Consider the following 57,671-nt stretch of genomic DNA (forward strand, 5'->3'; position numbering starts at 1 on the left):
ATAAATTATTCGACATAGATCAGTATCAAAAATAAAGCTAACCGCTACCAAAACAATAACTAAAAAATCCGCATAAACATCATGTTATGCGGATTTAATTTATGTATTGGACTGCTTTTATGTATTAAACAGCTTTAAGATTAAAAATCGTACTTCACATTCACGCCCCAGTTTCGACCAGGTTCTGTTTTACGATTAATATTCTCTTTACCAACGGTAATACCATCAATATTTTGATACTGCCAATACTTCTTATCAAAGGCATTAAATAGGCCCGCACGAACCGTTAAATCTTTACTTGGTCGGTAATACGTCGTCATATCCACAACCGTATAGCCTGGGGTATTAAAGTGGTCTTCTTCTTGCCATTTGTCTTTCGTTGCAACCATGGTCACATCAACAACACCACCCCACATCTCATCAGGTGAATCATAGCCAAGCCCTAATACCGCAGTTAATGGTGCAACAGTATCTAACTCGCGCCCTGTCTTCTTATCTTCACCGCGAGTATATGCTACAGAAAAGTTCGCATATGTACCCATTGGAGCATTAAGTGCTTCGTCCAACCAGATAGAGGTTTTTAACTCTGCACCATAAATCTTAGCTTTATCGACATTTTCATTCGTTGTGATCTGGATATTATTTGAATCATAAGTCGTTACATCTTTAATGAAGTTCTTATAATTATTATAGAAAACAGATGTCGCAACTGAACCTAAATGCCCATTTAGACGTAATCCTAACTCAACAGCATCACTCTCCTCTGGTTTTAAGTTAGGATTCGAGATGACTTTATAACCGTGAGCTAGATTCTCTTTATCGTAGTACAACTCATGAATGGTTGGTGCTCTAAAGCCTTGAGTAAATTGACCATAAGTACTGAAATTGTCAGTAAAGTGGTAAACCGCACCTAAACGTCCTGTAAATGCATCACTCTTATGATCTTTTAATGTGTCAGAATCTGGCTTAGCTTGATAATCGTCATAACGTAATCCCGCAGTAACAACTAACTTCTCATCTAACATAAACATCTGATCTTGAACAAAGACCGCACGTTTTTCAGATTTAGATTTAGGTACTTCTTCAGGTCCAGGCTTAGACGTTCCTTTATCTAAGTTATAGTCGGTATAGGTAATATCAAACGTATTATTAGTACCACTCACACCGTAGGTGATCTCGTGACGATTATTAGCCAGTTCTAACTCTTTTTTCATCTGAATATCGAGCTGAATGGTATCGTCAGTGCCATCACGGTAACGATTACGATTGCCATAGTAATTGGTTTTATCGTAGCTATTATGTTTGGATTCGCTTTCAGTCCAGTTCAATTTCCATTCTAATGAATCAAAAGCGGCTATCTCAGCTAACCATTCATGTTCAAGCCCTAAGCGTAAACGGTGATCATGATCATCTGCTCGGTTATTACTGTACATAATAGGTGGCATTGGTGGTCGCATTGGAACCGTCTTACCATCACTGGATAAAATACGACCATCGGCAGATCGCGTATAATATTCTGCGGTAAATCCAACACGGTTCGCACCGTTAATTTGATAAAAAATCTTTGCTAAAACATTATGAGAGGCAATATCAAATGGGTTAGCAGCTTTTCTCGCATTCCCTATTTCATTTGAGTCTTTATAGTAGGTATCGGTCTCATGGCCATTGCGATAAGTATAAATCAACATACTTTCAAGATCGCCAGTACGATTAGCCACCTCAAAACCTAATTTATATTGTTCATCAGCACTAGAATAACCAGAAGTGACGCCTACATGCGAATCATCACCAGCATCTAGCATATCTTCTGGATTTTTAGTACGAAGGAAAACAGTACCACCAAGGGCATCACTACCATATAAGCTAGAAGATGGACCTTTGTTAATTTCAATCGCAGTTAATGTATCAACCTCGATGGTATTGGAGTTTTTGCGCATAACATCAGCGCCAGGATTGTACGAAATAGGTTGTTCTACCCCGTCAATGAGCATTTTAACTCGGTTACCACTCATCCCTCGAATCGTAAAGTCTTGCATACCAAAACGTCCACGACCATTAACAGTTACACCTGGCTCATATTTAAGCGCTTGTTTAACATCAGTAGCTAAGTTTTTCTCCATCTGCTCAGCTGTCACTTTCGATACTGTCGACGGTATGTTTTTAACACTTTGTTCCGAACGAGTTCCTGATACGACCACTTCATCAAAAATAGAGGATTCATTATTTGAATTAGCCAAAGATGGGGTTGAAACGGCCAAAAGAACAGAACTGGCAATAAAAGATAACTTAATATTCATAATCCCTGCTTAGTGTTTTCATTATGGTTACTGCAAAACTGGCATGGATTATATACAAATATAAATGATAATTACTATCATTATCATTGTGATCTAGATCGTATTTTCTCTAAGTTCTGTAAAATAAGAATGATTAATAAGGTAAATAGTGTTTATAGCGGATAGATTTACAGCAATTGATTTATTAGAAAGGATTTTTTACGGTGAGGGACTTGCTAGAGCGGTTCTTCACTGATAGTATCTGCGCTCGATTTACAGTGTTGGACAAGGTCGCATTGTCCGATGCATTTTTTAATCTCAATGTAGAGTAAATATTATGAAATTTGAAGCAGTAGTACGTACTGACCTAGGTAAAGGTGCGAGCCGCCGTCTACGTCACGCAAACCAATTCCCAGCTATCGTTTACGGTGGTGAAGAAGCTCCAGTTGCAATCGTACTAGACCACGATTCAGTAATCAACCAAATGGACAAGCCTGCATTTTACGAAGTAATCACTCTAGTGATCGACGGTAAAGAAGTACAGGTTAAGCCACAAGACATTCAACGTCACCCATACAAGCCAAAAGTTAACCACATGGACTTCAATCGCGTTTAATTATTGCGTTTAAAAAGCTTGTAGAAAAAAGCGTCTTTCGAGGCGCTTTTTTAGTATCTAATCAAATAATGTCTTTTGAATTGGCTGAGATTCACGGTCATTCACCCCCTCCTTCTCCTGTTTGACTCTCTTTGCTTGCCTTATTATTCGTAAATATCTTTGCCGACACAACTTAATGACTTGCCGCTTTTGATCATTGGTTAATGACAACCATTGATAGCGCTCATCTCGACTTCGATAACACCCCTTACAATATCCCCTATTATTAGATTCACATCTCCCTACACATGGGCTCGGAACACTAAAGAAATCTAACTGCTCCATCGCAACTCCTAAACAGAGAGAAATTAGTTTGATCACTAAATCAAACTGCCCATCTCAGAGCAAAATAACGCATCAAATCAACAACAAAACAGAAACAAAAAATACAGATTAATTAAACCAATTTCAATATTAGCTCACTTTAAGATAATTTATGCAATATTCTTGCTAAACTATATAAAGTTCTGCTAGAGTTTGGAAAGTTATCAAGGCTGATAGCAGATATGTTTTAATTCGTACTCTACAGAATATTTCGTAAATGGTAGAGTACATCAAGGAGGGAACCATGGATTTTTTTGTACCATCGGCAACAAGCACTGAACAGGCAGAGGCCGTATTCTCATCAATTGCTCAGCATGTCTCTGCCCCATCACAGGCAAAACGTATTCATAAAATCGTATGGAATCACGAAGGTGAAAAATGCCAATGTATCGTTGGTGAAAAATTGCCTGAGATCTTCCGTGCTGAAGAGAAAGTTCTCGCAATTTTTGATTGTGGTGACGTCTTTAAAATCTGTACTCCTAATCGAGGCGCGATCAAATTTGATCCTATTCACGCCAGTCGATCAGCCGTTGTCGATCTAGAATTCTTCGACGAAGAGTAATGCTAAAGCCATTCATATAAAAGGGCTTCGTGATGAAGCCCTTTTTTATTATTCATGATCCCCTAATCCTAATAATTTCAAGCCAGCACTAAGTAAAACAATGGATATAGGTAAAATAAGAATCTCCCAAGTTAAGTTATTAATATTAACTAACACTAATTCCAAAAACTTAACGAACAGAATAATGACAATCACTTCTGCAAGAATATTCTTAAGGTGACCAATATTAGGTGTATTGATCCATCTAAGAACCTTTATCTTCCCTTTAAGCTCTTTCTCATCTTTATCAAGAATAAATAGAGTGAAGACGCCATGAGCAAAGATAAACAACACAAAAGCAATTAAAAATGTATCAAGGGATTTAATTAAATACGTTGTAGCCAGTTCTGCAGTATCAAGGTGAGCCATACTTTCTTCAGGTACTTTACCCAGAAATACGATGGCAAAAGCCGTATAAGTTTTCATTGCTCCAACAACAAAAAGCAGCAAAGAACCTAATGTAGAGCATATGATTGCGATAAGGCCCATGTGGCGAAAGGTGTTAAAAATATTTTTCATGTTTAGTTCATAGATAATAATAAATATGAACTAAATTCTAAGCTAAGTGAGCAAGAATCACAAAAATCACCTGCAAAATTGCTAAAATAACCCCAATTGTGCCGCTGTAATATCATCAAATTGTTTACCAATAAATGGCAAGATAGCATCTGCAACAGGCTTTAACTGCTTATCAATATAGTGCTGATAATCGATAGGATTTTGGCGATATTCACTGGCTTCTGCCCCAGCTAATGTAATCACATACTCAATAATACCTTTATTTTGGTATTGCAGAGGTCGGCCTAACCTTCGATTTATCTCATCCGCCATTCGAGCTGCCTTTACTTGAGGAGGAATATTCTTTTGATACTCATCCAGATTACGGCGTAGGCGTTTGCGATAAATAAGTAAATCGTCAAATTCACCCAAAGAGGTTCGCTGAGTATAATCGCGAATGTACTCATCAGGGTTTTGATCATGAAAAATCATTTTATATAAGGTTTGCTGGAACTCTTGAGCCAATGGTGTCCAATCTGTGCGAACGGTTTCAAGCCCTTTAAAAATCATTTCTTCGTTATTACCGCGCCATACAAGACCAGCATAACGTTTTTTACTGCCCGTCTCTTGCCCTCGAATCGTAGGCATTAAAAATTTATGGTAGTGCGTTTCGTACTCAATTTCTAATGCCGAGTCCAGTCCATAGTCATTGAGCAGATGTTCAGTCCACCACTGGTTAATGTAAGCCACCAGCTCATGGCCTATTTTATCCGCATCTTGTTGAGAGTGAGCTTGAGTTAATGATACAAATGTTGAGTCAGTATCGCCATAAATCACTTCATAGCCTTTTAATTCGATTAACTCACGGGTCTTCTTCATGATCTCATGCCCACGCATAGTGATCGATGAAGCGAGTCTATGATCAAAAAAACGGCAACCCGATGAGCCTAATACGCCATAAAATGAGTTCATAATGATTTTAATCGCTTGAGAAAATGCTTTTTCACCCTCTCGTTTAGCTTGATCTCGTGCCGACCAAAGATCTTCAATCATCTTAGGTAAAAAGTGTTTTTCACGATGAAAGCGCCCACCACGGAAACCGGCAATTGCGCGATCATGTTCTTTTCCTTCTACTAATAACAGGCCTTCAACTAACCCCATTGGGTCAATACGAAAAGAACGAATAATAGAAGGATACAGCGACTTAAAATCCAGCACTAATACTGAATCATATAAGCCAGGTTTTGAGTCCATGACATAGCCACCAGGACTTGCTATCCAATTATCAGTAGCAAGATTAGGGGCGATATAACCAGCGCGATGTAATTGAGGAAGATAGAGGTTGGTAAAAGCGGCCACAGAACCGCCTACCCGATCAAGTTCAACTCCGGTTAAACGGCTGCGTTCAATCGCAAAATCAAGCGAATGTGTCTGTTCAAATATACGGGTAACCAATTTGCAATCTTGTAAATTATATTTGGCTAACGCTTGCTTATTATGACGAAACATCTCATTAATTTCCGCCATTCGATCATGAACATTATGAATTTGTTTCCCTTCTCCTAATAGTTCTTGGGAGACAGCCTCAAGAGACCACGAGCGGAAATTATAAGTCGCCGTTTTTAATGTATCGATACCATCGAGAACCACACGACCGGGAATCGTTAAGAAACCCTGATTTCTATTTTGATTAGACTGTCGGTAATGGGCATTTTGCTGGCCTCGACCAATTTTAAACGGCACTTTATTCCATTCAGCTCTTTGAAGCAGTAAACGAAAATCAAAGTCGATAACATTCCAGCCAATCACAATATCAGGATCAAATTCATGGAACCAATCAACCAGAGCCATCAGAAGTTGGGACTCATCACGCACCCAATAAATTGGCGTTGTTTGGTCAATAAGATGCTGAGGTTCACCCACCATAATCACTCGACTATCTGCTTTGCTATGTAGGCCAACCGAGTAGAGAACACCTTTTTCGGAGCATTCTATATCAAGCGAGACAAGATTAAGATCGGGTTGAAAATCAGCCGATTTTGTTTTTACATCGTAATAATCGATGAAGCCCTTTCGCTGCTTTGCTGTTCCCGTAAAGTGCAAACCACCACGAATAAAGCGTTCCATTAAATAACGATCAGCTAAACGAATATCATCTTCATAGGTAATAATATCATTACGATTAAGTAGCTCTATGACTCTTGATAATTGCTTGATCGTTTTGCAATAGCACACAGATACTGAAGTATGATTGAAGGTTTTCAGTCCTAACTGACGCCAAGAGACTAACTCATTGTGCTGGCGTAGTAATTGAGCGGCCGTTTGCTCATTCTCTGTTGCAATAAAACAAATAGGTGATTCACCTTTAATATTTAGACGGCAAGGCCCCTGAGCTGTATTCACCCATAATGTAATATCAGTCTGATCATGACTATCTCGTCCTTGTCGAGTGAGAACGAACCCTGTCTGATGTACTTGCAAACGAACCTCTACTGTATTTTTATACACCTCAATTCTAACCCATAATACGTTATCTTGATGGTTGTTTTTTCAGCAAACACACTCATTGATTACAATAAAATCATTCATGACGTTAATTTGACGATAATTCAAAATGAAAACCTAGCGCATATACTATATGATTGCAGGGAATATATTTAATAATAATAACTCATTAGGCTAGGAACATGAGTAAAAGCAAAACAATATTGCTGTTTATTTGCTCAGTAATAATTGGGTTAGCAGTGAATCTTATTTGGATACGTTTTCAAGTAAACCATCAAACAGAAGAAATGCTATCCACTATTGATACTGCAACAACGCAATACTTAAATAGAATGACCAATGAAATTAAATTTCTTCATTCAACGGCTCCTATTTGCTCCGAAACATTTATTAATCATTTAGAAAGTACTGTATTGAAATCGATGTCGATTCAAGAGATCACTTATATAAATAAGAATCAATTTATATGCAGTGATCGAGGAATGCAGGAGCAAGCGCAAACAATTAATATCGAGCAGTTAAACAAATATAAAGATAATAATGGTTATATCATCTATAGAGGAAGAAGCCTTCGATACGATATTGATGGTCTTTATATTATGTTGCCGGTAGCAAAACAAACTTGGTATCGTTTTTTGATTAATGATGCTTTTTTAAAGTTTTGGCTTGAACAACACCTTTTAGATAAACATATTCATGCCTGTGTTAACAGTTTAGGACAAACCATTGTATGTACAGGCCCGCATGAAAGCCAATATCAACACACATATCATCGTTATTCAGAGAACTACAATTTACATTTTACCGCCAGTTTTGATAATGAGATTTATTGGTGCTACTTCAAATATAACCTACCCTACACCATTATCCTCCTCACAATTTTTAGTTCTTTATGCCTAGTATTAGCTCACAACTATTACCATCGCCGTCAATCTCTTTCGGCAGAGATCCAACGTGGTATTGATAACCATGAGTTTATTGGCTATTACCAACCGATTATTTCAGCGAAAAATAACCGATGGTGTGGTGCGGAATTGTTAGTGCGTTGGAATCACCCAAAAGCCGGTCTTATTCCGCCAGATCAATTTATTCATATTGCAGAAAGATCGGAATTAATTCACCAAATGACGCTGGATTTAATCAAACAAATTGCATTACAAAAAACCTATATTGAACAATTGGTCCCTCATAGTTATTTCTCAATTAATATGACACCATCAATGATAGCAAATACGCAATTTGTTACTAAATTGGTTCAGATTCTACAAATGAATCCAGATTTACAACACGGCCTAGTCATTGAATTAACCGAGCGTGAACCGTTTAGTCCAGCCAAATTGCTAAAACTAAAACAAGGAATGGATTTACTTCGCTCTTATGGCGTGAAATGGGCTCTTGATGATTTTGGTACCGGTTATTCAGGACTGGCAACACTGCAACAACTCAGTTTTGACATATTAAAAATCGATCGAACTTTTATTAATCTTTCGAGTAATGATGCGATTTCATTGTCTATTTTAGATAATATCGCCCAAATGGGTCATAAACTTCATTGCAGTTTGGTTGCAGAAGGTGTGGAAACAAAAGAGCAAGCCCAGTATGCGAAAAAAATTGGGATAGAAGCTTGCCAAGGCTATTATTATGCCAAACCTATGACTTTTGATGATTACTACCACGCATTAAAAAACCATCTTGGTAATCGGTTTATCCCCTTATAACTAGGATTTATTATACAAAATCAAACAATTCCATGATGATTTAGGATTAATACTTGGTGGTACTCTTCAATCATGGTATATAACCTTTTTCCACGGCGACTAATCCAGAGCGTTGTTACCAATCTCGATTTATTAGCCATCGCGGAATCGTTCCTTTAATTTTTAACAAGAGCTTTTACAATGCCTAGAGCTAATGAAATCAAAAAAGGCGCTGCTGTTGAACTAAACGGTAAGCTACTTCTAGTTAAAGATATTGACGTTCAGAGCCCAAGTGCACGTGGCGCATCGACTCTATACCGTATGCGTTTTACTGATGTTGCAACTGGCCTGAAAGTAGAAGAACGTTTCAAAGGCGATGATATCCTTGAAACCGTTGATCTTTCTCGTCATCAATCTAGCTTCTCATACGTTGACGGTGATGAGTACATCTTCATGGATAACGAAGACTTTACTCAGTACACGTTCAATAAAGAAGATATCGAAGACGAACTACTTTACATCACTGAAGATATTCAAGGTCTTCTAGTTCTTGTTGCTAATGAAAAGCCAATCGGCCTAGAGCTACCTGCTTCGGTTGAAATGGTGATTGAAGAAACTGATCCGTCAATCAAAGGTGCATCAGCATCTGCTCGTACTAAACCAGCTCGTTTTGCAACAGGCTTAACCGTTCAGGTTCCTGAGTACATTGCAACAGGTGATAAAGTACGCATCAACACTTCTGAGCGTAAATTTATGTGCCGTGCAGACTAATTTAGTTTGCTCAGATAAAGGCTTGTAGATCATGCAAGCCTTTAGCTACTCACCCTGATATAGCTCTTTATACACATCCCCTTCTGTTTTCTTGAATCACCTCATCACTTCCAATCATGCTTGCTTAACCTAGCATCTTGAACTGACTTAAGTATATAATCTCACTATAAACCCGTCGGTATTTCCGAAACAGAGAACCTCGATATATGGATAACTCAAACCTAATCTCATACGATGATGTGATTGATGCGGCTTATGACATTTTTCTTGAAATGGCACAAGATAACTTAGAACCTGCAGATATACTTCTATTTACTATGCAGTTCGATGATCGCGGCGCAGCTGAACTGGTTGAAACCAAAGATGATTGGGCTGAACATGTCGGCTTTGATGTTGATAAAGAGCGTTACGCTGAAGTTCGCATCGGTCTTGTTAACGAAGAAACAGATGAGCTTGACGATGTATTCGCACGTATGCTGATTTGTCGTGAAGAAGATAACAAGTTCTGTCACATTCTGTGGAAACGCGACTAACCATTATTTGGTTATAAATAAAGTTACGATTACAAAAACGGCGCAGAAGTTAGATTAACCTCTGCGCCGTTTTTTATTGTATTTATTAGCGTGTTTATTGCTAACTAGTTATAACCATTAAGATGCCATAACTGGAGAATGGTGCTGACTGCGGCGAACCAAGAATAGGCTCACAATCACAATAATCGCCATAACCGATAGCACAGAACCTAAGCTAAATTGATCGCTAGCACGCATAAATGATGCTGCCAGTGTCGCAATACCTGCCCCTAGGTTTTGTAATCCACCAAGTACGGCACCTGCTGTACCAGCATGATTTGGGAAAGGCTCAATTGCTGCTGTGGTCGCAGATGGAAATAGAATACCTGCACCAAAGAAGTAAATGAAAGCGCCACCAATTAGAGAAGTTACAGTCACCAAACCTTCAATACCTGGGATCAAAATGGTCACGGCTCCTAATGCCAATGCTGCCATACCAATATACAGTACACGTCGGTTGCCAATACGTCCCACCAGCATTGATGAGCACCATGCTCCCATCAAATAACCTGGTAATGGCACGATAAATAACCAGCTTACGGTTGTTGGATCCAGTTTTAATACACTACCCAATAACACACCAGCCGCGGCTTCAAATGCTGCGATACCAGCAAAGGTAGCGATTAAGCACAGCACATAGCCTTGGAATTGACGGTTACTTAAAACGTAACGATAACTTGCCATTGCACTATCAGTACGGCGTTTCTCAACAGGCAGAGTTTCACTAAACCAAGCCATCATCGCAATCGTGACAAATGCGCCGAAGATCAAAAGAAAACCGTAGCTTGCTTTCCAACCCATATGCGTAGATAGGTATCCACCAAGAACAGGCGCAATCAATGGAGAGAAAATTACCCCCATGCTGATTAAACTGTTCGCTTTGTGTAGATCTGCGCCTTCATAGCAGTCACGAGTTACGGTTCGAGACATCGCACCACTACAACCTGTACCACAGCCCTGAATAAAACTCGCCGCTAAAAACAACTCAAAGCTTGAAGAAAATAGCGCAAGAACCGTACCCGCTAAGAAGATACTCATACCTGCAATCGTTACAGGTCGACGGCCAATTTTGTCTGAAATAGGCCCGTAAATAAATTGCGATAATCCATATGGGATCAAATACGCTGCCATCACCGCTTGTAAGTATGCCGACTTAGTCGCGAATGCTGCTGCCATTTCAGGTATTGCAGGCACATACATGGTTTGGGTCATCTGCCCAACTGCAACAAGAATAATTAAAAGAAATAGCAAACGAGCCATTTTTACTGAAGAAGATTGCTGAATCACAACCTGCGCCCTCAAAACAGAATAATATGTCGAAAATGGGTAAATTTTTGCGAATTACCGACCAATAACAGAATAAAATACTAGAGTAATAAATCTAATAAGGGATATAACCCAAAAGGTTGTTTATATTTAGCTTCATACTCTGATTTAGAGCGAGATAGTAGTGTTATTTTGAGATACTGGCAAGCTTATCAATCAAGATTCTTTATTATGCAAACCATTAGATAAACTAATCTGAAAAACAATGCGGTAGAATCAAAATAAAACGCTTTAAAAACAATAGATAAACAAAAACCCCAACATTTCTGCTGAGGCTTATAAATCGTGTTTTGTATAAGATAATTTACGGTTTATTTTACATCTAATCGATGATGACCGTGACTCACCTTAGCTTTAAGGTAATTTTCGTTGCCGTCTTTAATATGTGCTTTAGTACCAACAACTTCCGCGATCTTAATACCGTTTTCTTCTAACTCACGAATTTTCTTCGGGTTATTAGTAATTAAGCGAATTTCTTCTAGGCCCAATGCCTTTAACATTTGCGCCGCTTCAGAGAAATCACGTAGATCATCTGGGAAACCTAAATGGTTGTTCGCTTCATAAGTATTCATGCCTTCGCTTTGTAGCTTATAAGCATCAATCTTATTATAAAGGCCAATCCCGCGACCCTCTTGGCGTAAATACAATAATACGCCACCTAGCTCACCCATCTTAGTAATGGTTTCATCAAGCTGCTCACCACAGTCACAACGAGATGAATGGAAAACATCGCCAGTTAAACACTCAGAATGCATACGCACTAACGGTGGTTGAGATTGCTTATCTGCATCTCGAAAAATAATAGCAACGTGCTCTTTCCCTGACTCTAATCCATGAAAAGAAAGCAGATCGGCTGGGATATTACTTTGAAGGCCTACTTTAAAAGGCACTCGTGCTCTTACTGTTACCATTGTATACCTGAGTACTTCTAGGTGATTATTAAACATAACCACAGGGTTTATTCGTGTTTGCGCAGTTTGGCTTATCTCGCAATCGTTATGGCGTAGATATCAACCGCAATGCAAACTGATTTATGACAAGATAATAACGAAAATCACTTAACTAAAACAGCGTTAGTTTTTGGTCTTACCTTTTAGTCATGAATACTAATGTTATATTATAACACTTTCAACCTTATTTATTTTATGGGTTTATGAGAATGACTGGCTTCATCGCAAATACAAGCTGAATATAGCGTAAAAACAATCACCCCAGACATAATGGCGAACATTCGCTCCCAATCCCCTCCCATCGCAAGACGCATATTTAGCATGTCATAGGTGGTATAAATCCAGAAGAAGGCCCCTGCAAATAAACCGATCTGCAATATTTTGGTGATAACCGTTTGTGATAACAGAAGTAAACCGGGTAATAAGGCTAAAACAATGCAAGTGCCAACATAACCAAATCGAAGTGCATGGGCCGCAAGCAACCAGAAGCTCAATGTTATCCATGTGCGGTGTAATTTGCTCATTAGCTTTCCTTCTACGTTGTTATTGTCTTTTTCTTCTCACTTTATAAGTTATATATTTTATACATGTTTATAAGCGGAGTAAAAACCATATTTGCAATCTTTAATTAAAAAAATATCAGGGGTCATAAAACCTTAAAAAGTGTATAGTTATTCCAGAAGCAAATTAATGCTGGTTAAGATAATATAAATCTTAACGGGAGATGATGTTCCTCCTTTAACCGCCTTTCTGATCTTTTTCTCTAAGGATGATGACGTCTAACAACAGTCGACTTTGATGGGTCGCGGATAGATCTATATTGGGTGAATAGCGTAAGAAATGACGTATTACTACTCTGTATAGATTGATGTTGTTGGAATAGATCTATCCATGCTCTCCGCCCCCTCAATGTTTTTGACAAATAAATTAAAAATCTAAGACTCAAAGTGATTCCTTACTCTGTTTTATTTCAGTTTTCTTTGAGTTTTAAGAATTAAAATTGTCACAGTGAGGCAAAGCAATGCAATATTCAGCAGAAGTTCAAAACATGTGTCCCCTATCTCGTGGTCCACAACACGAATCAGCTCCGATTCCTGTAGAAGGCCGTTGGGTGAGTCCAAAAGATGTTATTGCGATTTCAGGTTTAAGCCACGGTGTTGGTACATGTGCACCACAACAAGGTGCAGCAAAACTAACGCTTAACGTTAAAAATGGCATTATTGAAGAAGCATTGATTGAAACTATTGGCTGTTCAGGTATGACACACTCTGCAGCAATGGCTTCTGAATTAATTACAGGCAAAACCATTCTAGAAGCGCTAAACACCGACCTTGTTTGTGATGCTATCAACGTAGCAATGCGCGAAATTTTCCTACAGTTTGTTTATGGTCGTACTCAAACTGCCTTCTCTTTAGATGGTCTACCAATTGGTGCTGGTCTTGAAGATCTTGGTAAAGGCTTACGTAGCCAAGTAGGTACTCATTACGGTACTCGTGCAAAAGGTCCACGTTATATGGAAATGGCCGAAGGTTATGTAACTAAAGTCGCGTTAGATGAAAATGAAGAAATCATCGGTTACCGCTTTGTTAACCTAGGCAAGATGATGGAATCTATCAGTAAAGGCGTTCCAGCTAATGAAGCAATGGAGCAAGCAACTGGTCAATATGGTCGTTTCGATGAAGCGGTTCGTACTATCGATCCACGTCACGAATAATCAGCTAAGCTGTTAACCATATATTTAATTACAACCTAATTTGCTAAATTTATTGAGGATTTTATCATGGCTGCATTGTTCGAAAGCTTTGATCGTCGTATCAACCAAATCACTCCTGTTCTAGAAAAATACGGTTTCGCATCGCTAGAAGAAGCACGTCAGTTCGTTGAAGACAAAGGTGTTCGTGCTTACGATATCGTAAAAGAAACTCAACCTATCGCCTTTGAAAACGCATCATGGGCTTATGTACTAGGTGCTGCAATTGCTCTTAAAGAAGGCGCAAAAAACGCAGCTGAAGCCGCAGAATACCTAGGCCAAGGTCTACAAGCATTCTGTATTCCAGGTTCTGTAGCCGATCAACGTCAAGTGGGTTTAGGCCATGGTCGTTTAGGTGCTCGTCTGCTTAGTGATGAAACTCAGTGTTTCTGCTTCCTGGCAGGTCACGAGTCTTACGCAGCAGCAGAAGGTGCGATCAAAATTGCACTAAACGCAAACAAAGTACGTAAAAACCCACTACGCGTAATCCTAAATGGTTTAGGTAAAGATGCGGCATACCTAATTGCTCGTATTAACGGCTTTAACTACGTTCAAACTCAGTTTAACTACTCAACTGGTGAACTAGAGATTGTTAATGAGCGTCGTTTCTCTAAAAGCCAACGTGGTGACATTAACTGTTATGGTGCAGATGATGTTCGTGAAGGTGTTGCGATTATGCATCGTGAAAATGTTGATATCTCAATTACAGGTAACTCAACTAACCCAACACGTTTCCAACACCCTGTTGCAGGTACTTACAAAAAAGAACGTCTTGAATCTGGCCTTGGCTACTTCTCTGTAGCATCAGGTGGTGGTACAGGTCGTACTCTTCACCCAGATAACGTAGCAGCAGGTCCAGCCTCTTACGGTATGACTGATACTATGGGTCGTATGCACTCAGACGCTCAATTTGCTGGTTCATCTTCTGTTCCTGCTCACGTAGAGATGATGGGACTTATCGGCATGGGTAACAACCCAATGGTTGGTGCTACTGTTGCGGTTGCAGTAGCGATTGAGCAAGCTCAAAAATAATAATCGCAATCATAAATAGCTTTATCTTCAACTAACGAAAAAGGTGCGGTTTTAATCAACTGCACCTTTATTTGTTTTTCTGAATTGTTATTTTTGAGAAATTCACTAAAATCACTCCATCCGATCATTTAGTGATATGAGTTTCCAGAAGATTTCAGGAACCCTACTCTACTCGTAAACTGTGAATGCCGTTTACCCATCCTAAGTGGTCAAGTTAGTCTAACACTACGATGCATCTCAATGTGTCGATGTCGTAAAGGAAACATCATGATCCAAGTAGTAGGTCACAAAAACCCAGATAGCGATAGCATCTGTTCAGCACTAGTATGTACAGCTCTTCTTAAAGCTCGTGGTCTTGAAGCTACAGCTATTCGTCAAGGTGAGCTAAACCGCGAAACTCAACACATCCTTGAGATTGCAGGCGTAGCAGCACCAGAACTACGTACTAGCGTTGCTGGCGAAAAAGTATGGCTAGTTGACTATTCAGATCTTGCTCAAGCTCCTGATGATCTAGCAGAAGCAGAAGTTGTAGGTATTGTTGACCACCACCGTCTAGGTGATGTAATGACAATCAACCCTCTAGAAGCTTGGATCTGGCCTGTAGGTTGTACTTGTACTGTACTATTCAACCTATTTAAGATTGAAGGTCACGAAATCACTCGTGAACTAGCACTTCTTATGATGTCTGCAATCCTATCTGATACAGTAGGTTTCGCATCTCCAACTTGTACTCAAAAAGATAAAGATGCTGTTGCTGAGCTTGCAGCAATCGCAGGTATTGAAGATCTTGATGCATTCATCAAAGCACTTCTTATCGCTAAAACTGACATTGCAGGTCTAACTGCAGCACAACTTGTTGAAAAAGACCTTAAAGGCTACCCATTCAACGGTCGTGACGTTGTTGTTGGTCAGATCGAACTTGCAACTCTAGAGCAAGTTGAAGAGATGATCGAAGAGCTAGAAGCTGATCTACAGCGTCGTTGTGACGAAGAGAAGCTAGCAATGGCTGCTCTAATGCTAACAGACATCACAACTAGCACAACTCGCCTACTATACAAAGGTGAGTGGAATAATATCCTAGACCAACACGCTAACGACGGCATGCTAATGATGGAAAACACATTAAGCCGTAAGAAACAAGGTTGGCCTTGGCTACAAGAAGTTCTAGCGTAATCTAGATTTCTTGTCTTGATAAAAGAAGAAGCATCCACTTGGGTGCTTCTTTTTTATTAAAGGGACAAATAACAGCGTTAAGTTACGATGCTTTTGGTAGATCATCAGGCCGCTTTAATACTGCGCCATAATGTTTAACGAACTCACGACCAATTAACTTACCTTGCCGATAATCCATTTCTAAATCATCTGCATTACTGAGCAAAGCCCGACTTTTTAGCTGAGCTTCTGGGGCTATCTGAATTACATCGAGTCCTGCTGGTGGCGACTCAATAAAATCATTCATGTCTTTGTAGGTTTCATAGTAGCGCGTCAACATTTCGATCACTTCGGCGCTGCGGCTGTAACCTGCCAGTTTTAAAAAGCGTTCAATATTATCTTGAGTCAACCACCCTTTTTTATTTATTGATTCGGTAGCTTGAGTCACGTTCGCTTCAATCTCTAACTCTTGCTCGGTTTTATCCAAATCACGCCAAGGTAGCTCATTTTTCCACTGTGAAAATCGCTCGGAGATCTCACTGTGAAAAACCCGAAACTTATCTAATGACTCTTGTAAGTTAAGCTTTTCGACATATTCTGGCAGACCTTGCTCTAGCCTATCTTTCCAGTCTTGAATTGCACTTTGCTCGCTTTCATCATCCAGTTCTATGTCTAACGATTCAGTACGAATAATCACAACCAGATCGGCCCCTTGACGCCAAGCTTCTTTAGCTGGAATTGCAGCACTTACGCCCCCATCTACCCACTCTAAATCGCCAATATTAACGGGATGTTGATACAACACGGGGATCGCGCAACTGGCTCGCAGAACATCACGCCAGTTATCCTGGTACATAGGCAGATAAATATCTTGTAATGAGTCTTTTCTAGTAGCACAAGCAAATGCTTTTCGTCCCACTAATGTTTTTTGTGCTTGGGAGAAATCCAATGCCATTGAACCATCGGGCGCAACAATATCCAGTGCCCAATCCAAATCCATAGAGCGTTGTTGGCTGAGGTATTTATAAAGACTGAAGAAATTGTCTTGTGAGGTGTATTGAGTAATAAAATTGTAGCCAAACATCTCTTGTCGGCTAATAAATGAAGAGAGATTTAAAGCACCTGCTGATGTGCCAATATAAAGCTGGAAAGGATCAAAGTTTGCCTCAAGGAAAGCATCCAGCACGCCAGCGGTAAAAATGCCTCTTTGTCCTCCACCTTGTACAACCAACGCAATTTTTTGATATTTTTTGCCACAAAAATCTTCAGCAATTGGTTGCCAGAGCTCAGACTCTAATGTGGATAAAGTAAAAGGTAGATGATTCATGACAAATCCCCCGACAACAACAGATCATGGCGTGGATTATACTCAACTTACCTAAATAAAAATGAGCAGAGAGCCATAGTTTGTCATTGCTTCCCTGCCCAATTTGTTACGGCTTGTAAGAACGATTACGCATGTAAGGCAATAAGACCAAAAGCGACCAAATACGCAAAAGTAACACCCGTTGATAATAAAGCGAATCTCAAACTAAATTCCATTTCTGTTCTCCCCTATGCGCCTTGATATTGTAACCATTTGTTAACATAAGTGTAGAATCAGATTGTGGGATTTGACAAAGAAAATGGCAATTTTTTGTTTTAGGGGTGGTTTTTTTGGTAATGAATTGTTAGCGAACGTTCATCATTTACTTAGATGCATATGACACTTTATGTTTTGCTAAATGCTCAGGGTTTTCCTGAGCATTTAGATGATTTTTGGACAAAAGCACTTAGAATATTTGTTCTATGTTGGCAGATAGATGTTAGGAAAAGAAAGACTAGTGCTCGACTTCTTTTTCAGCATCACCCTTCATGATATTTTCAATATTTACTTATATAAGGTCGTTTGGGATTGTCCAATACTCCGGATAGGTATCGGTTCCCTTCTGTTATACCCCTACCAAGACCAGTTTATCGTCCCATCACTTGATATCGACTTACTTTCATTTTTAATTTTTAGTCCAAATCCTTGAGATGATTTAGATACGATTTCTACTACTCTTGCATAATTTGGTTTGAGATATGCTTCAGCCACTCTTGGTTTCAAAACCAAATTAACAGCTTTCGCATTAGAAGCAACACTTGGGTATAAGATTCCTTCACAGTCAAAACCAGAAAAAAAAGCTTTAGAAATAGCTATCGAATGAGCATACTTACATTCTTGTCCATCATTTACTTTTTCAATAAATGTATCATTAACCCAGTTTTTTAGCACTAAACTCCTCGAGTATTGCTCATCGGTACCGCAGTCTGCTTTATATCGTGCTTCTGCGTCAATAAAGTACTGCTTCATATAATCCGGTGCTTTTTCTTTCATCCAAATATCTGCGTGACCTAAACTTAAAACCTTTAGTATTTTGTCTTCAGGGTCTAATTTACAACAAAGCTGAGTAACAATATCGCCAACTTCTGTGCGTATTTCCTCAAGAGAGCCTAAGTTAGCATTGTGCCCAAAACATGAATAAAAAATTGATTCATTAATATCATTCATTCGTCCACGTTTTAATACGCACTCTGCAGGTGGGCACCATAGTTCAGATATATTATTATAAAATCCAGAACGTGCTCGCCAAACTTCATAAAATGGTCCTCCAAACCAAGGAGTCCACATACCTTTTAATAGACTATCCACTTTAGAAGTTAAGTATGGAATAGATATTTTTGATGAATCAATACGAGATAACTGCTGTATTTCTTTTCTAATTTGATAGCGAGTTTTAGATATTTTCATAATACTCCATAAGCGTATAACGCCTGCATGACACGTTTACTACTATGTAATTATGCTAAGTAGCGTTGCTGAATCAATTTCTAAATCAATAGAAACTTGTGCTTCATTCTCAATCAAAGAGTTCATTAAGCTAGTAGCTTCTTCAATATTATTACGCTCTGAAAATGTGAAATGAATTTTCCCCGAAAGTTCAACAGTAAACCCTTCGTATAAGTCACAAAACCCATCACCGTTCATACTGTCCATATCTACGTTGCGATTTGCATTTCTTTCAACCTGTAAGTAGCTACCGAAATCACTTACGTAGTGAACAGTCGTATCAGTGACAAACGAAATATCTGCCGTAAACTCACTATCTGAAACCGAGTAGACATTTGATATAGCGAGATTTCTTATGTCATTTTCACTAGGCCAGTCTATAGTAGCATTATATACATTGATACCAATAAGCTCGGTATTATGTACCCCTTCATCAGATATATAAATATGGCTGATCAGTTCCTTCTGGTATGCAAAATACTGCTGCAACTGTTCTGCTACACCGTGACTTGTGAACATTTCCTCAAATGGTGCGTTAGCTAAATATTCAGCAATATCATCTAGTTCTAGAAGAGCCTTTAAAGAGTTGAGGACTATTACCCCTTCCTGTTTTTCAATACCTTTTTTGAAAGCTCCATCAATAAGCACAGCATGAACTTCGCCAACACTTTCAACCAAATCAATTATAGTTTGGTGGATCATAGAGTCTGGAAAATCTTCTCTCGACTTAAGTGCCTTAAATACGCCCGAACCTGTAAAGTAGTCGTCAACGACCTTTGTTATGTTTTCTACCTTAAAAGTCAACACCTGAACTTGATGGCTACCTAACCAATGTTCAACATCTTCTAAAACAGATTTCTCTACTATTTTTTTTAACTCAACAACCTCGTTTTCGAGTACAGCAGACCTTTTTTTAAGTTCAGTCAAGTGATCCTGTTTTTTATCAGACTTAGCCAAACTACCTTGAATACTATTCAGCGCATTAGTTATTTCGGTAACACGCTTAGTTGAGAACTCCCTCAACACTATATCCGGAACAAAAATCGTGATGAGTTTAGCATCAACTAATTTTTTTAATACTTGCATTCTGCCAGAGATCAGACCCTCTTTATGGAGAATGTTAGTGTCTAAAACTATATTTTTCATTTATGAAGCCTAAATTATCGAATTACATAACAGCTTATTAATCAGCATTCTTACTATTATGCCAAAACACACTCTTAAATTACGGCGATAATATACTATATAATCTATAAATATCATAAGTTTGATACCAACTCTTGTCTTTCATTAGTTTTATCGAGAGTGTAGAAAGTAAGAAATGTATAAAATCATTAAGCTTAGTTATAGCTGGTCAAATATATAGTAAATAAAACCAACTCAAAATTATATAAATAGGATATGAATGAGTATCTGTTCTAAATGATAATGGGGCAAAACTAAGTTAGTTCAAGCTCACAATACAGGCCCATATCATGATCCAGCTATCTCTCCTTTATTATGCATTAGAGAGCATTGCTATTATCAATATAACTCCACAAAAATCAATAATTTTATCATGCACAACACTGATCGGTGCCTTGTTATTAACACCAGCAATGCTTTATATTTATTAGCATAAAGAATGATTTAAAGAAAATATTGATATTCAGCCAAACAATCCAGAAACATATACCACAGGAAATACATATATACCCTTAAAGAATCATTGAAGAGTATAATAATATTCAAAAAAATCTTTATTCGACTAAATACGGAAACGCCCAAAGTTATTAGCTTTGGGCGTTTCTTTTAGCAAACTGGTTTATAGCAAAGCAGGGTTTTAAAATGTTATTGGTTATTTATGGATATAAGCAAGCATTACTAGACTCCAGTCTTTTCGACAAACCCCATACCCTCTTTTATACGCTCTAAGTTCGCTGTTGATGTAAGCATTTCTACAACATTGAATGCAACATCCATTGCTGCCGATGGACTTCTTGAGGTAATAATGTTTTTATCAATAACAATAGGAGCTTGAATTACGTTTACGCCCATTTCTTCCATTTGGGTCTGACGCTTTTTACTTAAATGATAAGTCGTTCCATTTCGGCCATTGAGAACACCGCTCTTTGCAATGGGTAATGCACCAACACAAACAGACGCTATTAATTTGCCTTTTGAATCAAAGTCGCGAATTAAAGAAAGTAACCTTTCATCATATGCATCTTCATAGAAACCTGAACGGCTCATACCACCAGGGATCGCAAGAGCATCAAAATCATTAATATCTATTTCACTTAACTGATATTCTGGTTCAATCGTGAAATTCCAAGCGCATTTTACTTTTGGACGTAAGCCAACAGTTACCAGCTCAATTGGCTCTAAGCCATATGTTGTAGTCCAACCAAAAGCATCGGTAAATACACTTGCTTCGTATTCTTCCAACCCTTGACATAAAAAGAGAATGACCTTTTTCACTAAGCTTCCTTACTACACTCCGATTTGTCTATTTTGACTCATACGATACGGTCATATACTAGCTTAATAACTAAAGCCAACACATACCACACGTTACAAATCTCTTTAAACTATTTTTATAAAGATTTTTCATCTAAATCTAATTGATTTTCCGACAACTGCTTATTAATTATCCTTGTCGAGTAGACTGGCGTAGTTTGAGTCAACATACCAAAACCAACCAGAAGCATTAAACATGAAACAAAAAGGCTTTGGAAGTTAGGTGCTGAATGCAACATAGCTAAGCTATAAGTAAGCAAGAAAAAACCAACAAAGAATATCAATAGCCCAAAAACTGTATTATAAACCACATAAGCATAATCTAATTTATGAATTTTTATCTGAAAGTTAGGTTCGTTAACTTTAGATAAATCTGGAACTAAACAACTACAACGGAGAATATGTGCAAATGATACTTGGCTCCCTACTCTTTCTTTTAAAGATAAAAGCCCTCCAAGAAGTACAGCACTAATCCTGACATTGTGCGTAAGTCGAAAGACTTCCACTTCTATTTCAGATTTGATATGACTTTTTAATCGATTATCTAACTCATCCAAGTCTTTAAGCTTGATCAGTGAATCTAATCTTCGCTTCTTATGTGATAGATAGTATTCCGTAATTTTTGGCAAGTTAACAAGAACAGAAAATGCAAGAACAAGCAAAATAGCGATATAGTTTTTTGAATCTAGGAATTCTAATAGTTTTTCCACAAATGCCACCAAATCTAAATTCACATTAGAGCTCCTGAATCTTAATGTATGTATTAATAAAGTATTATCACTTTACGTAAAAATATACTCATAACAGTCCTTTATCATAATCGATATAATCTTTATATTTTACGAGCTGATCGGCATTTTCTACAATCCACATTTTTGATCGGATAGGGTAAGTAAGAAATATAACGGATAAGATTATGCATGAAAAAGTAACGCCCTCTTAAACAGTTTGTACTTTAAAAGCTTGACAGGCAGTTACTGACTGTTTTCTCGCACTTTATATGCAGAATGATTATAATTCTCCTTAGCATAATACCCGCTTAAGAGGTAAATATATGTGTGCCATATTTGACCACATGCATTTACTAGTCCCAATTAAAAAGTTTATTACTTGCCTATTTATCACCAAATTCAACGGTCGCACCCAACAATGTTTGTTCCGTTATATAGTAAGGTAAGAAATCTGAAATATAGAATTGAAAAGCTTTCCAGATATTTATAAAAATCATCACCATAAACATCAAAACTAAAAACCAATCAAAGTAATTATTAGAACCAAATCCCCACCCTATAATTAACGCAGTAACAAGAAACAATTCAGAATGAGTATGGAATGATTTCAATTTCACTCTCAACCCTTCAAGCTCTTTCGAAATATCTTTAGCGAGAAAGTAATTCAAAACTTCCTCTTGCGATTTTTTTGAATCGACCTTCTCTCTAATTTGGGTTATATAAGAATCAAATGAAGATAATTTTGTCAATAAATTAAATGACATGCTACTAACTTTAGAATATATGTAACCAATAATCCCTGATATAAAAATAGCAATGACCAATTGCTCGAAATTAACTGAAGCAAGCAAGCCTTTGTTAAAATCAAAGAGAAAGCTTAACTTTATATTCTGTAGCTCAGAGAGTACTCTAACGTCATTACCCTTGGAGTAAATGTATGATGATATTATCACCATAAACATTACAAGGAAACGATGAAGCGGGTACTTCTTGGTTATATCTTCAATATATTTTTTTTGTACCGCCTTCGCCAGTTCGTCCATAATTATGCTAACTTAATAAAGTATATATCACCTGCATTTGGATCAAATGCACCGTATTCTATTAATGGAGAGCCTACAAAAACCATTTCTTTTTTATCTTGAAAAAAAGGAATTGCCATCTCTAGAAAGACTTCATTGAAAAAATGAATATTAGCAACTTTCTTGGTTATTAAATTGTAAATCTTCCCGTTATGATTATGTCGATCTAGTGACGATATTATTGCTGTATAGAGTACTGGCTCTCCAAGCTCTTTGCGAGAAACGGTTGAATGGAATCTTCCAGCAGACTCTTTATTGAATTCATATTTGGCTGAACTATCTCCACTTAAAAGAAGCTCAAAAGTGCTATCTCCTGCGTATCTAGCTCTAATAATTGACAATATCTGATCGATTTCTCTAGTGATTGCACGATCGCCATATCGCCTTATGACTGATGCATCAGGATTATCTATCATCGTCTGCAAATCTTTGGGGACAATAATTCCACTTTCAACTTGGGCGATCCTAGTGCTTAAAGAGTCTTCGATTTTAGTTGCTTTGTCCAAACCGGCTTGCTTTGAAGCTTCGACAGCACCATTAACAGCACTAGAAACTCTATTTATAACAGCCTTGGTTACAGAATTAGACGATAAGAAGTCGAGTACATATCCACCTTCTCTAGGCTCTTGTACAAGTAGTTCAACTGCTGGGTAAAAATCCTGTCGCATTGTTGCAAACTTCCATAGATGCCCATAATGATATTCTAAGTAGGCTCTATCCATCGAATTTTGTAAATGTGTTAACGTTTTACCAAGGGTTCTCATACTTACTTGATGGTTGACAGCTATATCACCATCAAAATGAATTTGAACAAGACTCACAGTTACTCCCTATATGATTCCGTCTATATCGCTGCCATTCCCCATAAAACTCAATAGGTATCAACCTGCTATGTAACTCAACCGAGAGTTTCAGGGTAAAATTATGGAAAACTACCGCATAAGTGTCTAAAGTACGAATTAGATTGATTTGGTCTACTACAGTACTGACTCATTGATCAATTAGTGAGATCTAAGAAGGTTCAGAACAAAAATGTGTTACTTCAACTCCATAATACAGATCTACATCACGGCTTCTCAACCAAACCTATGTAATGCCATTCTGAGCTATGCTCCAGAAGGCATAATTATTATCAATATAACACCATAAAATGCAATGATTTTTACACACAAAATCACATCATGACCAATAATCAAGATTAGTAAGGTTTTATATCTATTGGTTTAGGATCGTCAAAACAGCAACATTAATATCTAGCCAAACCACCACAAACACATCTCATCAGCAAATACATTTATTTCTTGGAGAGATTCAAAAAGAGTGTCGTGAGCAACTTCATAATAATATTCAAAGAGATCTTTATTCGACCAAATACAGAAACGCCCAAAGTTATTAGCTTTGGGTGTTTCTTCTAACAAACAGGGTTACGACAAACCGAGCTTTAAAGTGTCATATGCAGAATTGGAAATGGTTTTCCCATATCATCAAAAAGTGAACGTGAAGCAGCTTTGAATCCCATATATTGGTAAAAGAGTCCATTGAACTGTCAGGAGAAAATTAGCATGAGGGAAGTTTGGATAAGTATTAATTAAGAAAGAGCCTTAATTACAGCTTGAGGATCTTTAGCAAGTACATTTAGTAGCACTAATGCTGGGCCTCTTGGCGTTCTATCTCCACGCTCCTAATGGCGCAATGTTCTGAGACTAATACCAAAAATAGACGCAAACTCTGCTTGTGTCATTGCAACATTGTTACGCACAGCTTTTACATCGATAGGGTTAAACTCTGAATTTAAATTCACAAATACAAAATATTATTTCACACAAAATTATTACCAAACTGCGCAATTAATTAGAGTAATAAACAACATACCCTCTATATAGCCAAAATATTGAGGTACGCTATTGTCATTTCCTCTCATAACAACCTAGTTAATTAAACTATTAATAATAAATCTCACAGTTATATTCGCTGTAGAACGAATATCGATAGCAATCATCTGGTTTGTCCAGAGAAAAACACCAACACAGCGTGCTACTAGAAACATAATTCATCATAAATTTAACCATTGATTTACATTTAAAGCCTAGATACGCTTAGAACATGACATGTTATTTCACTTACATAGCATGTGAATAATTATCTACAAGATGTAAACATAAGGAGATGTTTATGGGTCGAGAACAATGGGGCTCACGAGCAGGATTTATTCTCGCTGCGGTGGGATCAGCAATCGGTTTAGGCAATATTTGGCGCTTCCCATACATGGCTTATGAAAATGGCGGCGGCGCATTCTTTATCCCCTACCTTTTTGCCATGCTAACCGCAGGTATTCCATTTATGATTATGGAATTTACTTTAGGCCATAAACTACGCAGCGCAGCACCACGAGCATTTGCAAAATTGGGTGGTAAATATGAGTGGCTTGGCTGGTTCCAAGTATTCATTGCCGCCGTTATTGCCGTTTACTATGTTGCCGTTATTGGTTGGGCAATTTCATACCTTGGCTTTTCATTCAAACAGAGCTGGGGTAGCGATACTAATGCCTTCTTCTTTAGCGAATATTTAAAACTGGGAGAACACAGCCCAAGTCAATTAGGTGGATTCCAGCTGCACATCGCCATTCCAATGATGATTGCGTGGGCGATCACGTTTGCTGCTATATATAGTGGCGTTAAAGGCGGAATCGAAAGAGCCAGTAAAATTATGATGCCTCTCCTTTTTATTATGGTTCTTGGCTTAATAACCCGCGTTGTTTTCCTTCCGGGCGCGTTAGATGGACTCAACTATCTGTTCCAGCCTGATTTTAGCAAAATTTTAGATGCCAAAGTCTGGTCAGCCGCTTATGGACAGATCTTCTTCACCTTGAGTGTTGGCTTTGCCATTATGATCGCCTACTCCAGCTACTTACCGTCAAAATCAGACATTAATAATAATGCATTTATGACGGTTCTGATTAACTGTGGCTTTTCGATTACCGCAGGTGTACTTATTTTTGCGGTACTAGGTTATATGGCACAAGAGCAAGCAAAACCACTGACAGAAGTAGTATCCGCAGGCGTAGGCTTAGCCTTTGTCACCATTCCTGCTGCAATCAACTTACTGCCCGCACCATATATTTTAGGCCCCCTATTCTTCTTAGCTCTAGTGGTTGCTGGCCTAAGTTCTCATATTTCTATTATTGAGGCGGTCACATCAGCAGTTATCGATAAACTTAACTGGTCACGTAAAAAAGCAGCAATCGTTGTTTGCGGTACGGGTTTTATAGTTTCAATGGCGTTTGCAACCAATGGCGGTCTGCTCTTACTCGATTTGGTGGATTACTTCATCAACAATGTCGCCCTACTTTCTAGCTGTCTACTAGAGCTATTGATCGTTGGTTGGTTAGTGAAGATTGCAGATATTCGTCAATACGCCAATTCTATATCTGATTTCACCATTAGTAAGTGGTTCGAACTCTGCATTCGTTTTATTAGCCCAATCATGTTGGCGATAATTTTAGTTACCAATCTCTATAAAACACTTGCCGAGGGTTATGGCGGATACGATATGTTTGATCTACTGACACTAGGTTGGGGATTGGTCGGAATGATGATTGTTGTTTCTATCATCATTAACTTAGCTTCTAAATCACCGAATCAACAGGAGGTGTAAGATGACAACCAGTGCTATTTTTATGATGTTATTTGGTTTTATTGTGACTTGGGGGGGAGCTGCATATTGTATTTCTCTCGCTATGAAGAGCAAAACTGAATCTTAACCTCGCCTCTTGTTAAACATTAGAAAGGTCGGTGTTTTTCGCTGGCCTTTCTTTTTGTTCAAATCAATCTATTCTTACTGAGCTAAGCACAAATCTGTGACATAAGCCTTTAAGTTATTTAGACATTATTCAAATAACGACTAATACTTAACATAGCGAATCACTTCAAGGAAGAAGTATGAAAAAGTCTTTTATATACGCTTGTCTCTGCATGACACCAGCAATAGCCTACAGCCAAAACGAGCAGTGTTATAGCGACAAATACCATCAATATGTTGAAGCCTCGATGGCTTGGTATCACAACCTAGTCGACCTCTCTGTCCGTCAAAATCCTAATTTACAAGAAGTGGGCGACTGGTTTATACAATCTCGTCAGCACCATTTTGATCTTAACCAATCTGCTTTTAACTGGTACTTGTCCCACGATAAGCAAAAGCTAAACCTAAATTTGCCTACAGAATCTTGGCTAACACTGTCGCAGCAAGATATTAAATTACTCGCCCAGCAAGAAAATGAACTGGGTAAAGTCGCACAGCTCTCATTTGCAGATCGCCAAGCCCCACCTCACGCGCAAAATTATCAATTACGCAGTCAATTTGCTGAGCTTTTGACACATCCAGAAAAAATAGCGCCATCCCTGAATGCTTATAACGAAACAATAAGAGTAATTGAAGAGACAAAATGCTTATAAATAAAACAACACTTATCAGTTTACCTAAAAAGACTGTTTCGAAAAACGAAGTAATGCAAATAAGGCATTGATATTAAATGATTTTGTTTAATGTTCATTTATGCATCAATTTGATCTTCATTCATTAGAGCCTAAACTATCACGCCATCAATCAACCTAGTCAATGATAAACAATTAAGTTACAAGGTAACGTACATGAAATTACAATATATCGCGCTGACTGTGAGTACTTTAGCCTTTACGACAGCAGTACAAGCCAAAGGCAATTCGTGGGAGCCAGGATTTAGTGGTGATATTTCCGTGGTAACAGCCTACACCAGTACTAATTCTCAGTTTGATAAAGATAACTCGGTTACTCATGACTTATCAGGTTCTGGTAGTCATCAAAATCACGTTTTCATCGCCCCTTTAGGTACCGTGTCTTATACTTTTTCTCAAGCAGATAAACAAATCTTCTTTGGTACATCACGCTCAGATGTGGCTTTAGGACGTTTTCATATAGAAGCAGGTTATAAACAACGATTTGCCGATCGAACCCAACTGACTCTTAGCTATATTCCAGGTATTCTCGAACAAGATACTTGGTCAGATCCTTTTGTAATCAATCAATCGAGAGATAAAACAAAAAGTAAAGTCGAAGCGTTTCGACTACAGCTTGATAACATAATGGGTTCACCATTTTCAGTTCAATCAGCTTATGGTAAATATTCGGTTGATAATGAGAGAAGTGGTTGGTATCAAACCAATTTAACTCCCGCACAGCGTTCTTCATTACGCCGTGATTCAGATCTTTTTTATTTGGAAGGCGCTTATACCAAGCCACTGACTCAAAATACAGTGTTAAGAACGGCAATCAACTACCGCAATATCAATGCTGATGGTAAGGCGATGTCAAACAATAGCTACGGTGTAACGTCAACCGTGATTCAACGTTTAGATCGATCTAGCTACGCCTTTACTTTAAGTTATAAATACACCGATTTTGATTCAACAAACCCAATTTTCTCAAAGACTCAAGAAAATAATGAGTTCGGTGCATTTTTAGCTTATGAATATGCGCAACCTTTTGACTGGAAAGACTGGGGATTTGTATCGCTACTTGGTTATCAAAACGACAATTCTAATATCAATTTTTATGACCAAGACAATATTTTACTCAGTGTCGGTATGAACTATCAGTTCTGATTTCGCCTACACTTAACCCCTTGTTTTGTACTATCTTGGTTAATCTAACACAATAAGATTGATAGATAGTACAAGACAACAGCAAGTTTTTTTATTAGATTAACATTAATTTTCAGTTATTAATGAATATGTAACACTTGCTATGACTATAGAAGAACGTACTGCGGATGTGAATCTTGAGTCGCTTCACCGTATTTTTACGATCCCAGAAGCCCCTGATTCAACTTTAGGTAAAATCGAACAAGAAATCTCTCAAAACCTAAATGAATTTTTAGGTACTCATATCGCGGCAATAGAAAAGCCATTAGCAGAAATTGAGCAAGATTTTGCCTCTCACGATATCCCAGAGCAACCAAGCTTTGTTTCCGATCATACTCAGTTTCTTCTCAATAAATTGGTCGCTCAATCTGTTCATACTTCAGCACCTAGCTTTATTGGCCATATGACCTCTGCTCTGCCGTACTTTTTGATGCCCTTATCAAAAATTATGATTGGCCTAAACCAAAACCTAGTAAAAATAGAGACCTCAAAAGCATTTACCCCGTTAGAACGCCAAGTTCTTGGTATGATTCATAACTTGATCTATCACCAAGATGAAAGTTTCTACCAACAATGGATGCACAGTGCAGACCATTCTTTAGGCGCTTTTTGTTCAGGCGGAACCATTGCTAACATTACAGCGTTGTGGGTTGCAAGAAACAGTGCACTAAAACCCGACGGTGAATTTAAAGGTGTTGCTCAAGAAGGCTTATTTAAAGCAATGAAACATTATGGCTATGATGATCTTGCCATTTTGGTTTCTGAGCGTGGTCACTATTCATTAAAGAAAGCAGCAGATGTGCTTGGACTGGGCAGAGATAATCTGATTGCAATCAAAACCGATGAAAACAATCGAATCTGTCTTGATGCACTAGAATCGACCATTGCAGATCTCAAACAGCGAAATATCAAACCGTTTGCCATTGTTGGTATTGCTGGAACAACTGAAACGGGCAATATTGATCCCCTTAATCAACTTGCCGATATTGCTCAACGCGAACAGTGTCATTTTCATGTTGATGCCGCTTGGGGTGGTGCTTCACTGATGTCGAACAAATACCGCCACCTACTCTCTGGGGTTGAACGGGCAGATTCGGTTACCATTGATGCTCATAAACAGATGTATGTCCCTATGGGTGCGGGAATGGTTATTTTCAAAAACCCAGAATTGATGGCGTCGATTGAACACCATGCCGAATATATTTTACGTCAGGGTTCTAAAGATCTAGGATCTCATACTCTTGAAGGTTCTCGGAGCGGAATGGCAATGCTGTTGTATGCCAGCCTGAACATTATTAGCCGCCCAGGATACGAACTGCTGATCAACAATAGTATTGAAAAAGCCCAGTATTTTGCTGACATTATTAACCAGCACCCTGACTTTGAGTTAGTGTCGGAACCTGAATTATGTTTGCTGACTTATCGCTATGTGCCAGCTAGAACTCAGCAAGCACTAGAGATTGCAACCGAAGAAGAAAAAGAAACCCTTCATAATGCGCTAAACGATCTTACGCAATTTATTCAAAAGCATCAGCGTGAAACAGGTCGATCTTTTGTATCTCGAACACGAATTACACCGAAACAGTGGCAGCGCCGTATGACAACCGTATTTCGAGTCGTGCTTGCAAATCCCCTCACAACCAATGAAATACTGCAAAATGTGTTAGAAGAGCAGATTGAATTGGCTCAAGATAGTCACATTAGCCTACCCCAAATTAAAGCATTAACCGATAAAATACTTAAAAGATTCTAAATAGATTAAACAAATATCTAAACGAAAAAATAATAAAATAAATGAAAAGTCTGCCTAGTGCGGGCTTTTTTATTAGCTAAAAATGGATAAAACACTTTTACCCATCGCTATTTCTTATTAATAACCCCACTATTTTATGTGAATAGAGCATGTTTAATCTATTAACGGGTGATAAAGATCACAATGATAGAAGAAATATCCTAGGAATTTAAGCCAAATACCGCCATTAATTTGTGTGATAAATCGGCAAAAATAGTAAATTATGAAAGAAGTAACACAGGGTCTATTAACAATTTAAGGTTAAAAAACCAGCGCGTTAATTAACAGAAGATGAATTGTTACTGAGCAAGCTAAATAATGTTAGCTATATTGTTAAATCTTAAGAAAAATCACGATAAAAATTGAGCATTTTTTGATATGAGATTTTTGACTCCATTTTTGGTAAATTTTGAGCGTTAATATCAATTAATATTTTTTGATTCAAATCAATAAAACTGCTTCTACATGTATAAAAAAAGGCCGTTTCGGTATGAAAAACGGCCTTTTTATTACAAATTATTTCAAGCTTAAAAGTCTATTTTTTGCTTGTTTTACACTCAACAGTTTACTTAATTAGTCGCCAGCAAACATGTAACCTTCACCATGAACGGTCACAAAAATTTGTGGATTTTTCGGGTCAATTTCCATCTTAGAACGCATTCGACGAATCAGTACATCGATGGTTCTATCGTTTGGAGCTTCAACACGATGACTCAACATATTTAGAATTCGTTCACGACTTAACACCACATTTGGATGTGATGAAAACGCCACAAGAAGCTCATATTCTGCCTTTGTTAATTTAACAGGAAGACCGTTATGAGTAAGAGCACGTTTGTTGATATCAAACTGCCAATCGCCAAAACGAATGATGTTATCTTCTTGCATTTCGACCATGGTTTCATCACGAGCTTTTTCGACTAAGCTCATGCGCCATAACAAGTTTTTCACTCGAACAAGCAGCTCACGCAGCTCAAATGGCTTAGTTACATAATCGTCTGCACCCATCTCTAGGCCAACGATTCGGTCGATACTGTCGGTACGTCCTGTAACCAAAATAATGCCAACTTCAGAGCGACTACGCAGCTCGCGAGTTAACATCAAACCGTCCTCTCCAGGAAGGTTAATATCCAGCATTACGAGATCGACTTTTTCAGTCGCCATAATATCTCGCATCTGTTCGCCACTATCCGCTTGGCTTACTTTGTATCCCTCGTTCTCGAAATACCCAACTAGTTTAGTACGGGTAACAATCTCATCTTCTACTACTAGTACGTGATGACTCATGCTTATCTCTTTAATCATGTTATGGCGTTCTTAAAAAACATTATCACAAATGCACGTCATTAACAATTTGTCATAAACATGCCTGAGCTATTCATTCAAGCCATTAACCTTATTCATATCGTGCCTATAAGATTAAACCATAAAAATTCAAACGTCACCGTAGCTTACGGTGGTCATCATTCTCTTATGGAATCTTCCACTATGAAAAAACTTTGGCAAATGTTAACTAAACCAAGTAGCAAGTATTCTGTGCTTGCGCTTGTGCTAGTTGGTATTGGTATTACTTTGGCGGGTATTTTCGCTGTTCATAAAGGTTTTGAGCACGCATCTCAAACAGAATTCTGTACTTCGTGTCATACCATGCAGCAAAACTACGAAGAGTATAAGCAAAGTGTACACTTCAAAAACGCATCAGGTGTTCGTGCTGAATGTGTGGACTGTCACCAGCCAAAAGATCTTCCAGGTGCTATCCAGCGTAAGCTAGGTGCGTGGAAAGATGTATACAACCACTACATTACCAAAAAGATTGATACTCCAGAGAAATTTGAAGAGCATCGTCTAGAACTTGCTCAAATGGTGTGGAACCGTATGTCTGAGCAGAAATCTAAGACATGTAAGAGCTGTCACGATTACTCTGCAATGGATCACGCGAAACAGTCTCCAGAAGCGGCTAAAGCAATGACAGAAGCGGCTGCTAAAGACATGAACTGTATCGAGTGTCACAAAGGTATTGCTCACGAATTGCCAAACATGGCTGGCGGCTTCCAGAAGAGCTTCCAAGGCCTACAAGCAGAAGCAACAGCACAAGGTGCAAAAGCTGACAAACTTTACTCTCTAGGCGAGAAAGACCTATACGCAACTGACGATGCGAAAGGCAAAGTTGAAGGTAAACTGCTTCCTGCATCTGAAGTAACTGTTCTTGAACGTAAAGGCGACATGCTGAAAGTTGAAGTAAACGGCTGGCTTGAGAAAGCAGGTAAAGGTCGCGTTATGACTGAGTACATGGGTAAGCGCGTATTTAAAGCAACTATCCGTGGCGAAGTGAAAGCAAACGAGAAAGTTATCAAAGAAGAAACTGACCCTGCGACTGATATCGTATGGCAGAACGTTGCTGTACAGGCGTGGATTACTAAAGCTGACATGATCGATAACATTCAGCCAATCTGGAACTACGCAGAAGAGATGTACGGCTCTACTTGTAACGCATGTCACGCGGCGCCAGACCCAGGCCATTTTACTGCAAATGGCTGGATCGCAAGTCTTAAAGCCATGAGTTCTTATTACCGTCTAACCAAGACTGAAGAGCGTACTCTATTGAAGTACCTACAAAACCACGGTAAAGACACTGGTGGCGCAGGCGCTCACTAATAAATCCTAAAAGGCGGGGATACCCTCCCCGCCCAAAAGAAAAAGAATTTAAAATTATTTAAGGATTCACCAATATGGCGACTCAAGTTAACAATAAAGGCATTTCTCGCCGCCGCTTCCTATCTGGTCTAGCGGTAGCAAGTGCAGCGTCTGTAGTAGGTACTAGCCTACTAGCACCACGCAAAGCAATGGCTGCAACTGACGCTAAAGCTAACTTTACTGGTGAAGTGCTTTCAGGTTCTCACTGGGGTGCTTTCCGCGCTAAAGTTGTTGATGGTGTATGGGTAGAAACAGTTCCTTTTGAGAAAGACCCTCACCCAACTTCAATGCTTGAAGGTGTTCGCGAAGTTGTTTACAACCCAGCACGTGTTAAATACCCAATGGTTCGTATCGATTGGCTAAAACACGGTTATAAGTCAGACACAACTCAACGTGGTAACAACCGCTTTGTACGTGTGCCATGGTCTCAAGCACTGGACTTCTTCCACCACGAACTAAACCGTGTTCAAGAAACTTACGGTCCAAGTGCACTTTACGCAGGTCACACAGGTTGGCAGTCAGTAGGTAAACTACACTCTGCTGGTACTATGATGATGCGTGCTATCGGCCTACACGGTACGTTCCTAGCGAAAGCTGGTGACTACTCAACAGGTGCAGCACAGGTTATTCTTCCATACGTTGCTGGTGCAATGGAAGTTTACGAGCAGCAGACTTCTTGGCCGCTAGTTCTTGAGCATTCAGACACTATCGTAATCTGGGGTTCTGACCCAATTAAGAACCTTCAGGTTGGTTGGTTAGTTCCAGATCACAGCGTATACGGTTACTGGCAGCAACTTGCTGAGAAAGTGAAGAACAAAGAGATTAAAGTAATTCACGTTGACCCAGTACGTAACGAAACAATGAAGTTTGTTGGCGGTGAGCAGGTTGCTGTTAACCCACAGACAGACATCCCATTGATGCTGGCTATTGCCCATACTCTGTACTCAGAAAATCTGTACAACAAAGAGTTTATTGCTGATTACACTACTGGCTTTGATAAGTTCATGCCATATGTACTTGGTAAAACTGACGGTGTTGAGAAAACGCCTGAGTGGGCAGCTAAGATCACTGGTATTCCAGCTGATGATATTCGCGCTCTTGCTCGTCAAATGGCGTCAGGCCGTACTCAGCTAATCGGTGGCTGGTGTCTACAGCGTATGCAGCATGGTGAGCAGTGGGCTTGGATGCTAGTCGTTATCGCGGCAATGCTAGGTCAAATCGGTCTACCAGGTGGTGGTTTCGGTTTCGGTTGGCACTATAACGATGCAGGTACTATCACTTCTGCTGGTCCTCTAATGTCTGGCTTTAGTGGTGTAACAGGTGTTGAGCCAATCTTTAACGGTTCATACAAGGGTTACGCAAAAGCAATTCCAGTTGCACGTTTTGTTGACTGTATTGCAAACCCAGGTAAGAAGATTCAGTGGAACGGTCACGACATCACTTACCCATACATGAAGATGGCTATCTTTAGCGGTAACAACCCATTCCACCACCACCAAGATCGTAACAAAATGATCAAGGCGTGGACTAATTTGGAAACTGTTGTTTCTGTTGAGCACCAGTGGACTGCGACTTGTCGTTTTGCAGATATCGTATTACCTGCAACAACAACCTACGAGCGTGATGATATCGAACAGTTTGGTAACCACTCAAACAAAGGTATCGTTGCTCTTCGTAAGATTGTTGAGCCAATGTTCGAATCAAAAGATGACTTTGATATCTTCCGTGATCTATGTCGTCGCTTTAACCGCGAAGAAGCGTTTACTGGCGGCAAAGAGAAGATGGAATGGGTTGAAGAGATCTATAACGGTGCACGTCTTCAGGGCCGTGGTCTAGGCGTTCGTATGCCTAACTTTACTAAGTTCTGGGCAGGTGATGGTTTCATCGAATTCCCAGCAGGTAAAGAGTGGGTTCGTCATGAATCATTCCGTAACGAACCAGATCTTGAGCCACTAGGTACTGCATCAGGTCTAATCGAAATCTACTGTAAGACAATTGCAGATATGGGTTACGATGACTGTCAAGGTCACCCAATGTGGTTTGAAAAAGCTGAGCGTAGTCATGGCGGTCCTCTATCGGACAAGTTCCCGCTACACTTACAGAGCTGTCACCCTAACCACCGTCTGCACTCACAGCTATGTTCATCAACAGACTTCCGTGCAACTTACACTGTTGCAGATCGTGAACCTGTTTACATCAGCACTAAAGATGCAGCAGCTCGTGGTATTAAGTCTGGTGACCTTGTTCGCGTGTTTAACGACCGTGGTCAGGTATTAGCAGGTGCGGTAGTAACTGATGATTACTCTGCTGGCGTATGTCGTATCCACGAAGGTGCATGGTACAGCCCACTAGATGGTGGTAAAGCTGGTACTATCTGTACTTACGGTGATCCAAACGTACTAACACTGGATATCGGTACATCAAAACTGGCTCAAGCAACTTCTGCTCACACTGCATTGGTTGATATTGAGAAGTACACAGGTCCAGTACCGGCTGTAACAGGCTTTGGCGGTCCTATCTATGTTACTGATATCGACCCACTATTCCCGGCAATGGATAAAGCATAATTCATTGTAAGAATAGCGATACTAAGCCTTAGAGCTTAAAAGGAAATAAAAAAGGCGATGGATGTCATGTTCATCGCCTTTATTTCACCTTGATACTCACAAAACGAAGTGGATTCAAATATACTATACCCAAGTGACTTTAGACCTAGCACCTTGAAGTTACTTGGGTATATATTTAAATCTGTTTACGAGTCTGGAGAGACCATGCAAGAATTTATTGCTTTCAACGAACAACGTGCTGAAATCTACTGGTGGATGTCTTCTCTTTTCGCTCATGAATTAACAAGCGAAAATATCCAAAATTACCAAGGCGGTGAGATGTGCAATTTCTTATCTGGCCTTGCAATGACAGCAGAACTCAAAGCACCGGTTGAAGCATTACGAGCTGCACTGACAAAACTAGAAACCCGTGAAGATGCACAACTTGAATTGGCCGCTGATTTTTGCGGTTTGTTCCTAAGCACTCCAAAATCAGGTGCCCTACCTTATGCTTCTATGTATGTGGGTAAAACGGGTCTACTAAACGACAAGCCAGCTCAAGAAATGAATGAGCTAATGAATCAATACGGCATTGCACAACGTAAAGAGTTCAATGAGCCAGCCGATCACCTTGCAGTTGAATTAGACTTTATGGGCAACTTGATCATTATGGCTAACCAGCAACCAACAGAGGAACAGCGCGAAGAGTTAATGCTTGCGCAAAAAGAATTTGTTGAAACTAAGCTGCTTAATTGGTTGCCACAATTTAGTCAAACTTGTCATCGCTTTGATCAGTTCGGTTTTTACGCAGCAGCGTCGTCTCTTCTTGTCGCTTTCTGTCAATTAGATCTGACTTTCCTTGCTGGCGAATAAAAAATACGACTGAGCAATACAAACCCATTTACTGCGTTGTAAGTGGGTTTTTTTATAGCCATTAAATATTATTTTATTCATAAAAACCGTTCAATTTTGCATAAAACCACAAACGATAATAACACTCAATACCAACACCCTTCGCTCAGAATACCCAACTAAATCACTAAGTTATTAATTATTTCCATGCTAAAAACATGATCAATTCATAAAAATAATTATTTTCTTCAGTATTATTGTATTACAAAAGATTTGAACGTGATCTAGATCACACTTTGGATTCCTTTTTGGAAATAGAATCGCTGCGAATATGCTTTTTAATCCCTGTTAACATTACTTTTTTACAAGGTTAATACATGGACTCTCATGCAGCCCTCTATGAATTGGGTAAGAAACGACTTGCTCAATTACGTGAAATGAAACCTCTTCGTGACGAATCATTTCAACAAAAGTTAGAATCTCATGGCATCAGTCGTCGCGACTTTATGATTTGGAGTGCGACTATTACCTCTCTACTTGCTCTTCCTATGCCATTTAACACTATGGTTGCAGAAGCAGCAGAGTTAGCTGATCGCGTCCCTCTTATTTGGCTAAGTATGGCAGAATGTACTGGTTGCTCAGAGTCATTCGTCCGTACAACAACTCCTGATATCAGCACAATTTTGTTTGAACACGTTTCCCTTGAGTACCAAGAAGTTCTTATGGCAGCGGCTGGTATGCAAGCAGAAGAAAACCTTGATAACGCAATCAAAAATTATAAAGGTAAATATCTTCTAGCTGTTGAAGGTGCGATCCCTACTGCAAATAACGGCACATTCTTAACCATTGGTAATAAAGCAGAAACGGGTGTTGACCTGATCAAACGCGTAACAAAAGATGCTGCGGCGATTATGTGTGTAGGTACCTGTTCATCCTTTGGTGGTGTTCAAGCGGCAAGCCCTAACCCAACTGGAGCAAAAGGTGTCGGTGCGGTTGTAGACTTACCTGTAATTAACGTTGCAGGCTGTCCACCAAACCCAGCGAATATTACTGGTACGTTAATGTACTACATTATGTTTGGCCGTCTTCCTGCGCTAGATATCTTTAACCGTCCTAAATGGGCTTATGGTGCACGCGTACACGATAACTGTGAACGTCGTGGTCACTTCGATGCTGGTGAATTTGTATTAGAGTTTGGCGATGACAACGCTAAAAATGGATTCTGCCTATTTAAGATGGGTTGTAAGGGTCCTTATACTTTCAATAACTGTCCAACAGAACGCTTTAATGCGCACACCAGTTGGCCAGTACTTGCAGGTCATGGTTGTATTGGCTGCTCAGAACCTGATTTTTGGGACGATATGGCAGACTTTGAAAAACCATTAAGTCGTAAGCCTCTTCATGGATTAGATGCAACAGCCGATACAATTGGCGCGGTGACTTTAGGTCTAACAGCTGTTGGTATTGGTGCTCACGCTGTATCAAGTATTTTTGCAAAGAAAGTCGAGGAATAATCCATGAGTAAACGTGTCGTTATCGATCCTATTACCCGTATCGAAGGCCACTTACGCATCGAGGTTGAACTCGATGAAAACAATGTGGTAGAAAAAGCGTATGCCTCTTCTACCCTGTTTCGTGGTCTAGAAATTATCATGAAAGGCCGTACACCTTATGATGTCGGTCTACTAATGCAGCGTATTTGTGGTGTATGTACTTCATCTCACTATCTTTGCGGTACATTGGCGGTTGAAGATGCAATTAATGCACAAGTACCTTTAAACGCTAAATATATTCGTAGCTTAATTTTAAGTACGCTTCAGTTACACGATCACATTGTTCATTTCTATATTTTACATGGCATGGACTGGATCGATGTGGTTTCTGCGCTAAGTGCTGATCCAGCAAAAGCGGCTCAAGAAGCAATGAAGTATTCTGCAACTCCAATGGCTGCGGGCGAAGGTGAACTTCGTGCAGTACAAGAGAAAGTACAAGGCTTAGTAAATACGGGTAATCTTGGTCCATTTGCTAATGCATACTGGGGCAACCCAACCTATAAGTTTACACCAGAGCAGAACCTAATTGGTTTATCTCACTATCTAAAAGCACTAGAAATTCAGCGTATTGCAGCTGAGTGTATGGCACTTTGGGGCGGTAAAAACCCACATCCACAATCTATTGTTGTTGGTGGTGTAACTTGCGTTCGTGACATGCTAGACCCTGCTCGTTTGCAAGAGTTTAAGCAAAAATTCCAACACGTAGCAGAGTTTGTTGAACGCGCTTATTACGCCGATTTGGTGATGGCGGCTAAAGCGTACGCAACTTCTCCAGATGTTCTTGGTGGCTGTAACGTTCACACCTTTATGGCAGCAGAGTCCATCTTGCTTAACCCAGATGATCATCTATTTACTGATGGTGTTATTCGTAACTGCGATCTGTCTCATGCTGAAAATGTAGACCCAAGCTTAATTGAAGAAGATGTAACTCACGCTTGGTATGATGCGAAACAGCCTCAACATCCGTACGATGGCACTACAATTCCAGAGAAAACACCGTTTGTTCAGCGTGAAACACTGATGGGTAATATTCCAACCATTAATGAAGCGGGCAAATACTCTTGGGTTAAATCCCCTCGTTACAACGGTGAACCTGTTGAGGTTGGTCCTCTTGCAACCATCGCGGTGAACTATGCTCGTGGTAACAAGCCTGTTGTGGATGTTGTTGATGAGTTCTTAACGAAAACTGGTCTACCTGCTCAAGCACTATTTACTACTTTAGGTCGTACTGCGGCTCGTATGCTTCATACCACCGTTATTGCTCGTCACGGTCTAGAAACTTTTGAGTCTATGGTTGCAAACCTAAATTCAGATCAAACAACTTACATCAAACCAACGATTGACCCAGATAAAGAATACAAAGGCGTGGGCATTTTAGAAGCGCCTCGTGGTCTACTAAGCCATTGGATTCGTATCAAGGGAGGTCTGGTTGAGAACTATCAAGCGGTTGTCCCAACAACTTGGAACGCTGGCCCTATTGATGGTAACGGACGTATTGGTCCATACGAAGCTTCTCTTGTTGGTCTAAAACTGGCAGAGCCAACTAAGCCACTTGAGATCCTTCGTATTATTCACTCTTTCGACCCATGTATGGCTTGTTCTGTACACGTGATGGACTACAAGGGTCAATCTTTGAGTGAATTCCGTATTGCAGCTCAACCTGTATAAGATAGGTGCGTTATGGCAAATGATACTGTGTTGTATAAACGATCCTACATGTTTTCGTTTCTCATCCGGGTATGTCACTGGTTACGAGCTTTATCGATTGTAGGACTGGTTATTACTGGTTTCTACATCGCTTGGCCATTTCTAGTGAGACCGGAGAGTACTAACGTATTACAGCAAGGTTGGATTCGTTTTGCTCATGAAATTTTTGGCTTTTTATTGCTCGCGATTACGGCCGTTCGTTTTTATCTCTTTTTCTTTAGTCAAAAGAGTAAAGCGGAACGAATGTCGTTTAAAGACGCTTTCAGTATAAAAAGCTGGATTCAGCAATTTAAGGCTTACTTCTTTGTTGGTTTACCGCCACACAGAGGGGCTTATGGTCCGCTTCAACTTGTTGCCTACGCGGGTATTTCTGTTGTTGCCGTCTTCATGTGTATTACCGGCTTAACGCTATACGCTAACGTTTATCACCAAGGTATCGGTGGTATGTTATGGCCTATGGCGGAATGGGTTACTTACATCATGGGTGGCCTTGCTGAAGTACGTCAATGGCACCATATTATGACTTGGGCGTTTATTATTTTCGTTTTAGGTCACGTTTATATGGTGATTTGGACAGGTATTCGTTTCCGTACCGGTTCTGCCGATGCCATTATGTCAGGTTATGCTTACCATCCGGTTCATGTTAAGCCTGAAGATGTAGAAGAAGAAAAACACTAACTATGAAGATATTGCTACTTGGTATTGGCAATGTCTTGTACGCCGACGAAGGTGTCGGCGTACATTTCGTCAACTACCTATCAGAAAACTATCAATTCCACCATCCCGAGCATCAAATTGATCTGGTTGATGGTGGCACTCTCGCTCACAGCCTCATACCTACCCTAACTCAATACGATCATCTTGTTGTTGTCGATACCGTCAATGCTGCCGATGTTGAACCAGGGGAAGTGTATTTCTTTGATTTTGATAAAGCTCCTGCCGAAATTGATTGGCAAGGTAGTGCTCATGAAGTTGAAATGCTGCAAACGCTTATCATGATGGAAATGGTTGGAGATCGTCCGAAAACCTATGTACTAGGCATCACACCAACGGTTTTAGAACCCATGCATTTAGGCCTAACGTCTCGTATTCATGCCGCGATTCCAACCATGGAAAAAGCAATAATTCAGCATCTACAAAGCTTAGGTGTCGATTGTCAGCGAATCAATAATATTGAAATCAATGATCTAATTCCAACCGCCTATAAACGTGGAGTTGAGCTATGAAGCTGATTCAATTTGAATTCATCTGTTCTCGACCAGTGCCTTTCTATGCTGCGCTTTGTAACCATTTTCTGGCTACTGAACACTTAGAAATCAGCATCAGTGGTAAAAACAATCGGTATCTCATTGAAGCCGTGGGTAAGCAAGCCGAGATAGAACAACTGGCTGAACGTATATCCAAATCCTTTATGGTTTCGGTGTGGCCTGCTTGAAAGTCACATTAGAGAAGTACCTCACCGCGAAGGTACGAATCTGCCTCTAAAGAACATTCATCACCAATTACCGTTTTGTCTACATTGCCAACCTCGTTTTGGTGATAATCAATCTGCCGAGTTTGGTGATTGGCAATTAGCTTGTCCTATCTGTCACGGTGAAGATCAGCTAGAACAAGGCCTTGCTATTGAACTTGAACTGGTATGCCAAGATCTGCTTGAAAAGCGTAGTAGCACATTCAGTTATCAAAACCATACCTTGACGCTAAGCTTGGATGAACTTCCACCAGCATTAACGGCAAACCCTACACGCTCTCAGGTTCTCATTTGTAATCCTAATACCCTACCTCAGCATTTTATTGTGCCAGAACAACACGTATTAGCACTATCAAGTTTAGAGAAACCAAGAGTCACTGTAAGACCTAATCCAAACCAAACAACGTTGACTCGTGCGCTTTATGATATCGTCTTTGGTTATGATCGTATCTTAGCCATTGTTACCGAACGTTTGCGTCAATTAGGTGTTGGCTATGTCCATTACCAAGCAGAACGCTATCAGCCGTTAGTGACTTGGTTAAACGAGGGATGGTCTGAAGTTCAAGCTAACCCTAACGCATTTTCTATTACTCCGGTTCGTGCTGTTGAACCACTGCATGAAGATGGTTGCTTCTCTCATATCAATGCGTTTTGGCATAAAGGTCGAATTCATTTTAACCACCAGCCGGTAGAGAATACGGTTAGCCATGAGCATATTGCTACCTGCGCTTTACTTGCTGGCGGTATAGATCATAGTGATAGCCGAAATAGCGCCGTAATTTACTTTGGTGAGGCGGGATTTGACGAGATAGTCACAGAAGATAAATTTACTCGAACTGAGACTTTCCTTCGTCAACAACCGATGTCGACTTTTGGTTATGATCTGATTGCTCAATTAGAACAAGCGGATCAAAAGACTATTTTGGATAAGTTTAAACAACAATATCCAGAACAATACCAAGCACTGCATCAGCTTAATTTGGCAGGTTTCGAACAAAAACTCTCAGGCATCTTCGCTATTGCAGCAACCGTTTTGGGTCTCGATGGTCAAAATGTTTCCGAACTCAATGACCGTTTGCAAGCGCAAGCCATGAGTTATCCTAACTATCGCGGTGAACAAATCGACTTTGATATCGATCCAGATGCCGAAGGTCGCTCTATTGATTGGAAAAAAATGGTCGGTAGCCTAATGAGTTATCGTCTGATCACAGAAGAGCATGATATTCCCCAATTAGCTTTCGGTATCTATGATTCATTGGTGGATAAGTTATCTAACTGGATTGAGCATCTTGATCAACAAGTTGGCGTAAAATCGGTCGTTCTTGCAGGTAAAGGGTTTACGAACGAAGTCTTTGCATGGCGCACAGCACTACGTATCGGTAAAAACTACCCTATCAATATTAACCGCAAGTTAGATCTTGAAGGTGCCAATATTAGTGCTGGTAGCCTTTATCTAAAAGTTCGTCGTAAATAATAGATAAAACGACAGAACATAAATCGAAATAAGCCTTTGTTCGTTTGAACTGGGCTTATTTTTTTACCTTGCGTTTACTGTTATCCTTTTACCACAGCTTGTCTTATCGATCTCACATAATGAAAAAAATTCAGCCAGCAAAAACATTACAAAACGTCATTAATAGCGCGATCTACCATCTCAATTTACGCGATCACAGCATTTCAGAACTTAAAACAAAGCTTGAAGCGAAAACAGATAATCAAGAATGGGTTGATACGGTTATCGCCCAAATGAAAGGCTATGGTTATCTAAAAGAAGATCTCCCTTTTGCGATCCACTTTTGTGAAACCAGTTATGCCAATGAGTATGGCAAACGCTACATGATTGAGAAACTAAAGCAAAAAGGCATCAGTGAAACCGATATTACCGATGCATTAGAACGTGTGAGTCATCAACAACAGCGCTCTGAGTACGATTTGGTTGTTGAACGATTAAGCCGGATCGAAGATTTCAGCCATACAACCAAAGAAAAGGTCTTTAATACACTGCTCAAACGAGGTTTTAGTTTAAATGATATTACCCATGCTATTGCTGAGCATCCAGCAGGTAATACGTTACTCGAAAAAGCGGTCATTAAAGGTCAAAATGCCAACCTGCGTAATGAGATCATCAAACTTGCGAAAAAACTCAAAGGAGCGGCATTAATTCGTCGCGAGCTGTCGATGAAACATATTGATGTCAGTGAATTTGACCAGATAATTGATGAATTAACACAATCGGGTGAAATTGATTTTTACGCCAACTGCATCACCCTACTGGCCAAAAAACGTTATGACTTAACCGATTATAAAGAGAAAAACAAAGCCTATGCGTATTTAAGCTCACACGGCTTTAGTTCAGATGAAATCAAATGCGCTTTTGAATAACAACATCTGTCGATCGCGTTAAGTCACTACCCATGTCTAGAGCAGATACGCCATTTGTAAACGTGCCTCACCCTCACCAAAATAGTCGAGCTCTTCAGCGATCACTTGAAAGCCAACCGATTGATATAGAGTCAATGCGGCTTGGTTTTCGGGATCAACCGTTAACAATAGACGATCATAATGATCTTTACTCTTTTCAATCACATTATTTAATAACGATTTTGCAACGCCTTGCCCACGAGCTAACTTTGAGACGGCTAAAGATAAAATCCAACAGTCTCGACTTGCTGTATTGAGTGCCGGCACAGATAAGATAAAACCTAAATTATCCGCCCCTTTCTTTGCAACAAATAAATTTTGTGACCAACAATCATAAGCTTGTCGAAAAAAGAAATGTGGATAGCCATGATCGGCAAAGGCTTCCGCTTCCAATTGATATATTGAGTGAATATCTTGTTTTTCTGCACAACGAATAACGAACGATGACACGGCTGACAACCTCTTTAATATTTATGCGTAATTAATCATAAAATATTCAATAAGAAAAGTATTTATTGGGGCTAAACCGCGTAACATAAAACTCAGGCAACCTGTCAGATTAGAAAAACTGACACATTGCCCGTTATACAAAAGCGCTTCATACTTAATAAAGAGAGGTTAACCGTACTAATATAGTTAAACAGACTCTACTTCTAGCTGCATTAGCATCAAGTCTTCACCATCTAAAACTTGGGTCTGAAAACTTCCGCAATGCTGACAAGCAATACTGCGCTCACTGTGAGTTGACTCTTGACCACAATCTCGACAGTGCAGAACTAATGGTTGTTCGGTAATTTCAAGAACAGCATCATGACAGATCCCTTCTAGCTTAAAGGTTTCAAAAGCTGTTCTTAATAAAGCAGGCTCAACACCACTTAAGATACCGACTTTAATCGCTACCCGAGTTACCTTGTTGGCATCATTTGCTATCGCTTGCTCTTCGCACTGCTCTATCAACGCGCCAACAATCGAATATTCGTGCATAGTCTCTTACTCGATCACTTAGTAATGAGGTTATTTTGCAGCCATTGTGCTAGCGGCTTTAGTGTGTCGATATCTTTAACCGAGATCTGCATCACTTCAACTTCAGGATTAAGTTTACGTAGCTGAGCGTAAGCATCTTCCATATCAAAATCAAAATACGGCATCAGATCGCATTTTGTAATCAACACAAGATCTGCACGGCGGAACATTACCGGATACTTCTCAATTTTATCGTCACCTTCAGGAATAGAAACTAATACGATATTTTTATGAGTACCCACATCATAACTAGCAGGACAAACCAAGTTACCCACATTTTCAACAAAGCAGATATCAAGCTTCTCTAAATCGATGTGATGTAACGCACCATGAACCATAAAGGCATCTAAGTGACACGCAGAGCCAGTTTGAATTTGGTATGCTTCAATGCCAGCTGCTTTTAAACGATCAGCATCACGAGAAGTTTCTAGATCCCCTTCTACAACCGCATATGTTAGTTCTGTACACTGTTGAAGATGCTCTAACAACGTTGTTTTACCACTACCTGGGCTGCTCATTAAGTTAAATGCTGTGACATTGTTTGCTTCAAAATGCGCACGATTATGAGCCGCCTCCATATCATTTTTATCTAAAATTTTATGGATAACAGATAACGTCTTCTTATCATTTAACTGAGGATTACTTTGTAAATTGTGGTCATGATGATGGTGATGACCAGCTCGAGGAAGAGAACAACCGCAATCTTGACACATAACGTAGCTCCAAATGGTGACAAAACGGATAAAATCGAACAACGAAATATATTGATTCAATTTCTATGTTGCCATTATCTATTCCAGTAAGAAATAATGCAATTTGTTAGACAAATAAATCACTCAAACTCACTGAAATGATAGTGAAATTATCATCTATATTCATTTTATCTATCTAATGCTATTCCTATTTGCTTACATCAGTTGCAAAATAATGTTTCTATTTTATTCAGCTTAGCTTCAGTCTTTATGACATTACACTGACAAATGTCGAAACAATTAAGCATAATTTGTAAGCATCAACTTCATATAAGCACGAAGAGAAATACAATGACTAATATGACAAAACAGCCTGGTATCAAATCGAAGCTAGTTAAACTTGCAGCACCTATTGCTCTTGCGTGCGCATTTAGCGTATCAGCAGCGCCGGCAGCAACTAACTCGGCACCAGCAAGACCGCAAGTTTCAGCACAGGTACAACAGGCAGCTCAACGTGTAGGTCAGATCCAACAAGAGCTAGCTACTATTCGTAATAAAACGCTTAAAGCAAATCCTAAGCTAGTTAAAGATATCAAAGCTTACGAAACTGCATTCGATAACAAAGCAAAAGCACTTGGTTATCACCCAGATCAAGAGCTAAAGCGTCTACGTGAAATTCAAACTAAAGCTCGTGATCAGAAAACTACTGATGCACAGCGTAAAGACCTTGCGAAAGAGTTTGCTTCAATTCAACAGAAGCTTATCAAGCAACGTCAAACAATCATGAGCGATCCAGCTATCTCTAAGATGGAACAGCAGTTAGAGAAAAACACTATCACTGCAATGAAGAAGCAGGATCCTAAAACAGACAAACTACTAAAAGAACTTGATTCTCTAATGGCGAAATTTAAGCGCTCATAATCATTCTTTTAAGTTATTGATGACAAACAAAAGCTGACCTCTTGTGTCAGCTTTTTTTATGGATTTCTTTTCTATCGTTATGACTCTTACTATATCAACAACATCTCACCCAAAATGCTTATTCAGGTCTACTTTTGCGTAGATAATAAAAAAGGAAGCTCTTGGCTCCCTTTTATCTGCTCTATTTAATGAAGCGAGTTACAAAAGCTTCATTTCTATCAAACTGTCTTTATAGTGGAATAGCTTGATTTGCACTTAAACGCTGCATACCACGAACAATTTTTGCTAGCCATGCCAGTACGGCAATACCTGCAATGCCAGCACCAATAAATGGTAATACGTGCAAAATTTTGTCTAGGATATCACTGTGAATCCAGTATTCAGCGCCAGCAGCCATACCCGTTGTTGTTGCCGCAGTTACACCAAGAACCACAAAGAAAGTGAAGAACAAAAAGAAACTGCGAATAATGGTGTAATAGTGACTGTAAGTTAACTCATCAGTCCCTTTATTCATCTTGTAACCTGCATAAATAATGGCAATGATGCCAGATACAAGCAAAGTAAACGGAGTCAGAAAGCTAGCAATGTAGGCAAACCATACGCCTTTTTTATTATCTTCAGTCATATTTTTAGATCCATAACGATACTATAACTGTGTAATTATCACATGTATCACCAGATCATCAAGTTTCGTACAGTATTTGAATGATCAAGATCAATGCTTTATTTTTTCTGTCTGCTAGGGTCAGCTAAAACACCCTAGGCTCCAAATGATAGCGCCATAAAAGGCAAATATCGGTTGTTTTTAAAACAGAAAAACCCAAGTGAGCATCTTGGGTTTTTGGATATTACAGAAATAACAGGCTTACAGTTTTTCAGACGGTTCTTGGATCTCAGAGCCATCTTTAATTCTGCGATGCCCTTCTGTTAAGTGGACAAAATCAATCAGATCATCACCACTCACTTGGAATGCTTTACCAAAGCCTTTTACAAACAGGCCGTGTGTTGGCTTAAGTCGAAATAATACAAAATCCTCTAAGCCGCTGAGCCCTTCAACAATCTCGCCAAAACGGTTAGTTAGACCATCAATAGCTAAAAGCCATGCAGCAGATTCTCTTTCGACTTTTTCAACATCTGCTTCAAAAGTCAAACGCTTGCGCGCATATAAAACCTTAGCTGTCTTTTCATCTTCGATCATCATAAGAGAGACGCGGGGATTTTCTAATAAGTTACGCGCATGCTTTGCAATTTGGCTAATCAATACATAATAGCCATCTTCTAATAATACAAATGGAGCATAACTTACGTTGGGTTGACCGCTATTATCAACCGTTGCTAATTGAAGCGTTAAACAACTGTCACGAAATTCTTTGATTTCTGGTTCCAGTCGACTTTGAAGGCGTTCTTGCTTTACTTGATTCATTACGAATCTTCTCCTAATTGTTTTAGTTTTTTAAACATCTCAATTTGTTCGGGAAAGAGTTGTCGCTTTTTATCTCGCCCTAAATAAACTTTAAATACACACTCCCCTTGAGCTGCAAAAAAGCCAATAAAGTAACTTTCTTGCCCCATAAAAGATTTACTAACAAGCGCAATATCAGAGACCAAATCTAAACGTAAATGACCATGAAGCTCACCGTCACGTCCCATCAAATTATAGTAGCCACGCGCTTCTTTACCTTTTGGAAACGGCGCTTTTACCTCAAAGATAGAGCCCATTGAATGGACAATCGTTGTAACCGGCCCCCACTGTGGCAATTGTTCAAGAATAGACTGAGCTAACTTGCCAGGAAGATGGCTAACCATAGATTCAGGAAACGATAAAACCACTTCACCTTCTGTCACTTTAAGTTGCTCTGCTAAGCTCATGGCATGTAAAGCTGGATCTTGTTCAAGTAATTGCGCCACTTGTTGTTTTAGTTCTTGTTGGGTAATAGTAGAAAACAAGATAACTCTCCCTATGTCTTTGTGATGTAAAGTTTAATAACTGGATTAAATAATTAGGCAGCCAGAGACTGATTCAATTGCTGTGTTATTGCTTCTATTAATGCTTGCGCTAAGGTTACAGCCCAAAACTGTCCTGCTAACGTTAAAGTGACATAGTGTGAGTTCACTTCAACTAAACCGTTTTCTCGCCATGCTTTAAACAGAGGTAAACAAGAAGAATATAGCCCTTTGCCTCCAATCGAATCTAGTGAAGATCGGCTAAGTACGCCTCGATCAAAACTGGCTTTAATTTCGGCATGGAGAGAGGCTTGATTTGCTTGTTTGGTCATCATTGCAATCGGTAATTCGCCACGTTTAATCGCAGCTAAATAAGCATCTAAAGTACGATGTTGCATCATGCCAAAACCTGCAATATTGCCACCAGCACCGGCCCCTAGAGGTAAGACTTCTGCTGTAGTTTTTGCTAGGCTGTTATATAAGCTTCGCTCTCGATTATCACGAGCCCAATGATTTACACTGAGTTTGCGCATATGATGATGACTCATGTAATCATGCCCCATCAAAAACATGGTCGCTTTTGTTTGTGTATCAGCAGGTTCGGGGAGCTTGCCTTTATCAATAAGGTTTTTCATTGGAGTCCCACCCATTTCAATCAACTGATAGAGATCTACACCATGAGCGCCTGAGGTCATGAAATCTTCTAGGTCTTGTTGCCACACATCTAAAGTCTGATAAGGCAGTCCGTATAACAGATCAATAACGATCGGAGCTTGATCTGTCGCAGCCAGAGCAGCAATGCGATCGAGTACTACCTCTCGATCATCTAAACGCTTAGCTTTACGTCTTACTTGAGTATCAAAACTCTGAACACCAAAAGAGAAACGGTTAAATCCCCCTTCTAATGCAGAATCAAACATTTCATCACTGAATCGATTAATACGACCTTCAAGCGTTAATTCACAATCGGTAGTCAGTGGAAAATGTTTGCGAATCATCGTTCCTAACTGTTTAACTTGCTGTGCGGTTAAATCGGTTGGCGTACCACCACCAATATAGACAGCATGAAACGGTGCTGATTGGGTCCATGGCTGCTGTGCTTTTAATTTCAGCTCAATCATCAAAGCGGCAAAATAATCATCGATAAGTTGTTGGCTTGATGCGTATTGGAAGAAATTGCAGTAAGTACAGCGTACTCGACAAAATGGGATATGCACATAAAGGCAACGTTTTTTGACTTGGCTATAAGGTTCTAGCGATCTTTTTTTCTCCTCACTAAGTAAAGATAATCCTAAAGATTGGTGTTGCTCAGCAGGAACCATTGTATTCATACCACCTGCATGTGCAGATTTCTTGCGACTAAAAGCAAAACGGAGAGGGTCTGGAGAATGCAAACCCAAAATACTTTCATCTAATTTATTTATATCTATCTGGTGTTCTTGATTCATTGAAATTCTAGTCTTTAAAAGCCCTTACCCATCAGCCATGATTCCCTATTATTGAATATGCTTAGTGATCATTAGCTGCCCTCAATATCTTCCTTTATCTCGACTATCTCGATGACGAACATGTCGTTTTGTTATACAAGTCTTTTCTATGCTCTTATTGAGAATGACTCTTAATTCGCTGCATAATAGTTTCGCCTGAATAATATTGCAAATGATAATTGATATTATTTTCATCTTATGGATAATGATAACGATTCTTAATCAATGGTGATACTTGTTTATACTAGAACAGAATAAAACAGTGTAAAACATGATCTTAATTCATCACAGATTATTATCACTATTAATCGCTATTTTTAACTTTTATGAACAACGTTGCTTTATTAGGTCATCAGATGGATACGACAAGATATGTAATAGCAGGTGCAGTTTCAGTCATTATTCATGGTTTGATTCTCTCTGCTGTGCCAAGCCAAAACGCAATAGCGATGCCAATAGGTAATCAAATAGCACCCGTTTCTTTAAATCTAGTGACGGCACCTATTGCTCCGCCACCACCGGCTCAAGATGTTGCAAAAGCAGAAGTCAAACCGCAAAAATCTGTTAAAAAAACACAGCAAATTGAACAAAAAACAGCGGTAAAAAAACTAGTAAAAAAGACGACACCAACAAAGAAAGCGGCTAAGAAAGTAGCGAATAAAACAACAAAAACGAAAAAAGCGGAGCAAAAGCCGGTAGTAAAAAACCGTGATAGCAAGCCAGTAAAGAGTGCAACTAAACCACAACCTCAGAGCAAGCTGAAAAATGAAACAAGCCAAGTAGCTAATACCGCTAACAATAAAAAGGCACTGTTATCTAGTGGTACTCAATCTCCTGAATTAGTCAGCCGACCAACATTTGCCACTCGACCAGGGCCGGTTTCTTACCCAAGATTGGCAAAACGCCGAGGGATTCAAGGACAGGTAATGGTTGAGATCTGGATTGATCCAAAGGGTAAACAAATTAAACAAAAAGTGATCTCATCATCAGGTACAGAGATCCTTGATCAAGCGGCATTAACAGCCATTAAGAAGTGGAAGTTTTCTTCACATATCGTTGATGGGCAAGCTATTGCTCACCGCGTTCATATTCCTGTACGTTTTCAATTGGATTAATTATGGAATTTATCAACCAATATCAAGAACAGTTTGGTCTTATGGCCTGGCCCCTTTTCATCTGTTCACTGCTTACCGTCATGATTTTACTTGAGCGGTTTATTCAAGTTTTACTCTGTACTGGTGTTGGTAAAACCAAAATAAATCAAATACTCAACAATCAAAATCGCCACGATGAACAAGCATTGGATCATCTAGCTCAGCAATTGCAGAATCAGCGCCCTCTTCTGTATAAGGGGATCGCAATGCTGATTTCACATCGTCATTTTGCTAAAGCACTACGTGAAGATGCCGCAGGTATGTGGCTACAACAAAAACGAACTCAATTACGATCCGGACTCAAGCTCTTAAGTCTTATTGGCGTGATCAGTCCATTACTGGGTTTATTAGGTACCGTATTGGGTTTGATCGATATGTTTAAAGGCATTGCTATGACCACAGGCTCAGTTACCCCAAATGATCTGGCCGATGGATTAGGTCTTGCGATGCGAACCACTGCCGCAGGCTTGATCATTGCACTGCCAGCCATTACAGGAGCACAACTGCTCGGACTTTGGGCTGATAGCATTACCTCAAAACTTGAACACAGTTTAAATCGCTGCAATTTATGGCTTGAAGGGATCTCAGTAACAACAAATTGTGATAAGCCAGCTCAAGGTGAGGCTCTCTCATGATAACCACAGGAAATAACCGCTGGCAGGACGATGAGTTATCACCAGATCTTACCCCGTTACTCGATATTATTTTTATTGTAATGGTTTTCCTGTTGTTAACAGCAAGCGTAAAAATTAAATCGCTGAATGTCGATCTCCCACAAACAGAAACACAAATACTGCAGACGACCTCTGCCGATCCTATAACCATTAACCTACTTGCCTCTGAACCTCATTGGGCTCTAGACGGAAATCAACAAAAAAGTTGGGAGGCTTTTTCAACAACCTTATTGGACGAAGTTAAAGTAAACCCATCGAAACCAGTTGTGATTGGGGCTGAGAAAACGGCCTCAGTCGAACAAATGTTAAAGCTTTTAGCGTTTCTACAAAAAAATGACATCAAGGCTACTCAATTGCTAATGGAAGAGGATAACAAAGCATGAGTCTAACTAAACCAGCACCAGTGTTTAAAACCGTATCTTTAGCTATTGCTATCCTATTTGGAGCGACGTCAGCTTATGCACAAAACAATGACTCGCGTATTATCAGTGCCGGATCTGCAATTACTGAGATTATCAATGCCTTAGATGCTAGCGATCAACTGGTTGCTGTAGACAGTACCAGTCAAACATTAGTTGATACCAAGATGCCTAAAGTTGGCTATCATCGTCAATTATCAGCAGAAAATCTCATGTCACTCACACCAACTCGTATTATTGGTTCAAACGAAATGGGTCCAGAATCGACGCTTACCATATTGAAACAAGCTGGCGTTGCGGTCGATATTGTCAACTCAGGAAATACCGTTTCAGACCTTAGTAAGCGAATTGAACAAGTTGCGCAATTAACAGGCCACCAGAAACAAGCTAATGAGTTAGAACAAACAGTGCAACATACCGTTCAAACATTAACGGAGCATCGTTCTCAACTTAAGAACCAACCTGATTTTAAAGAAAAAAAAGTTTTGTTTGTGATGATTCATGATGGGAGACCTGTCAATGTGGCAGGTAAAGGAACAACGGCAGATACTGTTATAAACCTTGCGGGAGCCATAAACCCGGCTGCTGCATTTGTTGAAAATTATAAACCTATTTCGACAGAAGCCATGCTTCAAATGCAGCCTGATATCATTTTATTGAGCTCTAGAACCGCGGCAACCATCAAAACGATGCCAGATCTAATTAAGAAGATTCCAGTACTAGCCCAAACCCCCGCAGCGCAAAATAATGCATTAGCTGTGATAGATGGTACAGCGCTTATTGGTGGTCTCGGTATCCACAGTCTCAATGAAGCGGCTCGATTATCAAATGTTTTCTATCCAACGGTAAATCAGTAACAGATAACGAAATCTCAGTAAAATAATTATCATCAGAGGGAGCATCTGATTCCCTCTCTTTTCTCCTGTTTATAGTTTGAGTTTTTATGGGAAATCAACGTTTATCCATCCGCTCCCTCTACCCTATTGGCTTTGGCCTTTTACTACTCGCCATCGTCAGTTCTATTGTTATTGGCCCAATGTCTATTAGCTATAGTGATAGCATTAAAGCCTTACTGCCTTGGCATACCGAACTGCCAAATCATATCAGCTTAGTTATCAATCAGATTCGTCTACCGAGAACCCTGCTCTGTATTATGATTGGAGCAATTCTCGCCATTTGCGGTGCGGTAATGCAGGGGCTATTTCGTAATCCACTTGCCGATCCCGCCATCATTGGGGTAACAGGTGGTGCAGGGCTTGGTGCTGCGTTAGCGATTATTGTATTTGCACCGATTGCAGCACAATTTCCCACCATTTTGAACTTAGGTGCAATCCCTCTGTTTGCCTTTATTGGCGGTGTCATTAGTACTTTCTTTGTTTATCGTTTAGGTACTGGAACTAATGGAACATCAGTGACTGTGATGCTGTTAGCGGGGGTGGCAATCTCAGCAATATCAGGCGCGGGCTTAGGCTTACTCAATTATGTTGCCGACGATCAAGCGCTTCGTGATTTCTCTTTATGGTCAATGGGTTCATTAGCTGGCGCAACGTGGTCAGGGATCGCTCTAGCAACCGTATCTTTTGTTGCACTGTTTTTCTTTTTCTATCGTAAAGCCAATGCGCTCAATGCTTTTTTATTGGGTGAATCAGAAGCCAAACATATGGGCGTAAATGTCCAACGCCTTAAAAAACAGTTAATCATTACTTGTGCCGCAGGTGTTGGCGTTACCGTGTCACTAACAGGACCGATAGGGTTTATTGGCCTTATTATTCCTCATTTGGGACGAATGCTAATTGGACCAAACCATAAAAACTTAATTCCAGTATCAGCCCTATTAGGCGCCTTCATTTTGTTACTTGCAGATATGATTGCTCGTACCGCTTTTGCTCCTCAAGAGTTACCTGTTGGTATTATCACTGCCATCATCGGTGCTCCCTTCTTTATTATGTTATTGATCCAGCAAAAAGGACGTATGGCATGAGCAGCACACTATCCTCTCATCACGCAATAGCACTAAAAGCATCTAACCTTCACTTACAGTTGGGCGGAAAAACCTTACTGGATGATATTGATTTAGAAATAATGTCTGGGCAAATAACGGCGCTGTTAGGTCCAAATGGAGCCGGTAAAAGTAGTCTACTGAAGGTATTAAACGGTGAAATAACGCCAAATTCAGGATCAATTGAGATCTTTTCAAGACCTAAAGATCATTGGCCATCTGAATTATTAGCCAAACACATGGGTATATTGCCGCAGCACAGTACCCTATCGTTCTCATTTCTTGCTCATGAAGTTGCAGAGCTCGGTGCGATGCCTTTAGCGATATCAAATCATCAAGCACAACAACTCGCGGCTAAGAATATGGTCAAAGTTGGTGTTGATCATCTCGCAAACAGGCTATATCCAACTTTATCTGGTGGAGAAAAACAGCGCGTTCATTTTGCCAGAGTATTAACTCAGTTATCGCACTCTGGCAAACAATGTATTTTAATGCTTGATGAACCCACATCCGCCCTTGATCTTGCTCATCAACATCACACTTTAGAGATTGCACAAGCGCTTTCGCAACAAGGTGCTGCCGTTATCATTGTTATTCATGATCTGAACTTAGCTGCTCAATATGCGGATCGTTTAATCATTTTGAACCAAGGCAAAATTCAAGCTGATGGTACGCCATGGCAAGTGCTAACCCCAACCGCGGTCGAAAATGTTTACGGCTGGCCAGTTCAAGTTATCGCTCATCCAGAACATAACTACCCGGTTATTTTGGCTTGATGTCTCTGTTCTGAGCTGAAATAGTGCTATTAATCGATAAAACCAATGAATATTCACGTTTAATTACATTCAAATTTATTGATGCCTATCAAGTATTTTCCGCTTCAAGCACAGAAACATTGCACTCGCGCAGACTCTAGGTAAAATGTGATCGCAAGCGATTACACAATGTAATAGAATCGTATAATATTCACTTATAGCACTTGTTATCAAAAAGCCGCTCTTTATGGTGCGGCTTTTTAGCTTTTAGCGGGTTTCACAATACAAACCCGATTACTTGCTTAATCATCTAAACTTTAGCTAATTATTAGAGATTAAAAGCAAGATTAACTGTGTGGTGATAACAAACTGAATAGCCAGAGAGACTCAACGTAGAGCTGGCTAACCAATTTGATATCGAAAGAATTGCGGTCTGACTCTAGACCCCCATTATTAGAAGAATAACTATGGCAACGATTAAAGATGTTGCACGTATGGCTGGTGTTTCAACGACGACAGTCTCTCACGTGATCAATAAAACGCGCTTTGTCGCAGAAGCAACACAAAAGAAAGTTATGGCAGCAGTTGATGAGCTTAATTACGCTCCAAGTGCTGTTGCTCGCAGTTTAAAATGTAATACAACCCGTACAATCGGTATGTTGGTAACCAAATCAACCAACCCATTTTTTGCTGAAGTTGTTCACGGTGTTGAAGAGTACTGTTATAAAGAAGGTTATACGCTTATTCTGTGTAATACAGAAGGTAACCTATCGAAACAACAAGATTACCTTCGCATGCTAGCAGAAAAGCGTGTCGATGGTCTGCTTGTTATGTGTTCCGATCTGGATGAGAAACTGCTTGAGTTGCTAGAACGCAAAAAAGATCTGCCTATGGTTATAATGGATTGGGGCCCAGAGTCACCACACACAGATAAAATCCAAGATAACGCAGAACATGGTGGCTATATTGCGACTAAGCACTTTATTGAAAATGGCCATACCAAAATTGGTTGTTTGTCTGGTCATGAAGACAAGTCAACCTGTCGCGAGCGACTAAAAGGCTTCCGTAAAGCGATGGCAGAAAGCAATCTATCTGTAAATGAAGATTGGATTCTTGAAGGCGATTTTGAGTGTGATACGGCAGTAAAAGCGGCGCAAGACTTTATTGCGATGACTGAACGTCCAACAGCTATTTTCTGTTTTAATGACATTATGGCTATGGCGATGATCAGTACATTTGAACAAGCAGGATTACGAGTTCCTGATGATATTTCAATTATTGGTTATGACAATATCGATTTAGCGCCATATTTTTCACCGCCACTGACAACAATCCATCAGCCAAAACGTCGTTTAGGTAAAACGGCTGTTGAAATTTTAATGGATCGCGTCAAAGATAAGAATCATGAGCGTCAAACTTTTGAAATGGCGCCTGAATTAGTTATTCGTAAATCAGTAAAAAAAATCAACTAATTTGAAATAGATTCCAAATAAAAAGCCAATATTCAATATTGGCTTTTTTTATATATAGAGAAACGGTAAACAGGTCTAATCAGTTTAATGAATAATGATTTAATCTCTATTCATTTGTCTTTAACTAAATTAATGTTTTAAAGAAAAGTTAATTACGAGATAAACAGATAACATTTTATTCTTTAAGCGTTTTTTTGGCTGATAATTAAACATTTCTTATGCACCTACATTACTCATTTTAAATTATTAACTGAATCAACATCACAAATTTTGCAACTTAATATAAAAAATATTAAGCTATCTACGTTAACCTTTATCAGTTACGAACAGGGCAAACTATCTTGAAAGAGATGGGACGCAAAGCTTCCGGCCTAAAAGTTTATTTACATAAGCTCATGGTAGCGGGGTTGCCGATAATCAAAATATCAATGTCATGAATCTTAGAGTTTCTGACAGAATATTTAGTTATTCTGATAATCTAAATTCCCGCTCTGATGTTAGGTGACTCATGATTATTTTCACCGAGAAGAAGCATGGACAAACCAGTATTAAAAAACACGTTAAAATTATTTGAATGTTTTGGGCGTATAAAATCACGCTCTATGTTTGGAGGTTTTGGTATATTCGCGGGTGATACTATGTTTGCTCTGGTAGTAAACAATACGCTACATCTACGAGCCAATTGCAATAATGAAGGGGAATTTAAAAAACTGGGGCTAAAACCCTACGTATATTACAAAAAAGGATTTCCGGTTGTCACAAAACATTATGCCATTCCTGACAATTGGTGGGACGATACTCAATGCTTAATCAAGCAAGGTGAACTCTCTCTCCAGGCGGCAGAAAAGGATAAGGAATCCAAATCAAAAGCGATACCTAATCGGATTAAAGATCTCCCAAATCTACGTTTGACCAATGAGCGCATGTTAAAAAAAGCAGGAATTGAAACCGTAGAGCAATTATTTGCTGTTGGAGCCCTTGATGCATTTAAGGCACTGCAGTCATCTCAAGGGGATTCTTTAAATCTTGAACTATTGTGGGCACTTGAAGGGGCCATCAGTGGACAACATTGGTCAGTAATCACTGAACAACGTCGCCATGAGTTACTTTCATCATTAAATTAAAAACAATACTCACAATACGTTGGCTAAATTAACACTTAAGTAGAGAGGCTATTATCAGCCTCT

General features: G+C 39.4%; 56 protein-coding genes, 1 pseudogene and 2 riboswitches (1 of these 59 cut by a window edge). Of the genes and pseudogenes, 33 read left to right on the forward strand and 24 right to left on the reverse strand.

The window, feature by feature from the left end; translation table 11 throughout:
- Positions 1 to 35, forward strand: partial view of a DNA repair helicase RadD gene (gene radD / locus CTN07_RS07335; RefSeq protein ID WP_036763952.1) — the end only. Its footprint begins 1,708 nt before the window's first position; the window shows 35 of its 1,743 coding nt (coding positions 1,709–1,743); the start codon falls outside the window, past its left edge; the stop codon is at positions 33 to 35.
- A 105-nt stretch (positions 36 to 140) separates the two neighbouring features.
- On the opposite strand, the gene CTN07_RS07340 is transcribed toward radD, so the two are convergent.
- Positions 141 to 2,297, reverse strand: coding sequence for a TonB-dependent hemoglobin/transferrin/lactoferrin family receptor (locus CTN07_RS07340; protein WP_005299605.1), 2,157 nt, complete (start codon positions 2,295 to 2,297; stop codon positions 141 to 143).
- A 316-nt stretch (positions 2,298 to 2,613) separates the two neighbouring features.
- Between CTN07_RS07340 and rplY the strand changes: the two genes are divergently transcribed.
- The gene (gene rplY / locus CTN07_RS07345; RefSeq protein ID WP_005299606.1) at positions 2,614 to 2,892 is read left to right on the forward strand and encodes a 50S ribosomal protein L25; all 279 of its coding nucleotides are present in this window, start codon (positions 2,614 to 2,616) and stop codon (positions 2,890 to 2,892) included.
- Positions 2,893 to 2,949: 57 nt separating this feature from the next.
- Here rplY and CTN07_RS07350 read toward each other — a convergent pair whose 3' ends face one another.
- On the reverse strand, positions 2,950 to 3,216 hold the full coding sequence (locus CTN07_RS07350) for a DUF1289 domain-containing protein (protein WP_036763954.1): 267 nt from the start codon (positions 3,214 to 3,216) through the stop codon (positions 2,950 to 2,952).
- A gap of 283 nt (positions 3,217 to 3,499) precedes the next feature.
- Here CTN07_RS07350 and CTN07_RS07355 point away from each other — a divergent pair, with 283 nt between their 5' ends.
- On the forward strand, positions 3,500 to 3,817 hold the full coding sequence (locus CTN07_RS07355; RefSeq protein WP_005299608.1) for a hypothetical protein: 318 nt from the start codon (positions 3,500 to 3,502) through the stop codon (positions 3,815 to 3,817).
- 48 nt (positions 3,818 to 3,865) lie between these two features.
- Here CTN07_RS07355 and CTN07_RS07360 read toward each other — a convergent pair whose 3' ends face one another.
- Both CTN07_RS07360 and CTN07_RS07365 read right to left on the reverse strand, forming a co-directional pair.
- Positions 3,866 to 4,375, reverse strand: a complete 510-nt coding sequence (locus tag CTN07_RS07360) for a YqhA family protein (protein ID WP_036763957.1) — start codon at positions 4,373 to 4,375, stop codon at positions 3,866 to 3,868.
- An 81-nt stretch (positions 4,376 to 4,456) separates the two neighbouring features.
- Complete coding sequence (locus CTN07_RS07365) at positions 4,457 to 6,835, reverse strand: DNA polymerase II (RefSeq protein ID WP_036765033.1); 2,379 nt, start codon at positions 6,833 to 6,835, stop codon at positions 4,457 to 4,459.
- A gap of 206 nt (positions 6,836 to 7,041) precedes the next feature.
- Between CTN07_RS07365 and CTN07_RS07370 the strand changes: the two genes are divergently transcribed.
- The 3 genes from CTN07_RS07370 to CTN07_RS07380 all read left to right on the forward strand — a co-directional run bounded on the left by CTN07_RS07370 (position 7,042) and on the right by CTN07_RS07380 (position 9,860).
- On the forward strand, positions 7,042 to 8,577 hold the full coding sequence (locus tag CTN07_RS07370) for an EAL domain-containing protein (protein ID WP_005299612.1): 1,536 nt from the start codon (positions 7,042 to 7,044) through the stop codon (positions 8,575 to 8,577).
- 180 nt (positions 8,578 to 8,757) lie between these two features.
- Positions 8,758 to 9,327, forward strand: coding sequence for an elongation factor P-like protein EfpL (gene efpL / locus CTN07_RS07375; protein ID WP_005299614.1), 570 nt, complete (start codon positions 8,758 to 8,760; stop codon positions 9,325 to 9,327).
- 206 nt (positions 9,328 to 9,533) lie between these two features.
- A complete protein-coding gene (locus tag CTN07_RS07380; RefSeq protein ID WP_005299616.1) occupies positions 9,534 to 9,860 on the forward strand; it encodes an HI1450 family dsDNA-mimic protein in 327 nt (108 codons plus the stop codon).
- 117 nt (positions 9,861 to 9,977) lie between these two features.
- Here the strand turns inward: CTN07_RS07380 and emrD are convergent, their stop codons facing one another.
- The 3 genes from emrD to CTN07_RS07395 all read right to left on the reverse strand — a co-directional run bounded on the left by emrD (position 9,978) and on the right by CTN07_RS07395 (position 12,699).
- On the reverse strand, positions 9,978 to 11,159 hold the full coding sequence (emrD, locus tag CTN07_RS07385; protein WP_036765036.1) for a multidrug efflux MFS transporter EmrD: 1,182 nt from the start codon (positions 11,157 to 11,159) through the stop codon (positions 9,978 to 9,980).
- A 377-nt stretch (positions 11,160 to 11,536) separates the two neighbouring features.
- Positions 11,537 to 12,136: a GTP cyclohydrolase II gene (locus tag CTN07_RS07390; protein ID WP_036763961.1), complete on the reverse strand. Its 600-nt coding sequence runs from the start codon at positions 12,134 to 12,136 to the stop codon at positions 11,537 to 11,539.
- Positions 12,137 to 12,363: 227 nt separating this feature from the next.
- A complete protein-coding gene (locus CTN07_RS07395; protein ID WP_036763963.1) occupies positions 12,364 to 12,699 on the reverse strand; it encodes a hypothetical protein in 336 nt (111 codons plus the stop codon).
- 187 nt (positions 12,700 to 12,886) lie between these two features.
- Positions 12,887 to 12,964: riboswitch (Fluoride riboswitch) on the forward strand.
- Positions 12,965 to 13,196: 232 nt separating this feature from the next.
- Between CTN07_RS07395 and CTN07_RS07400 the strand changes: the two genes are divergently transcribed.
- From CTN07_RS07400 to CTN07_RS07410, 3 genes are all read left to right on the forward strand, one after another.
- A complete protein-coding gene (locus tag CTN07_RS07400; RefSeq protein WP_005299621.1) occupies positions 13,197 to 13,889 on the forward strand; it encodes an iron-sulfur cluster assembly scaffold protein in 693 nt (230 codons plus the stop codon).
- A gap of 66 nt (positions 13,890 to 13,955) precedes the next feature.
- Positions 13,956 to 14,957 carry a GGGtGRT protein gene (locus tag CTN07_RS07405; RefSeq protein WP_005299623.1) on the forward strand — a complete coding sequence of 334 codons (1,002 nt, stop codon included), beginning with the start codon at positions 13,956 to 13,958 and terminating at the stop codon, positions 14,955 to 14,957.
- Between the two features lie 267 nt (positions 14,958 to 15,224).
- Positions 15,225 to 16,130, forward strand: a complete 906-nt coding sequence (locus CTN07_RS07410; RefSeq protein WP_005299625.1) for a manganese-dependent inorganic pyrophosphatase — start codon at positions 15,225 to 15,227, stop codon at positions 16,128 to 16,130.
- Positions 16,131 to 16,212: 82 nt separating this feature from the next.
- Here CTN07_RS07410 and CTN07_RS07420 read toward each other — a convergent pair whose 3' ends face one another.
- From CTN07_RS07420 to CTN07_RS07460, 9 genes and pseudogenes are all read right to left on the reverse strand, one after another.
- Positions 16,213 to 17,436: a patatin-like phospholipase family protein gene (locus CTN07_RS07420; RefSeq protein ID WP_005299628.1), complete on the reverse strand. Its 1,224-nt coding sequence runs from the start codon at positions 17,434 to 17,436 to the stop codon at positions 16,213 to 16,215.
- A 125-nt stretch (positions 17,437 to 17,561) separates the two neighbouring features.
- Positions 17,562 to 17,651, reverse strand: a complete 90-nt coding sequence (locus CTN07_RS23440) for a hypothetical protein (protein ID WP_501037820.1) — start codon at positions 17,649 to 17,651, stop codon at positions 17,562 to 17,564.
- Positions 17,652 to 18,048: 397 nt separating this feature from the next.
- Complete coding sequence (locus CTN07_RS07430) at positions 18,049 to 18,882, reverse strand: hypothetical protein (protein ID WP_005299630.1); 834 nt, start codon at positions 18,880 to 18,882, stop codon at positions 18,049 to 18,051.
- 42 nt (positions 18,883 to 18,924) lie between these two features.
- Positions 18,925 to 20,067, reverse strand: a complete 1,143-nt coding sequence (locus CTN07_RS07435) for a PIN domain-containing protein (protein WP_005299632.1) — start codon at positions 20,065 to 20,067, stop codon at positions 18,925 to 18,927.
- Between the two features lie 717 nt (positions 20,068 to 20,784).
- A complete protein-coding gene (locus tag CTN07_RS07440) occupies positions 20,785 to 21,381 on the reverse strand; it encodes a DJ-1/PfpI family protein (RefSeq protein WP_005299634.1) in 597 nt (198 codons plus the stop codon).
- 116 nt (positions 21,382 to 21,497) lie between these two features.
- Complete coding sequence (locus CTN07_RS07445) at positions 21,498 to 22,154, reverse strand: hypothetical protein (protein ID WP_005299636.1); 657 nt, start codon at positions 22,152 to 22,154, stop codon at positions 21,498 to 21,500.
- A gap of 380 nt (positions 22,155 to 22,534) precedes the next feature.
- Complete coding sequence (locus tag CTN07_RS07450; RefSeq protein ID WP_005299637.1) at positions 22,535 to 23,194, reverse strand: hypothetical protein; 660 nt, start codon at positions 23,192 to 23,194, stop codon at positions 22,535 to 22,537.
- Between the two features lie 2 nt (positions 23,195 to 23,196).
- On the reverse strand, positions 23,197 to 24,054 hold the full coding sequence (locus CTN07_RS07455; protein WP_005299638.1) for a hypothetical protein: 858 nt from the start codon (positions 24,052 to 24,054) through the stop codon (positions 23,197 to 23,199).
- 620 nt (positions 24,055 to 24,674) lie between these two features.
- Positions 24,675 to 24,764 (reverse strand): annotated as a pseudogene (locus tag CTN07_RS07460) (GNAT family N-acetyltransferase); the annotation flags it as partial.
- 641 nt (positions 24,765 to 25,405) lie between these two features.
- Here CTN07_RS07460 and CTN07_RS07470 point away from each other — a divergent pair.
- The 5 genes from CTN07_RS07470 to panP all read left to right on the forward strand — a co-directional run bounded on the left by CTN07_RS07470 (position 25,406) and on the right by panP (position 30,661).
- Complete coding sequence (locus CTN07_RS07470) at positions 25,406 to 26,887, forward strand: sodium-dependent transporter (RefSeq protein WP_005299642.1); 1,482 nt, start codon at positions 25,406 to 25,408, stop codon at positions 26,885 to 26,887.
- 1 nt (position 26,888) lies between these two features.
- Complete coding sequence (locus tag CTN07_RS07475) at positions 26,889 to 26,993, forward strand: MetS family NSS transporter small subunit (protein ID WP_106142551.1); 105 nt, start codon at positions 26,889 to 26,891, stop codon at positions 26,991 to 26,993.
- Between the two features lie 178 nt (positions 26,994 to 27,171).
- A complete protein-coding gene (locus CTN07_RS07480) occupies positions 27,172 to 27,684 on the forward strand; it encodes a hypothetical protein (RefSeq protein ID WP_036763968.1) in 513 nt (170 codons plus the stop codon).
- Between the two features lie 195 nt (positions 27,685 to 27,879).
- On the forward strand, positions 27,880 to 28,869 hold the full coding sequence (locus tag CTN07_RS07485; protein ID WP_005299645.1) for a DUF2860 domain-containing protein: 990 nt from the start codon (positions 27,880 to 27,882) through the stop codon (positions 28,867 to 28,869).
- Between the two features lie 142 nt (positions 28,870 to 29,011).
- The gene (panP, locus tag CTN07_RS07490) at positions 29,012 to 30,661 is read left to right on the forward strand and encodes a pyridoxal-dependent aspartate 1-decarboxylase PanP (RefSeq protein WP_005299646.1); all 1,650 of its coding nucleotides are present in this window, start codon (positions 29,012 to 29,014) and stop codon (positions 30,659 to 30,661) included.
- A 612-nt stretch (positions 30,662 to 31,273) separates the two neighbouring features.
- Here panP and torR read toward each other — a convergent pair.
- Positions 31,274 to 31,987, reverse strand: coding sequence for a two-component system response regulator TorR (gene torR / locus CTN07_RS07495; RefSeq protein WP_005299648.1), 714 nt, complete (start codon positions 31,985 to 31,987; stop codon positions 31,274 to 31,276).
- Positions 31,988 to 32,188: 201 nt separating this feature from the next.
- Between torR and torC the strand changes: the two genes are divergently transcribed.
- The 10 genes from torC to CTN07_RS07545 all read left to right on the forward strand — a co-directional run bounded on the left by torC (position 32,189) and on the right by CTN07_RS07545 (position 43,905).
- Positions 32,189 to 33,355: a pentaheme c-type cytochrome TorC gene (gene torC / locus CTN07_RS07500; RefSeq protein ID WP_036763971.1), complete on the forward strand. Its 1,167-nt coding sequence runs from the start codon at positions 32,189 to 32,191 to the stop codon at positions 33,353 to 33,355.
- 74 nt (positions 33,356 to 33,429) lie between these two features.
- Positions 33,430 to 35,961: a trimethylamine-N-oxide reductase TorA gene (gene torA, locus CTN07_RS07505; protein WP_005299651.1), complete on the forward strand. Its 2,532-nt coding sequence runs from the start codon at positions 33,430 to 33,432 to the stop codon at positions 35,959 to 35,961.
- A 204-nt stretch (positions 35,962 to 36,165) separates the two neighbouring features.
- Positions 36,166 to 36,813, forward strand: coding sequence for a molecular chaperone TorD (torD, locus tag CTN07_RS07510; protein ID WP_005299653.1), 648 nt, complete (start codon positions 36,166 to 36,168; stop codon positions 36,811 to 36,813).
- Between the two features lie 356 nt (positions 36,814 to 37,169).
- Positions 37,170 to 38,306, forward strand: coding sequence for a hydrogenase small subunit (locus CTN07_RS07515; RefSeq protein WP_005299655.1), 1,137 nt, complete (start codon positions 37,170 to 37,172; stop codon positions 38,304 to 38,306).
- A gap of 3 nt (positions 38,307 to 38,309) precedes the next feature.
- A complete protein-coding gene (locus tag CTN07_RS07520; RefSeq protein WP_005299657.1) occupies positions 38,310 to 40,013 on the forward strand; it encodes a nickel-dependent hydrogenase large subunit in 1,704 nt (567 codons plus the stop codon).
- Between the two features lie 48 nt (positions 40,014 to 40,061).
- Positions 40,062 to 40,730, forward strand: coding sequence for a Ni/Fe-hydrogenase, b-type cytochrome subunit (gene cybH, locus CTN07_RS07525; protein WP_227000386.1), 669 nt, complete (start codon positions 40,062 to 40,064; stop codon positions 40,728 to 40,730).
- A gap of 2 nt (positions 40,731 to 40,732) precedes the next feature.
- Positions 40,733 to 41,278: a HyaD/HybD family hydrogenase maturation endopeptidase gene (locus tag CTN07_RS07530; protein WP_005299660.1), complete on the forward strand. Its 546-nt coding sequence runs from the start codon at positions 40,733 to 40,735 to the stop codon at positions 41,276 to 41,278.
- Complete coding sequence (locus CTN07_RS07535) at positions 41,275 to 41,487, forward strand: hypothetical protein (RefSeq protein WP_050787763.1); 213 nt, start codon at positions 41,275 to 41,277, stop codon at positions 41,485 to 41,487. Before CTN07_RS07530 ends, CTN07_RS07535 begins: the two co-directional genes overlap by 4 nt.
- 271 nt (positions 41,488 to 41,758) lie before the next feature.
- Complete coding sequence (locus CTN07_RS07540; protein ID WP_146154882.1) at positions 41,759 to 42,997, forward strand: hypothetical protein; 1,239 nt, start codon at positions 41,759 to 41,761, stop codon at positions 42,995 to 42,997.
- Between the two features lie 119 nt (positions 42,998 to 43,116).
- Positions 43,117 to 43,905: a RecX family transcriptional regulator gene (locus tag CTN07_RS07545; RefSeq protein ID WP_005299665.1), complete on the forward strand. Its 789-nt coding sequence runs from the start codon at positions 43,117 to 43,119 to the stop codon at positions 43,903 to 43,905.
- Between the two features lie 36 nt (positions 43,906 to 43,941).
- Here CTN07_RS07545 and CTN07_RS07550 read toward each other — a convergent pair whose 3' ends face one another.
- From CTN07_RS07550 to hypB, 3 genes are all read right to left on the reverse strand, one after another.
- Positions 43,942 to 44,394 carry a GNAT family N-acetyltransferase gene (locus CTN07_RS07550; protein WP_232282460.1) on the reverse strand — a complete coding sequence of 151 codons (453 nt, stop codon included), beginning with the start codon at positions 44,392 to 44,394 and terminating at the stop codon, positions 43,942 to 43,944.
- A gap of 186 nt (positions 44,395 to 44,580) precedes the next feature.
- Positions 44,581 to 44,928, reverse strand: coding sequence for a hydrogenase maturation nickel metallochaperone HypA (gene hypA, locus CTN07_RS07555; protein ID WP_036763975.1), 348 nt, complete (start codon positions 44,926 to 44,928; stop codon positions 44,581 to 44,583).
- A gap of 14 nt (positions 44,929 to 44,942) precedes the next feature.
- On the reverse strand, positions 44,943 to 45,680 hold the full coding sequence (hypB, locus tag CTN07_RS07560; RefSeq protein ID WP_005299667.1) for a hydrogenase nickel incorporation protein HypB: 738 nt from the start codon (positions 45,678 to 45,680) through the stop codon (positions 44,943 to 44,945).
- Between the two features lie 330 nt (positions 45,681 to 46,010).
- Here hypB and CTN07_RS07565 point away from each other — a divergent pair, with 330 nt between their 5' ends.
- The gene (locus CTN07_RS07565; protein ID WP_005299669.1) at positions 46,011 to 46,580 is read left to right on the forward strand and encodes a hypothetical protein; all 570 of its coding nucleotides are present in this window, start codon (positions 46,011 to 46,013) and stop codon (positions 46,578 to 46,580) included.
- 229 nt (positions 46,581 to 46,809) lie between these two features.
- Here the strand turns inward: CTN07_RS07565 and CTN07_RS07570 are convergent, their stop codons facing one another.
- From CTN07_RS07570 to hutW, 4 genes are all read right to left on the reverse strand, one after another.
- Positions 46,810 to 47,205: a membrane protein gene (locus tag CTN07_RS07570; RefSeq protein ID WP_036763978.1), complete on the reverse strand. Its 396-nt coding sequence runs from the start codon at positions 47,203 to 47,205 to the stop codon at positions 46,810 to 46,812.
- Between the two features lie 240 nt (positions 47,206 to 47,445).
- Entirely contained in the window at positions 47,446 to 48,003 is a 558-nt protein-coding gene (hutZ, locus tag CTN07_RS07575; protein WP_005299673.1) for a heme utilization protein HutZ, read from the reverse strand.
- Positions 48,003 to 48,527, reverse strand: a complete 525-nt coding sequence (gene hutX / locus CTN07_RS07580) for a heme utilization cystosolic carrier protein HutX (RefSeq protein ID WP_036763981.1) — start codon at positions 48,525 to 48,527, stop codon at positions 48,003 to 48,005. The genes hutZ and hutX overlap by 1 nt, the downstream gene beginning before the upstream one ends.
- Before the next feature lie 53 nt (positions 48,528 to 48,580).
- Positions 48,581 to 49,972 (reverse strand): heme anaerobic degradation radical SAM methyltransferase ChuW/HutW, encoded by a 1,392-nt coding sequence (gene hutW / locus CTN07_RS07585; protein ID WP_005299675.1) that lies wholly within the window; start codon positions 49,970 to 49,972, stop codon positions 48,581 to 48,583.
- Positions 49,973 to 50,367: 395 nt separating this feature from the next.
- Between hutW and CTN07_RS07590 the strand changes: the two genes are divergently transcribed.
- The 8 genes from CTN07_RS07590 (at position 50,368) to CTN07_RS07625 (ending at position 57,608) form a co-directional block, all read left to right on the forward strand.
- Positions 50,368 to 51,126 (forward strand): energy transducer TonB, encoded by a 759-nt coding sequence (locus CTN07_RS07590; RefSeq protein ID WP_005299677.1) that lies wholly within the window; start codon positions 50,368 to 50,370, stop codon positions 51,124 to 51,126.
- Between the two features lie 2 nt (positions 51,127 to 51,128).
- Positions 51,129 to 51,800 carry a MotA/TolQ/ExbB proton channel family protein gene (locus tag CTN07_RS07595; protein WP_005299679.1) on the forward strand — a complete coding sequence of 224 codons (672 nt, stop codon included), beginning with the start codon at positions 51,129 to 51,131 and terminating at the stop codon, positions 51,798 to 51,800.
- Positions 51,797 to 52,222, forward strand: coding sequence for an ExbD/TolR family protein (locus CTN07_RS07600; RefSeq protein ID WP_036763984.1), 426 nt, complete (start codon positions 51,797 to 51,799; stop codon positions 52,220 to 52,222). The genes CTN07_RS07595 and CTN07_RS07600 overlap by 4 nt, the downstream gene beginning before the upstream one ends.
- Positions 52,219 to 53,115, forward strand: a complete 897-nt coding sequence (locus CTN07_RS07605; RefSeq protein ID WP_005299681.1) for a heme/hemin ABC transporter substrate-binding protein — start codon at positions 52,219 to 52,221, stop codon at positions 53,113 to 53,115. Before CTN07_RS07600 ends, CTN07_RS07605 begins: the two co-directional genes overlap by 4 nt.
- 86 nt (positions 53,116 to 53,201) lie before the next feature.
- Positions 53,202 to 54,239, forward strand: coding sequence for a FecCD family ABC transporter permease (locus CTN07_RS07610; protein ID WP_005299685.1), 1,038 nt, complete (start codon positions 53,202 to 53,204; stop codon positions 54,237 to 54,239).
- Positions 54,236 to 55,033, forward strand: coding sequence for a heme ABC transporter ATP-binding protein (locus CTN07_RS07615; RefSeq protein ID WP_005299687.1), 798 nt, complete (start codon positions 54,236 to 54,238; stop codon positions 55,031 to 55,033). The genes CTN07_RS07610 and CTN07_RS07615 overlap by 4 nt, the downstream gene beginning before the upstream one ends.
- A 446-nt stretch (positions 55,034 to 55,479) precedes the next feature.
- Positions 55,480 to 56,484 carry an HTH-type transcriptional repressor PurR gene (purR, locus tag CTN07_RS07620; RefSeq protein ID WP_005299689.1) on the forward strand — a complete coding sequence of 335 codons (1,005 nt, stop codon included), beginning with the start codon at positions 55,480 to 55,482 and terminating at the stop codon, positions 56,482 to 56,484.
- A gap of 320 nt (positions 56,485 to 56,804) precedes the next feature.
- Positions 56,805 to 56,899, forward strand: a riboswitch (cyclic di-GMP riboswitch).
- A 118-nt stretch (positions 56,900 to 57,017) separates the two neighbouring features.
- Positions 57,018 to 57,608: a TfoX/Sxy family DNA transformation protein gene (locus tag CTN07_RS07625; RefSeq protein WP_005299691.1), complete on the forward strand. Its 591-nt coding sequence runs from the start codon at positions 57,018 to 57,020 to the stop codon at positions 57,606 to 57,608.
- Positions 57,609 to 57,671 lie beyond the last annotated feature (63 nt).

This window comes from Photobacterium damselae (assembly GCF_003026815.1).
In the GTDB taxonomy this organism is placed as follows: Bacteria; Pseudomonadota; Gammaproteobacteria; order Enterobacterales; family Vibrionaceae; genus Photobacterium; species Photobacterium damselae.

Excerpts from the sequence above, each read along its gene's own strand:
- CTN07_RS07340 (WP_005299605.1), bottom strand. The coding sequence starts at position 2,297 with ATGAATATTAAGTTATCTTTTATTGCCAGTTCTGTTCTTTTGGCCGTT.
- rplY (WP_005299606.1), top strand. The coding sequence starts at position 2,614 with ATGAAATTTGAAGCAGTAGTACGTACTGACCTAGGTAAAGGTGCGAGC.
- CTN07_RS07350 (WP_036763954.1), bottom strand. The coding sequence starts at position 3,216 with ATGGAGCAGTTAGATTTCTTTAGTGTTCCGAGCCCATGTGTAGGGAGA.
- CTN07_RS07355 (WP_005299608.1), top strand. The coding sequence starts at position 3,500 with ATGGATTTTTTTGTACCATCGGCAACAAGCACTGAACAGGCAGAGGCC.
- CTN07_RS07360 (WP_036763957.1), bottom strand. The coding sequence starts at position 4,375 with ATGAAAAATATTTTTAACACCTTTCGCCACATGGGCCTTATCGCAATC.
- CTN07_RS07370 (WP_005299612.1), top strand. The coding sequence starts at position 7,042 with ATGAGTAAAAGCAAAACAATATTGCTGTTTATTTGCTCAGTAATAATT.
- efpL (WP_005299614.1), top strand. The coding sequence starts at position 8,758 with ATGCCTAGAGCTAATGAAATCAAAAAAGGCGCTGCTGTTGAACTAAAC.
- CTN07_RS07380 (WP_005299616.1), top strand. The coding sequence starts at position 9,534 with ATGGATAACTCAAACCTAATCTCATACGATGATGTGATTGATGCGGCT.
- emrD (WP_036765036.1), bottom strand. The coding sequence starts at position 11,159 with ATGGCTCGTTTGCTATTTCTTTTAATTATTCTTGTTGCAGTTGGGCAG.
- CTN07_RS07390 (WP_036763961.1), bottom strand. The coding sequence starts at position 12,136 with ATGGTAACAGTAAGAGCACGAGTGCCTTTTAAAGTAGGCCTTCAAAGT.
- CTN07_RS07395 (WP_036763963.1), bottom strand. The coding sequence starts at position 12,699 with ATGAGCAAATTACACCGCACATGGATAACATTGAGCTTCTGGTTGCTT.
- CTN07_RS07400 (WP_005299621.1), top strand. The coding sequence starts at position 13,197 with ATGCAATATTCAGCAGAAGTTCAAAACATGTGTCCCCTATCTCGTGGT.
- CTN07_RS07405 (WP_005299623.1), top strand. The coding sequence starts at position 13,956 with ATGGCTGCATTGTTCGAAAGCTTTGATCGTCGTATCAACCAAATCACT.
- CTN07_RS07410 (WP_005299625.1), top strand. The coding sequence starts at position 15,225 with ATGATCCAAGTAGTAGGTCACAAAAACCCAGATAGCGATAGCATCTGT.
- CTN07_RS07420 (WP_005299628.1), bottom strand. The coding sequence starts at position 17,436 with ATGAATCATCTACCTTTTACTTTATCCACATTAGAGTCTGAGCTCTGG.
- CTN07_RS23440 (WP_501037820.1), bottom strand. The coding sequence starts at position 17,651 with ATGGAATTTAGTTTGAGATTCGCTTTATTATCAACGGGTGTTACTTTT.
- CTN07_RS07430 (WP_005299630.1), bottom strand. The coding sequence starts at position 18,882 with ATGAAAATATCTAAAACTCGCTATCAAATTAGAAAAGAAATACAGCAG.
- CTN07_RS07435 (WP_005299632.1), bottom strand. The coding sequence starts at position 20,067 with ATGAAAAATATAGTTTTAGACACTAACATTCTCCATAAAGAGGGTCTG.
- CTN07_RS07450 (WP_005299637.1), bottom strand. The coding sequence starts at position 23,194 with ATGGACGAACTGGCGAAGGCGGTACAAAAAAAATATATTGAAGATATA.
- CTN07_RS07470 (WP_005299642.1), top strand. The coding sequence starts at position 25,406 with ATGGGTCGAGAACAATGGGGCTCACGAGCAGGATTTATTCTCGCTGCG.
- CTN07_RS07475 (WP_106142551.1), top strand. The coding sequence starts at position 26,889 with ATGACAACCAGTGCTATTTTTATGATGTTATTTGGTTTTATTGTGACT.
- CTN07_RS07480 (WP_036763968.1), top strand. The coding sequence starts at position 27,172 with ATGAAAAAGTCTTTTATATACGCTTGTCTCTGCATGACACCAGCAATA.
- CTN07_RS07485 (WP_005299645.1), top strand. The coding sequence starts at position 27,880 with ATGAAATTACAATATATCGCGCTGACTGTGAGTACTTTAGCCTTTACG.
- panP (WP_005299646.1), top strand. The coding sequence starts at position 29,012 with ATGACTATAGAAGAACGTACTGCGGATGTGAATCTTGAGTCGCTTCAC.
- torR (WP_005299648.1), bottom strand. The coding sequence starts at position 31,987 with ATGAGTCATCACGTACTAGTAGTAGAAGATGAGATTGTTACCCGTACT.
- torC (WP_036763971.1), top strand. The coding sequence starts at position 32,189 with ATGAAAAAACTTTGGCAAATGTTAACTAAACCAAGTAGCAAGTATTCT.
- torA (WP_005299651.1), top strand. The coding sequence starts at position 33,430 with ATGGCGACTCAAGTTAACAATAAAGGCATTTCTCGCCGCCGCTTCCTA.
- torD (WP_005299653.1), top strand. The coding sequence starts at position 36,166 with ATGCAAGAATTTATTGCTTTCAACGAACAACGTGCTGAAATCTACTGG.
- CTN07_RS07515 (WP_005299655.1), top strand. The coding sequence starts at position 37,170 with ATGGACTCTCATGCAGCCCTCTATGAATTGGGTAAGAAACGACTTGCT.
- CTN07_RS07520 (WP_005299657.1), top strand. The coding sequence starts at position 38,310 with ATGAGTAAACGTGTCGTTATCGATCCTATTACCCGTATCGAAGGCCAC.
- cybH (WP_227000386.1), top strand. The coding sequence starts at position 40,062 with ATGTTTTCGTTTCTCATCCGGGTATGTCACTGGTTACGAGCTTTATCG.
- CTN07_RS07530 (WP_005299660.1), top strand. The coding sequence starts at position 40,733 with ATGAAGATATTGCTACTTGGTATTGGCAATGTCTTGTACGCCGACGAA.
- CTN07_RS07535 (WP_050787763.1), top strand. The coding sequence starts at position 41,275 with ATGAAGCTGATTCAATTTGAATTCATCTGTTCTCGACCAGTGCCTTTC.
- CTN07_RS07545 (WP_005299665.1), top strand. The coding sequence starts at position 43,117 with ATGAAAAAAATTCAGCCAGCAAAAACATTACAAAACGTCATTAATAGC.
- hypA (WP_036763975.1), bottom strand. The coding sequence starts at position 44,928 with ATGCACGAATATTCGATTGTTGGCGCGTTGATAGAGCAGTGCGAAGAG.
- hypB (WP_005299667.1), bottom strand. The coding sequence starts at position 45,680 with ATGTGTCAAGATTGCGGTTGTTCTCTTCCTCGAGCTGGTCATCACCAT.
- CTN07_RS07565 (WP_005299669.1), top strand. The coding sequence starts at position 46,011 with ATGACTAATATGACAAAACAGCCTGGTATCAAATCGAAGCTAGTTAAA.
- CTN07_RS07570 (WP_036763978.1), bottom strand. The coding sequence starts at position 47,205 with ATGACTGAAGATAATAAAAAAGGCGTATGGTTTGCCTACATTGCTAGC.
- hutZ (WP_005299673.1), bottom strand. The coding sequence starts at position 48,003 with ATGAATCAAGTAAAGCAAGAACGCCTTCAAAGTCGACTGGAACCAGAA.
- hutW (WP_005299675.1), bottom strand. The coding sequence starts at position 49,972 with ATGAATCAAGAACACCAGATAGATATAAATAAATTAGATGAAAGTATT.
- CTN07_RS07590 (WP_005299677.1), top strand. The coding sequence starts at position 50,368 with ATGGATACGACAAGATATGTAATAGCAGGTGCAGTTTCAGTCATTATT.
- CTN07_RS07595 (WP_005299679.1), top strand. The coding sequence starts at position 51,129 with ATGGAATTTATCAACCAATATCAAGAACAGTTTGGTCTTATGGCCTGG.
- CTN07_RS07600 (WP_036763984.1), top strand. The coding sequence starts at position 51,797 with ATGATAACCACAGGAAATAACCGCTGGCAGGACGATGAGTTATCACCA.
- CTN07_RS07605 (WP_005299681.1), top strand. The coding sequence starts at position 52,219 with ATGAGTCTAACTAAACCAGCACCAGTGTTTAAAACCGTATCTTTAGCT.
- CTN07_RS07610 (WP_005299685.1), top strand. The coding sequence starts at position 53,202 with ATGGGAAATCAACGTTTATCCATCCGCTCCCTCTACCCTATTGGCTTT.
- CTN07_RS07615 (WP_005299687.1), top strand. The coding sequence starts at position 54,236 with ATGAGCAGCACACTATCCTCTCATCACGCAATAGCACTAAAAGCATCT.
- purR (WP_005299689.1), top strand. The coding sequence starts at position 55,480 with ATGGCAACGATTAAAGATGTTGCACGTATGGCTGGTGTTTCAACGACG.
- CTN07_RS07625 (WP_005299691.1), top strand. The coding sequence starts at position 57,018 with ATGGACAAACCAGTATTAAAAAACACGTTAAAATTATTTGAATGTTTT.